The sequence below is a fragment of the Mycobacterium sp. SMC-4 genome (genome assembly GCF_050205565.1).
GTDB lineage: Bacteria > Actinomycetota > Actinomycetes > Mycobacteriales > Mycobacteriaceae > Mycobacterium.
In genome coordinates, this window is the sequence record NZ_JBNMQU010000003.1 from 224689 (window position 1) to 281106 (window position 56418).

Sequence of the window (56418 nt, forward strand, 5' to 3'; positions counted from 1 at the left end):
CACCTGCACCCCAGCGCCGCCGGAGAAGCCGACCACTTCGTCGGTGACGATGTGTCCGTCGCGGTCGGCGACGGCCTGTCCCAGCGCGTGGGTGAACCGGCCCGGGTCGACGAACCGCTGCCCGGACACGCTGACCACGGTCGAGACGTCCGACGACGCCAGCGGGACCTGCTCGTGCATGGCGGCGCCGGTGAGCATCTCGGCGTGCACCTCATGGTTGGCGGTGCCCATGTGGTTCAGCTCGGTCAGGAATGCCGACGCCTTCTGCGGGTTGCGGAACGCCACCGCGATGGAGGTGTCGGTGACCGGTGCGTCGACGCCGTTGGCCACGAGCACGTCGTAGGTCTCGATGGCCTCGTCGTTGAGGACGGCGTTGGCCGACACGGCCTCCTGCCACGTCGAGGTGCGGCAGTTCGCGGCGAACCGCGTCAGGAACCGGATCAGCGTCGCGTCGGGGCGCAGCGGAATGTGCAGGGCCGCGGCCGGGTCGGCCAGTGACCGCAGGCCTTCACGCAGGACGGCCGGGGAGTTCAGCGGTGCGGTCAGTGCCGGCGAGATCCAGCCGGCATTGCCCCACGAGGCGCCTGCGGCGATGCCTTCGCGGTCCACGACGGTCACTTCGACACCGCGTTCCTGCAGGAACCAGGCGGTGGACAGACCGACGATGCCGGCGCCTACGACGATGACCGACCGAGGGGCGTCGTTCATGCCTGATGTGGTCGGCATCGTTTCCCTCCCGTCGTTTGGCTACACCGATGAGTCCATCGTCCGTGCGCGTGATACGCGTGAGGTTGTTGTGATCCGACAAGCCGACGTGCAGATGATGTGGTGCAGCGACAAACGTCTAGTCGAGGACGGCGAGTGCGATCATCATCGCGAACCGCTTGTGCGAATCGTCGAGGTCGAGGTCGGCGATCTCGGCCATACGCCGCATCCGGTACCGGATGGTGTTCTCGTGCACGCCCAGTCGGGCGGCGGTCCGCCCCGGGTCGCCGTGTTCCTGCAGCCACGTGCGCAGCGTGCTGACGTAAGCGGTGCCGTGCGCGCGGTCGTGGTCGCGCAGTTCGGCGACCGCGCCGCGGAACTGGGTCCGCCCGGACTGCGCGGCCGTACGCAGCCGCTGCAGGAGCAGGTCGTCCCAGGACTCGTCGTAGGCGGGGAAGACGTCCGGGTCGGTGCTCTCCTGCAGGGCCAGGCATTCGTCGGCCTCGGTACGTGCGGCAGCCATCTCGGTGGCCGAGGCCGGGGCGCTGATCCCGGCCTGGACGACGAACTGCTCGGGCAGGGTGGCGATCAGCCGGCCGACCCAGTCCCGCGCGACGTCGGCTTCCGGTGCGGCCAGCAGCGTGTACACGGTGGTGCCGGCCAGCGCGCTGCGCGACGGACGCGACCAGCCGAACCCGGCCGTCGCGCGTTCGAAGACCTGCAGCAGCGCGGCGTGCCCCTGCCCGCCGTGCTGGGCGCGCAGCGCGATCACCCGCAGATCCCCGGGCGGCAACCCGAGCCGGCTGGCGACCGTCGCCGCGTCGGCCGGGCTCTCCAGCAGGCGGATCACCAGCTCGGATTCCACCTGGCGTTCCAGGTCGGCGCTGGCCCGCGACCGCAACAGATGCAGAGCGACGGTGTGGGCGCCCTCGGTCAGCGCGGTCTGCGCCGGTCCGGCCAGCGGAGCCGAACAGGCCACCCACACCGAACCGAGCAGCTCGCGACCGGCGCGCGCCGCGACCACCATGCGCCCGGTCAGCCCGACGGCCTCGGCGCCGGGGATGAACATCGGCTCGTCGGAGGTGGCCAGGTGGGTGAACGCTCCGTGCTCTTCGAACACCGTCCGCAGGTAGGCCGGGGCCTGCCGTTGCAGGATGGTCGCCACCCGCGCCGGGTCGGTGGATTCCTGGCCGCGTGAGTACGCCAGCACCTGCGAGAGCCGATCCTCGATCACGACGGGCCCGCCGACCGCGCCGGCGAGGCTGTCGGCCAGCGCGAACAGGTCGGTCGGGCCGCGTCCGGACTCCGTCTCGCGACCCTCCATCACCAACCCGTAGACGATCGCGGCGAAATCGCTCCAGGGCATCGCCGAATCGATCGCCACGACGGCGATCTCGGTGGGTTCGGGCGGCATCGCGGTGCCCGACTGGCGGACGATGACGACGGCCGCGCGCGCGGCGCGCGCCCAGTCCAGCGCCTCGTCGACCGATGTCGCGCCCACCGCCAGCAACACGTCGCCGGACACCGTGCGGCCGTCGACGACCTCGGGCAGCACGACGCTGCGCAGCTCGGTGGATCTGACGACCGATGTGACGCGCAGGCGGGCGCCGTATCCGCCGAGGACGTTGATCAGCCGATCCAGCGTGATCACGCTGCTAGAGGCTACCCGTCGCGGCGCAGTTCACCATCTACGCTGAAACCCGTGGCTGGGTCGGAGAAGGAGTTGCGCGCCCCGCGGGCCCGGATGACCGGCACCGAGCGGCGGCAGCAACTGGTCGAGATCGCCAAGTCGCTGTTCGCCGAGCGCGGCTTCGACGGCACCTCGATCGAGGAGATCGCGTTACGCGCCAACGTCAGCAAGCCGGTGGTCTACGAGCACTTCGGCGGCAAGGAAGGCCTGTACGCCGTGGTGGTCGACCGCGAGATGTCGGCGCTGCTGGAGGGCATCACGTCGTCGCTGACCAACAACCGGTCGCGGGTGCGGGTCGAGCGGGTGGCGCTGGCGCTGCTGACCTATGTCGAGGAGCGCACCGACGGGTTTCGCATCCTGATCCGCGATTCGCCGGCCAGCATCACCTCGGGCACGTATTCGACGCTGCTCAACGACGCGGTCAGCCAGGTGGCGTCGATCCTGGCCGGCGACTTCTCGCGACGCGGTCTGGACCCGGATCTGGCGCCGCTGTACGCGCAGGCGCTGGTCGGCTCGGTGTCGATGGCCGCGCAGTGGTGGCTGGACGTGCGGGAACCGAAGAAGGAAGTGGTGGCCGCGCATCTGGTCAACCTGTGTTGGAACGGCCTGACGCACCTGGAGTCCGACCCGGTGCTGCACGAGGAGTGAGTCAGTGCGCGGCCTGCTTGTCGGCCGCGGTCAGGTAGCAGCCGGTGGTGGCCCCGAAGCTGGCCGCCTTCTGGGAGCCGAACGTGACGTAGCCGCCCACCGCGTCGTGCACGTCGAGGTTGGAGACCTGTCCCGGGCCGGGCGCGGGGCTGCGCGTCACCTCACCGGTGTAGCCGTGGCGGCGGGCGATCTCGATGACCGCGTCGGAGGACGCGATCCACAGCTCCGGGGGCACCGGGGTCGGCGACGTGTAGAGCGGGCTGTAGTACTTCAGCCCGCGGGTGGAGGCGAACTCGGCGCACGCGACATCCGAGCGTGCGTTGGTCGGTTCCCATCGGGAGCCCGGGATGATGCGGGTCAACGCGGCCGCGATCTCGGCCAGCATGCGGTCCTGGTCGGCCAGCACGGTCTCGGCGTCGGGGCGCTGCAGCAGTTCGTCGAGTTCGGCGGACGTACCCGGTTCGCCCGATGCCGACGGTGCGGGCGAATCAGCCATGCCGCATCCGCCGAGGGTGAGCACCAGCGCCGCGCACAGCGCGGGTATCGGCCGCCACGTCATTTCTCCTCCCGGATCCAGTTGGCATCGGAGGCTACTCCGGCGACGACGACGGCCTGGTTGTAGAGGGCGGTCGTGTCGGCGTTGAAGTACTCGCTGTGCCCGCTCGCCGCTTTGGTGGGACCGAACGGCGTGTTCTCGGCGTTGGTCGACAGGTCGGTGAAGCCGGGCAGGTCCGACACGATGGTGGTGCCGAAGCGGCCCAGGTTGGCGACGGCGTCGTTGTCGGCGTGCTGGACGAACACGTGCCCCTCGGTGAGGTTGAGCTTCTCCGGTGTGGGGTCGGAGTACAGCTGAAGCGGGTTGGTCTCCAAACCTGGGGAGCCGGTGAAGATCACGTTGTCGGCGGCGGTGCCGCGCTGGAGGGCCTCGCTGGCGACGACCGATCCGTAGGAGTGGCCGATGACGGTGAGGTTCGGGTCTTTGTCGCGGGAGCTGTCCAGCCCGTTGACGAACGACGCCAGGTCGGGGGCCGCGGCGTCGGCGTAGCGGGCCAGCCCGGCTTCGGCGAAGTTGTCCGGCGGGTCGTAGCCCAGCCAGGCGATCGTGGCCGACGTCTCGCCGGGCTTGGCCCGCGACAGCACCTCGTCGGTACGGCGTTTGAGGTCGGCGGCCTGCTGCACGTAGGTGGGCAGGTCGTTGCCCGAGTTGACTTTGTCGTAGGGCACGCCTCCGGTGCCGGGCACGAAAACGCTGACGTTGTCGGCCTTCTCGACGTCGCCGATCGCGACGGCGACGCGCGGCGCGCCGTGGTCCAGGTCGACGACGAGGAGCTGCCGGTCGGTGCGGGGCGTGCCGTCGGGGTGGTTGACGGCCTGGTCGATGGCATCGAGGGTGGCGCGCTGGTCGGCGGTCAGGTTCGGGCGCGCCGCCAGGTCGTCGAGGCGGTTGCGGTTGGCGCGGTCGCGGTAGGAGGCGGGCACGCCGTCGAGGTTGCCGATCCATTCCGGACGCTCGGTGACCAGGCGCTCGCGCTGCTCGTCGGTCAGCCGGTCCCACCATTGGTTGACCTCGGTGTCGGTGGCGTCCTCGGGCGGCTTCAGCGTCTCGATGTTCGGTGGTGGGGCGGCCGGCGGCGGAGCGGCCGGGTCGCCGGCCTGGCGCAGCGTCTCGGCGGTCGCGGCGTCGATCCGGGCGAACTGGGTCAGCATCGCCTTGAGGGCCGTGGTGTAGGCGCCGGCCAGCGCGGGCGTCATCAACATGCTGCCGGCGGTGGGGGTCACCGTGCCGTCGTCGTCGACGACGGCACCGAGCATCGCGGCCTGATTCGCCATCGCGAGGATCTCGGTGCGCAGTGCCCCGAGGTTCGCGCCGGCCGACGCCAGCGCGGTCGCCATCGTGTTGAGCCGCGTGACGGTCAGCTGTTGGCGATCCAGGTCGGCTTCGGCTCGGGCGGTCGCGGCGTCCGCGGCCGCGCCCTGCCACGCGTCACGCATCGTCGCCAGCGCGTGCCGCTGCCGCGCGATCTCGTCGGTGAGGGCGGTGGCCTTGGCCCGCAGCTGTTCGGCGGAGGCGGTCAGCGCCGGCGGATCCGAGGCTTCGACGGTCGAGATCGTGACCAATGACACCCCCGCGGACCGATTCTGGCGTTCGTGACGCTAGCACCGACGGGCGACCTGATGCCGCGGCGGCACGGGGCGCGCCGGATGCCTACGATGGATGAATCATGACCGCATCGGGGACCCTCCATGTCCACACCCCGATCGCGGGCCTCGTCGAGCTGGCACTGCGCGACCCCTCCCTGCAGGAGGTCGCCCGTCGTGCCGCCGAACGGCCCGTAGATCTCAACCTCGTCGGCCCGGCCAGCGCGCGGGTCTTCGCCGCGTGCGCGCTGGTCTCGGCGATCGACACCGGCCCGCTGCTCGTCGTCACCGCGACGGGCCGCGAGGCCGACGACCTGACCGCCGAGCTGCGCGGCGTGTTCGGGGACACCGTCGCGATGTTCCCGTCCTGGGAGACGCTGCCGCACGAACGGCTCTCGCCGGGCGTGGACACTGTCGGCGCCCGCATGATGCTGCTGCGCCGCCTCACCCATCCCGACGACGAGCGGCTCGGGCCGCCGCTGCGCATCGTGGTCACCACGGCGCGCTCCCTGCTGCAGCCGATGGCCCCCGACATCGCCGACATCGAGCCGGTCACGTTGAGCGTCGGCGCCGAGCTGGACTTCGACTCGGTCATCGAACGCCTCGTGGAGTTGGCCTACACCCGTGTCGACATGGTGGGCAAGCGCGGCGAATTCGCGGTCCGCGGCGGCATTCTCGACGTTTTCCCGCCGACCGCGGAACACCCGGTGCGCGTGGAGTTCTGGGGCGACGAGATCTCCGAGATGCGGATGTTCTCGGTGGCCGACCAACGGTCGATCCCCGAGATCGACATCACCAGCGTGGTCGCGGTGCCGTGCCGGGAGGTGCTGCTGACCTCTGATGTGCGCGAGCGGGCCGCGGTGTTGGCGCTCGAGCACCCCGTGCGGGAGAACAGCGTGCCGGGCAGCGTGCCCGACATGCTGGCCAAGCTCGCCGAAGGCATCCCGGTCGACGGTATGGAGGCGCTGCTGCCGCTGCTGCGTCCGACCGATCTGGTCACCCTGCCGGGCCACCTGCCCGACGGTGCCCCGGTGCTGATCTGCGACCCGGAGAAGGTGCGGTCCCGCGCCGCGGATCTGATCAAGACGGGCCAGGAGTTCCTCGAGGCGTCCTGGTCGGTGGCGGCGGTCGGCGGTGACGCACCGATCGACCTGGAGGCCATGGGCGCGTCGGGCTTCGTCGGGTTCGGCGAGGCGCGCGACGCGGCCCGCGCGGGTGGGCATCCGTGGTGGACGTTGAGCCAGCTCGACACCGGGTCGGGCGAGTCGGTCAGCCTCGACGTGCGGCCGGCGCCGTCGGCGCGAGGCCAGCAGCACAACCTCGACGAGATCTTCGCGATGCTGCGCGCCCACGTGGCGACCGGCGGTTTCGGCGCGATCGTCACGCCGGGCACCGGAACCGCCAAGCGCGTCGTCGAGCAGCTCGGCGAATCCGACATCGCCGCAACGCTTCTGGAGCCCGGCGCGGCACCGTCGGAAGGTGTGGTCGGTGTCCTGCAAGGTCCGCTGCACGACGGCGTGGTGTTGCCCGGCGCGAACCTCGTGGTCATCACCGAGACCGATCTGACCGGCAACCGCGCCGCGGCCACCGAAGGCAAGAAGCTGGCGGCCAAGCGCCGCAATGTCGTCGACCCGTTGGCGTTGACGGCCGGCGATCTGGTGGTGCACGACCAGCACGGCATCGGCAAGTTCGTCGAGATGACCGAGCGGGTCGTCGGTGGTGCACGCCGCGAGTACCTGGTGCTCGAGTACGCCTCGGCGAAGCGGGGCGGCGGCACCGACAAGCTGTACGTGCCGATGGATTCGCTGGATCAGTTGTCCCGCTACGTCGGCGGGGAAGCGCCCACGCTGAGCCGGCTCGGCGGCAGCGACTGGGCCAACACCAAGACCAAGGCCCGCCGCGCGGTGCGCGAAATCGCCGCCGAACTGGTCGCGTTGTACGCCAAGCGGCAGGCGTCGGCGGGGCACGCGTTCGCGCCGGACAGTCCGTGGCAGCGCGAGATGGAGGACGCGTTCGGCTTTACCGAGACGATGGACCAGCTCACCGCCATCGAAGAGGTCAAGTCCGACATGGAGAAGCCGGTCCCGATGGACCGGGTCATCTGCGGCGACGTCGGCTACGGCAAGACCGAGATCGCGGTGCGCGCGGCGTTCAAAGCCGTGCAGGACGGCAAGCAGGTGGCGGTGCTGGTGCCCACGACGCTGCTGGCCGAACAGCATCTGCAGACCTTCACCACGCGGATGACCGGGTTCCCGGTCACGGTGAAAGGCTTGTCGCGCTTCACCGATCCGGCCGACTCGCGGGCCACGCTCGAAGGCATGCGCGACGGCAGCGTGGACATCGTGATCGGCACGCATCGGCTGCTGCAGACCGGGGTGACGTGGAAGGACCTCGGTCTGGTGATCGTCGACGAGGAGCAACGGTTCGGCGTCGAACACAAGGAGCACATCAAGTCGATGCGCACCCACGTCGACGTGCTGACCATGAGCGCGACCCCGATCCCGCGCACCCTGGAGATGAGCCTGGCCGGCATCCGCGAGATGTCGACGATCCTGACTCCGCCCGAGGAGCGCTATCCGGTGCTGACCTACGTCGGCCCGCACGACGACAAGCAGGTCGCCGCCGCGCTGCGCCGCGAGATGCTGCGCGACGGGCAGGCGTTCTACATTCACAACCGGGTGCGCACCATCGACTCGGCCGCCGCCAAGGTGCGCCAGCTGGTGCCCGAGGCGCGGGTGGTGGTCGCGCACGGGCAGATGCCCGAGGAGCAGCTCGAGAAGACCGTCGAGGGCTTCTGGAACCGCGAGTACGACATCCTGGTCTGCACCACGATCGTGGAGACCGGCCTGGACATCTCCAACGCCAACACGCTGATCGTGGAGCGGGCCGACACGTTCGGTCTGTCGCAGCTGCATCAGCTGCGTGGTCGCGTCGGGCGGTCGCGGGAGCGCGGCTACGCCTACTTCCTGTATCCACCCGAGGTGCCGCTGACCGAGACGGCCTATGACCGCTTGGCCACCATCGCGCAGAACAACGAGCTCGGCGCGGGCATGGCGGTGGCGATGAAGGACCTCGAGATCCGCGGTGCGGGAAACGTTTTGGGCGCCGAGCAGTCCGGCCACGTCGCCGGCGTCGGATTCGACCTGTACGTGCGGCTGGTGGGCGAGGCCGTCGAGGCGTATCGGGCCGCCGCGGACGGCAAAACCGTTGCCACCGCCGAGGAACCGAAGGACGTCCGCATCGACCTGCCGGTCGACGCGCATCTGCCGCCGGACTACATCGGCAGCGACCGGCTGCGGCTGGAGGCGTACCGCCGCCTGGCCGCCGCCCCCGACGACGACGCCGTCGACTCGGTGGTCGAGGAACTCGTCGACCGCTACGGCCCGCTGCCCGAACCGGCGCAGCGGTTGGTTGCCGTGGCTCGACTGCGGTTGCTGGCCCGCGCGCACGGCGTCACCGAGATCGGCGCCCCATCGGCGTCGACAGTGCGCATTTCGCCTCTGACGCTGCCTGATTCGGCGCAGCTGCGTCTGAAGCGGCTCTACGCGAGCAGCAACTACCGCGCCACCACCTCGACGGTGCAGGTGCCGATTCCGCGCGCGGGCAGCGGTGTCGGTGCGCCACGCATCCGTGACCTCGAGCTCGTCGCGTTCGTCGCCGGGCTGTTGCTCGCGATCGGCGGGACTGGCGACGGCGAAGTTGATATAACCAAGTTCGGAGGTGGCGCATGACGGTTGTCCTGGTGGACCCGCGTCGCCCGTCGCTGATTCCGATCGAGGCCATCGAGCTGCTCGCCGGCGACGTGCAGTACACCGAGGAGATGCCGATCAAGGTGCCGTGGTCGCTGCCGTCGGCGCGCCCCGTTCATGTCGGGGATGCCGCTGACGTGTTGCTGTCGGCGGACGCCGATCACCCCGCGGTCACCGCGCGCATCGCCGCGGGGGAGCGCGTCATCGCCGCCCCCGTCGCGCAGCCCGGCGAACGGCTGGTCGACGCGGTCGCGATGATGGACAAGCTGCGCACCGCGGGGCCGTGGGAGAGTCAGCAGACGCATGACTCGCTGCGGCGCTATCTGCTCGAGGAAACCTACGAGCTGTTCGACGCTGTCCACGGCGGCGACCTCGGCGAGCTGCGTGACGAACTCGGCGACGTTCTGCTGCAGGTGCTGTTCCATGCCCGCATCGCCCAGGAAGCACCCGAGAACGCATTCGACATCGACGACGTCGCCGACGCGTTGGTACGCAAGCTCGGCAACCGCGTGCCCGCGGTGCTGGCCGGCGAGACCGTGACGCTGGAAGATCAACTGGCGCAATGGGAACAGCGCAAGGCACTGGAGAAGAAGTCGCGCGCGTCCTGCATGGACGACATTCCCACCGGTCAACCCGCGCTGTCGCTGGCGCAGAAGGTGCTCTCCCGCGCCGAGACCGCCGGCGTGCCGGCAGATCTGATCCCGTCAGCGCTGACGACGGTGCCGGTGGCCGCCGACGTCGACGCCGAAACTCTGTTGCGCACAGCAATATTGGAGTTCATGGCCGACGTGCGTGCTGCCGAGGCCGCGGTTGCGGCGGCGCGCCGCGGCGACGAGGTTGCCGAAGAGCTCGAGAACGCCGCGGTGAGTGCCATCGGCGCCGACGAATGGCGTGCGCACTGGCCTGTCGAGTCTCGCGAGCCTGCCGAGTCTGCCGTGGCCCTCGAGTCTCCCGAGGAGCCCGCCGAGCCTGCCGCGTCTCCCGAGCCTGCCGAGCCTGCCGAGCCTGCCGCGTCTCCCGAGCGCACCGAGTCTCAGCCGTAACAGCTATCTGCGTTTTGCAGAGGCCTTCTCGCACTTTCCCTGTAAAACGTGGATAGGTGTGACGTATGAGGTCAGCTCTGAGGCCGAGGCGGTCGAGGACAGCCAGGCGAGTGCCGCGGCGAATGAGTCTCGGCGTCGAGTGCCGCACGAATGAGTCTCAGCTGTAAGAGTTATCTGCGTTTTGCAGAGGTCTTCTCGCACTTTCGCTGTAAAACGTGGATAGGTGTGACGTATGAGGTCAGCTCTGAGGTCGAGGCGGTCGAGGACAGCCAGGCGAGTGCCGCGGCGAATGAGTCTCGGCGAGTGCCGCACGAATGAGTCTCAGCGAGTGCTGCGGCGAATGAGTCTCAGCTGTAACAGGTATCTGCGTTTTGCAGAGGTCTTCTCGCACTTTCCCTGCAAAACGTGGATAGGTGTGACGCCTGAGGTCAGCACTGAGGTCGAGGCTCGCGAGGCCGACGCCCACGGCCAGCCCTGAGGCCAACCCCCAACGCTCGACGCCAACGCCCAACGCCAGAGGCGCCCACCACAGGTCACTCGACCAGCCGGTCACCCAGGAAGCGGTCCGGGCCGGGCACGCCGGGAAGCACGAAGAAGAAGCCACCGCCCACGGGCAGGATGTACTCCTCGAGCGGTTCGCCGGTGAGGCGGCGCTGTACGGTCAGGAAGCCCTTTTCGAGGCTGCGCTGGTAGGCGACGAACGCCAACCCCTGATCCAGCCGGCCGGCGCCGTCGAACCCGCGCGAGTAGTTGAATCCGCGCCGCAGGATCAGATTCTCCTCGGTCTCGGGGGTGCGCGGGTTGGCCAGCCGGATGTGCGCGTCGAGCGGAATGCGTTCTCCGTCGGGGTCCGACGCGTAGTCGGGATCGGTGAACTCACCGGACAATCCGAGCGGTGCCCCGCTGACCTTGGCCCGTCCGAACAACGCCTCCTGTTCGACCAGTTGGGTGCGGTCCCAGAATTCGACGAACATCCGGATGATCCGCACCGCTTGATAGGAGCCGCCGACCGCCCATTCGGGCTCACCGTCGTCCGGCCCGACCCAGACGTGGCGGTCCATGGTCGCGGAGTCCGCGACATCGAGGTTCGACGTTCCGTCCTTGAATCCCATCAGGTTTCGCGGCGTCCCGGCCTCCGAGGCCCGGCCTGCGCCGATGCCGCGCGCATAGCCGTCGATCATCCAGCGCAGCACCAGGTCTCGGCGGGTACGACGCATCAGCTGGCGCAACGCGAACTGCACGGTGTCGTTGTGGCCGGCCTCGAACAGGATCGCGATGTCGCCGTGCGACAGCTTGGGGTCCAAGCGGTCGTTGGCCAGAAACGGCATGGTGACCAGTTCCCGGGGTTTGCGATCGGCCAGCCCGAACCGGTCGTCGAACAGTGACGCACCGACACTGACGACGATGGACAGATTGTCCGCGGGCGGCTTCTCGCCCAGGATGCCGGAATCCACCGGCGGGTACGCGGGACCGCGAACCTCCGGCGGTCGCCCGGCCATCAGCCCGCGGATCTCGTCGGTGAGTTCACGCAGCGCCGTCGCCAGCCCGGCACGGTCTTTGGACAACACGTTGAACGTCGCGATGAGTCCCTGCTCGGGGATCGGCAGCGCGGTGATCCCGGTTTGGTGCGGGCCTTCGAACGGGATGAACCGCTCGGCGGGTTCCTCGGTAGCCGCCGGCTGGTCGCTCCTCGAGCATCCGATCAGCGCACCGGCGGCCGCCCCGGCACCGGCCACCGCGGTGACGAATCCCCGGCGGGACAGGCCCGGGCGCCGCGGCCCCTCGGTCACTGCAGGTTCAGCGCTCCCGCGACCTGCGACAGGTTCTCCGACACCGCCGCGAGCTCGGCTTTGAGTTTGTCGATGGTCGGCTGGTCGACGGTCACCTCGGGGCAGCGCGCCGACGGGTACGGGTCGTTCTCGGTGCAGAACAGCACCCAGCCGTCACCGCGGCGCAGCGGCTCCATGGTCGCGAACACCGCGTTGATGCCGCTGTCGATCTTGCCGAGCAGCGCCGGGTCGGCCTGAGCCAACGCCGGTTGCAGCGTGCCGACCGCGTCGCGCGCGCCTTGCATGTTGGCGTCGAAATCCCACAGGTCGGTCTTGGCGTAGCGGTCCTCTTCGCCGGTGATCTTGCCTTCGGAGACCTCTTCGATCAGCTCGGCGGCGCCGTTGGCCACGTCGATGGGCTTGACCTCGACGGCGGCGAACTGCGTCTTGAGCTCCGCGACGTCGGCGTCGAGCTGGTCGGCGAACGGCGCACCGCCGTCGGTGGTGTTCTGGTCGAACAGGAGGAATTCCAGGCGGTGCCAGCCGGTGAACTCCGGGTCGTCGACACCGGCGAAGTCGTCTACCCGGGCGTCGATCCTGCCGTCGATCTCCTCGACCAGGCCGGCGATGGGTTCGATGCGTTCCCACGGCATGCGCGAGGGGGCGTAAGCCTGCTGGGCGGCTTGCAGGTCACCGGCCCGAACGGCGTCGGTGAACACCTTGACCACGCCGACCAGTTCGTCGATCTGCGCGGTGGCGTAGGCCTTGTAGTCCACGGCCGCCTGTTCGACCAGCGGGTCGGGGGCCGCGGCAGCCGACGTGGTGGTCTCCGCCGCTGTGGTGGTGGTTCCGCCGGCCTGCTCGTCGCCGCCGCCGGAACATCCGGCCAACGCCAGGGCCAACGCTGCGACGGCTGCCGGCACGCTAAAACGCTGCTTCAACGGATCTCCTCGGAGTCGGTGCGGAACGCCTCGCGTTTCGCCTGGATGAGAGTAGGCATACCTAACCCGCAAGTGTGCGCTTTCCTCCGATTCTTCGACCACGTTGGGCCGCCGAGGCGTGTGTCGGGCCGACCACTGCCTGATGCGTGGGACCATGGGGTAGATCCGAGCGGGTTGAGGAGTCCGGTGACGCGGGTGCGTTGGCTGCAGGCATTAGCCGTGATCGGCGCGACGGCGCTGCTCATGGCGGCGAGTTGTTCCTGGCAGCTGGGTTCGCGCATCCCCGAGGGGGTGCCGCCGCCACCGGGGGACCCGGTGCCCCAGATCGACACGTACGCCGCGGGCCGCCCCGCTGACCAATTGCACGACTGGGCCGCGGCGCGGGCACCTGGCCTGGGCATTCCGGTCACGGCACTGGAAGCCTATGCCTATGCGGCCCGGGTCGCAGAGGTCGAGAACCCGGACTGCAATCTGAAGTGGACCACGCTGGCCGGTATCGGGCAGGTGGAAAGCCATCACGGCACTTACCGCGGCGCGGTCGTGGCTCGTAACGGCGATGTGGAGCCGCCCATCCGCGGGGTTCTGCTCGATGGCACCGCCGGCAACCTGGAGATCCTCGACCACGACGCCGTCAGCCACGACGGCGAGGAGCCGTTCGCGCGGGCCATGGGGCCCATGCAGTTCATCCCGGAGACCTGGCGGCTCTACGGCGTCGACGCCAACAACGACGGCGACATCAGCGCCGACAACATCGACGACGCCGCCCTGTCGGCGGCGGGATACCTGTGCTGGACCGGGAAGGACCTCGACACGCCACGCGGCTGGATGAACGCGGTGCTCGCGTACAACAACTCCGACCAGTACGTGCGCACGGTCAGGGACTGGGCGACGGCGTACGCCGACGGTCGGCGACTCTAGGCAGCGCCGGCCGTTCGGGCAGGCTCTAGGCTCTCTAGAACAATCTTCGAAGAATTCCCCTCACCGGATCGACATCAAGGAGACAACAGTGCCCATCATCGAGCAGGTCGCAGCCCGCGAGATCCTCGATTCCCGGGGCAACCCCACGGTCGAGGTCGAGATCGGCCTGATGGACGGGTCGGTCGCGCGCGCCGCGGTGCCGTCGGGTGCGTCCACCGGTGAGCACGAGGCGGTCGAGCTGCGCGACGGCGGCTCCCGCTATCTGGGCAAGGGCGTCGAGAAGGCCGTCGAGGCGGTCTTGGACGAGATCGCCCCGGCGGTCATCGGGATGGCTGCGGACGACCAGCGGCTGGTCGACCAGGCGCTGGTGGACCTGGACGGCACACCGGACAAGTCCCGGCTGGGCGCCAACGCCATCCTGGGCGTGTCGCTGGCGGTCGCCAAGGCCGCGGCGCAGGCGGCCGAGCTGCCGCTGTTCCGCTACGTCGGCGGGCCCAACGCGCACATCCTGCCGGTGCCGATGATGAACATCATCAACGGCGGCGCGCATGCCGACACCGAGGTCGACGTGCAGGAGTTCATGATCGCGCCGATCGGGGCACCGTCGTTCAAAGAGGCGCTGCGCTGGGGCGCCGAGGTGTACCACTCGCTGAAGTCCGTGTTGAAGAAGCAGGGCCTGGCCACCGGCCTGGGTGACGAGGGCGGCTTCGCCCCCGACCTGCCCGGAACCACTGCGGCGCTGGATCTGATCAGCTCGGCGATCGAGAGCGCCGGCCTGCGGGTGGGCAGCGAGGTCGCGCTGGCGCTCGACGTCGCGGCCACCGAGTTCTACAACCAGGGCAGCGGGTACGCGTTCGAGAAGCAGACCCGCACCGCCGAGCAGATGGCGCAGTTCTACGACCAGCTTCTCGGCGCCTACCCCCTGGTTTCGATCGAGGATCCGCTCTCCGAGGACGACTGGGAGGGCTGGGTGGCGCTGACCAACGCGATCGGCGACCGGATCCAGCTGGTCGGCGACGACCTGTTCGTCACCAACCCGGAGCGGCTCGAGGACGGCATCCAGCGCGGTGCGGCCAACGCGCTGCTGGTCAAGGTCAACCAGATCGGCACGCTGACCGAGACCCTCGATGCGGTGTCGCTGGCCCACAACGCCGGCTACAAGACGATGATGAGTCACCGCAGCGGCGAGACCGAGGACACCACGATCGCCGACCTCGCGGTGGCGGTGGGCAGCGGTCAGATCAAGACCGGTGCGCCGGCGCGCAGCGAGCGCGTCGCGAAGTACAACCAGCTGCTGCGCATCGAGGAGGAACTCGGCGACGCGGCCCGCTACGCCGGCGACCTGGCCTTCCCGCGATTCTCCTTGGAGACGAAATAGCCTGTGCCCGAAGCGAAACGACCCGACCCCCGTCGGCGGACTCCAGCGTCCCGGCCAGCCAGGCCGGGCAAGTCCGGCGATGCCGGGCGCGCGAAGCCGCGGGGGACGTCGTTGCGCCGGGAGACCAGGAGCGTCGAGCCGGGCAAGGAGCTGGCCACTCTCGACGGTGACACCGACGGCGGCAAGGCGGGGTCGATCCGCGAATCGATCCTGATCTCTGCCGAGGCGGCCGCCGAGCAGCGGTTCGGGTCGACCGCGCGCAAGGCGGCCATCCTCGCGGCGGTGGTCTGCGTGCTGACGCTGACCATCGCCGGTCCGGTACGCACCTACTTTTCGCAACGTACGGAGATGAAGCAACTGGAGGCCAGCGAGGCGCAGCTGCGCGCTCAGATCGCCGAACTCGAGGAGCAGAAGGCCAAGCTGGCCGACCCGGTGTTCATCGCTGCCCAGGCCCGTGAGCGGCTGGGGTTCGTGATGCCGGGGGAGATCCCCTACCAGGTGCAATTGCCGCCTAATGCAACGAGTTCCGCCGCGCCTGAGGGCGAGCTGACCGAGGTGCGGACCGGTGACCCGTGGTACACGGCGCTGTGGAATACGATTTCTGATGTGCCACGCCCGATTTCGCCTGCGACGCCGGTGCCCGGTCCTGCCGCGCCACCACCGCCGCCCGACGCGCCTGCGCCCGGTGGTTGACCCGGCCGACCTCGAGGCCGTCGCGGCGCAGCTGGGCCGGGAGCCGCGCGGTGTGCTCGAGATCGCCTACCGGTGTCCGAACGGGGAACCCGGTGTCGTCAAGACGGCCCCGAAATTGCCTGACGGAACACCGTTTCCGACGCTGTACTACCTGACCCATCCGGCGTTGACCGCGGCGGCCAGCCGGTTGGAGTCCTCCGGGATGATGCGCGACATGACCGAGCGGCTGACACAGGATCCGGAGTTGGCCGCGGCGTACCGGCGCGCGCACGAGTCGTATCTGGCCGAGCGGGACGCGATCGAACCGTTGGGTACGACGTTCTCCGGCGGCGGGATGCCCGACCGGGTCAAGTGTCTGCACGTGGTGATTGCGCACTCCCTGGCCAAGGGGCCTGGGGTCAATCCGTTCGGTGACGAGGCGCTGGCGGTGCTGGCAAGCGAACCGGCGATGGCCGGCATAGTGGATCGGGAAGTGTGGACATGACCAGAGTCGCTGCGGTGGACTGCGGCACGAACTCGATCCGGCTTCTGATCGCCGATGCTGCCGCCGACGGCCGGTTGACCGATGTGGTCCGCGAGATGCGGATCGTGCGGTTGGGTCAGGGTGTGGACGCGACGGGCGAGTTCGCGCCGGACGCGTTGGCGCGTACCGAGGCGGCGTTGGCCGGTTACGCCGAGACGATGCGGCAGCACGAGGTGGGCGCGGTCCGGATGGTGGCCACCTCGGCGGCGCGCGACGTCGCCAACCGGGACGAGTTCTTCGCGATGACGTCGCGGGTGCTGGGCGAAGTGGTACCGGGGGCGGTCGCGGAGGTGATCACCGGCGACGAGGAGGCCGCGCTGTCCTTCCACGGTGCCGTCGGTGAATTGGACTCGGAACAAGCACCTTTCGTCGTCGTCGACCTCGGTGGTGGGTCGACGGAGTTGGTGCTGGGTTCCGACACGGTGACCGCGGCGTACTCGACGAACATCGGCTGTGTGCGGCTGACGGAGCGGTGCCTGCGCGCCGATCCGCCCACCGGTCAGCAGATCGACGACGCCCGGTCGGTGGTGCGCGACGCGCTGGCCGAGGCGCTGCGGGTGGTGCCGGTCGAGCAGGCCCACACCTGGGTCGGGGTCGCGGGCACGATGACGACGCTGGCCGCGTTGGCGCACAAGATGACGACCTACGACTCGGATGCGATCCACCTGGCGCGGGTGCGGTTCGACGACCTGCTCGGCGTGTGCGACGAGCTGTTGGGGATGACGCGGGCGCAGCGCGCGGTGCTCGGCCCGATGCACGAGGGGCGCGTCGACGTGATCGGCGGGGGAGCGTTGATCGTGCAGGAGCTGGCCGCGGTGTTGGGGGAGCGGGCCGGTATCGCCGAGCTGGTGGTCAGCGAACATGACATCCTCGACGGTATCGCGCTGTCGATCATCTGAACGGTCTTGTCGCCGGCTTGCGGGCGGAGGACAATCGGCTCCGACGGCAGCGCCGTCGCGACGCTGCCTCGTCGGAAGGAGGCAGATTGTGTATGCACGAACCACGACCGTCTGGGGGCGGCCGGCGGCGGTGGACGCCGGCATAGCGCACATCCGAGATACGGTGATGCACGAGTTGCGGCGCATGCACGGCTTCGTCGGGTTGTCGTTGCTGGTGGACCGTCAGGCGGGACGGTGCATCGCCACCAGCGCCTGGCAGTCCGAGGAGGCCATGCGCGCCAGCGCACCGCTGGTCCGGGAGGTGCGCGACCGCGCGGCGCAGATCCTGGGCGGCACCATGGAGAGCACCGACTGGGAGATCGCGGTCATGCATCGCAGCCATGACAGTGGCGACGGCGCCTACGCGCGCGTCACCTGGTGCAAGGTCGATCGGAGCCGAATCGACTCCGGCATCGACCTCTTCCGCGACAGGGCGCTGCCCGCGCTGGAAGACCTCGACGGACATTGCGGGACAAGCTTGTTGGTCAACCGCGACACTTGCCGCGCGGTGGTGTCGTCGGCGTTCGACAGCGCCGAGGCACTGGCGCGGCACCGGTCCCAGATGGACCGGCTGCGCGACGCCACCGCCAGTGAGGCCGGCGCGGAGATCGTGGACGAGGGTGTGTTCGAGTTGGCCCTGGCCCACCTGAGAGTGCCGGAACTGGTCTGACTGCCGGTCGAGCCTAGGTGGCGGCGCGGCGCAACCCGACGCGGCGGCGCCGGGTCGGGTCGTGTTGTCCGGCCAGCGTGACGGCCAGTATCAGCATCACGGCGCCGATCGTGAAGTGCAGCCAGTTCGCCGCGGAGTTCAGCGGCAGCACATGGCTTCCGCGGTCGGCGAGCATGCCGTAGAGACCGAGGCCGACGTAGATCGCCCCGCCGCCGAGCAGGTACGCCCGAGCGGACGCGTATGTGCGCGCCAGGGCGAATCCGCACAGCCCGACGACGATGTGCACGACGTTGACGATCACCGACACCGAGAACGTGCCGAACAGCAAGGCGCCGGATGCCTTTCCGGCCCAGGCGATCTGATCGAGGTGGGCGGTGATGCCGGGCACGAAACCCAGAATCCCGATCACGGTCAGGGCAGCCGCGACGATGATCGCCGCGCCCTGTACCGCCATGTACTTCGGTGGCGCCGACATCTCCGCCCTCCCGTCACGGGCAAATTGACGTGTGTGCCGGCAGAGATACCCGGTCCGGGGCCGCCTCACACCCGGAGCAACCCGCTCAGTCGCGCAGGATCTTGCCCAGGTTGTCGAGCACCGACGGGTCTTCGATGGTCGACGGCACCGGCTCGTCGCGACCGGCGGCCAGTGCCCGCATGGTCTTGCGCAGGATCTTCCCGGACCGTGTCTTGGGCAGCGCAGGAACGACATCGACGAGTTTGAACGACGCGACCGCACCGATCTCGTCGCGCACCAGCTTCACCAGCTCGTCGACCAGGCCGTCCGTGGAGGCGCCCGCCTTGACGACCACGAGTCCGCGCGGCGCCTGGCCCTTGATGGCGTCAGGCACGCCGATCACCGCGCATTCGGCCACCGACGGGTGCATCGCGAGCACCTCCTCGATGGCGCCGGTCGACAGTCGGTGCCCGGCGACGTTGATGACGTCGTCGATGCGTCCCATGACGAACAGGTAGCCGTCCTCGTCGAAGCGGCCGCCGTCGCCGGTGAGGTAGTAGCCGGGGTATTCGGTCAGGTAGGACGCCTGGTAGCGGTCGTCGGCGTTCCACAGGGTCGGCAGGGTGCCGGGCGGCAACGGCAGCTTGATGCAGATCGCCCCGTCGGCCCCGGTTTCGCAGGGGCGCCCGTCTTCACGCAGGATGTGGATGTCGTAGCCGGGCATCGGCACCGTGGGGGAGCCGGGTTTGATTGGAAGCTGTTCGGTGCCTACGGGATTGGCGGCGATCGCCCAGCCGGTTTCGGTTTGCCACCAGTGGTCGATGATCGGGACGCCGAGTTTGTCGGCCACCCAGTGGTAGGTGTCGGGGTCGAGCCGCTCGCCGGCCAGGAACAGGTATTTCAGCGCCGACAGGTCGTAGCGTTGCAGGTGTTGCCCTTCGGGGTCTTCCTTGCGGATCGCGCGGATCGCCGTCGGGGCGGTGAACATCGCCTTGACGCCGTGTTCGGAGGCCACCCGCCAGAACGCGCCGGGGTCCGGGGTGGCGACGGGCTTGCCTTCGTAGAGCACTGTGGTGGCGCCCAGCAGCAGCGGGGCGTAGACGATGTAGGAGTGGCCGACCACCCACCCGACGTCGGAGGCCGTCCACCACACGTCACCGGGGGCGATGTCGTAGATGTGGCGCATGCTCCACAGCAGCGCGACCGCGTGGCCACCGTTGTCGCGCACGATGCCCTTGGGTTTGCCGGTGGTGCCCGAGGTGTAGAGGACATACAGCGGGTCGGTGGCTGCGACGGGCACGGCGTCGGCCGGAGCGGCTTCGGCGATCGCCGCGTCCCAGTCCAGGTCGCGGCCCTCGGTCAGGTCGCAGCGTAGCCGCTCGCGTTGCACGATCACGCAGTGCTGCGGCGAGTGGGAGACCGCGGCGATCGCGGCGTCGAGCATCGGCTTGTACTCGATGACGCGGTTGGGTTCGATGCCGCAGGACGCGGACACGACGACTTTCGGCTGTACGTCGTCGATGCGCACGGCGAGTTCGTGCGGCGCGAATCCGCCGAAGACCACGGAGTGCACGGCGCCCAACCGTGCGCAGGCCAGCATCGCGATGGCGGCTTCGGGGATCATCGGCATGTAGATGACGACGCGGTCGCCCTTGCCGACGCCCAGGTCGCGCAGCACCCCGGCGAAACGGGCCGTGTGGTCGAGCAGTTCGCGGTAGGTGTAGGTGCGTTTGGTGTCGGTGACCGCGGACTCGTAGATCAGGGCCGCCTGGTCACCGCGGCCGGACTCGACGTGGCGGTCCAGGGCGTTGGCGCAGGTGTTCAGTTCGGCATCGGGGAACCAGCGGTAGAACGGCGGGTTGCTGTCGTCGAGGATGCGCTGCGGCGGTTTGGTCCAGGTGACCGCGGTGGCCGCCTCGCCCCAGAACCCTTCGGGGTCGTTGATGCTGGCGTCGAAGAGTTCGCGATACCCAGGCATGAGTGCACCGTAGACCTTCCGGATTACTCTCAGGGGCATGACGAGCCAACCCCCAGAGATTCCTGGCGTTCGTCGACGGTTTGTGTCGGCGCGCGGGGTGAACTTCCACGTCACCGAGTCCGGTCCCGAGGACGGCAGGCCGGTGCTGGCGTTGCACGGCTGGCCGCAACATCACTACGTGTACCGGGATCTGCTGGCCGATCCACCTGCTGGGTTGCGCATCATCGCTCCCGACCTGCCCGGCTACGGCTGGTCGGGCGCGCCGCCGCACCAGTGGGCCAAGGCGGACGTGGCCGCCGACGTGGTGGCCCTCATGGAGGCCCTCGGTCTGGAGCACACGCTGCTGGTCGGCCACGACTGGGGCGGGTACATCGGCTTCCTGGTGGCGCTGCAGGCACCCGAGCGGATCGACGCCTACCTGCCGCTGAACATCGCGCACCTCTGGGTGCCGACCAAGGTGATGGCGCCGCACCTGTGGCGGTTCCTGATGTATCAGCCGTTGATCGCGTTCGCCGGCGTGCCGGTGCAGACACGCACCCGGTTCCTCGATCTGGTGTACAGCCGGGTGTCGGAGGTCGACCCGCAGACCGCGCGGATCTACAGCGACCGGTTCCGCGATCCGCTGGTGGCGCGGACCGGGCGCGACACCTACCGCACGTTCCTGCTGCGTGAGGTGCCGGCCGTGGCACGGCAAGGTGAGTCGCGGCGGGCCACCGTGCCGATCCGGGCATTGTTCGGGACGGGTGATCAGGCGATTCATCCGGACCTCGCGGCCGCCGAGACGGCTCGGGCCGACGACTACACCGTCGACTACGTCGACTGCGGCCACTTCATCCTCGACGAACGTCCAGAGCTGGTGCGCGCCAAGTTGATTGCCGTCGCCGAGGAGTTCCCCGCGGCTGGGTGACTCACTGCGCGAAGCGGTAACCCATCCCGGCTTCGGTGAGCAGATGCACCGGATGTGCCGGGTCGTCTTCGAGCTTGCGCCGCAGCTGCGCCAGATACACGCGCAGGTAATGGGTTTCCTTGGCATACGCGGGACCCCACACCTCGCGCAGGAGTTCTTCTCTGCCGACCAGCTTGCCGCGGTTGCGCACCAGCATCTCGAGCATGCCCCACTCGGTGGGGGTCAGGTGGACCTCGGCGCCGCGCTTGGTCACCTTCTTGGCGGCGAGATCCACCGTGAACGACGACGCCTCGATCACCGGTTCGTCGGTATCCGCGGCGCTGGCGGCCCGACGGACCGCGGCGCGCAGACGGGCCAGGAACTCGTCCATCCCAAAGGGTTTGGTGACGTAGTCGTCGGCGCCGGCGTCGAGCGCCTCGACCTTGTCGGAGGAGTCGCTGCGCGCCGAGAGCACGATCACCGGCGCGGACAGCCAGCCGCGCAGACCGGCGAGCACGTCGATGCCCGACATGTCGGGCAGGCCCAGGTCGAGGACGATCACGTCGGGTTTGTGCTCGGCTGCGGTCTGGAGGGCTTCGGCTCCGGTCGCGGCGGTGCGGACCTCGTAGCCGCGCACCGACAGATTGATGCGCAACGCGCGCAGGATCTGCGGTTCGTCGTCGATGACCAGCACGCGGGTCTTGGCGGCGTTCATCGCGGTGCGGCCAGGTCGATCTCGATGGTCAGACCGCCGCCGGGGGTGTCGGTGGCGCCGATGGTGCCGCCCATTGCCTCGACGAAGCCGCGGGCCACCGAAAGGCCCAGGCCGACACCGCTGCTGGTGTCGTGATCGCCGAGCCGCTGAAACGGCGCGAACAGTTCACCAGCCGCGTCCCGGGCCACTCCCGGTCCCTCGTCGGCCACCGAGATCAGCACGCGATCGCCGACCCGTCCCGCCGTCACCCGCACCGGACCATCCTCGGCGTACCGCAGCGCGTTGTCGACGACGTTGGCCAACACCCGTTCGAGCAGTCCGCTGTCGGCCAGCACCACGGTGGCGCCGACCTCGACCTTCACCCGGTCCAGGCCGGCCGGTGAACCGGTGAGACCGCGACTGATCCCCAGCAACGCCCGCGACACCGCCTCTTCGAGGTAGACCTCGCGCAGCTCGGGACGCACCACCCCGGCGGCCAGCCGAGACGAGTCCAGCAGGTTGCCGACCAGTGCGGCGAGCGCGTCGATCGACTCCTCCACCGTGGCGAGCAGTTCGGCGGTGTCCTCGGGCGAGAAGCCGACGTCGTCGCTGCGCAGGCTAGACACCGCTGCCTTGGCGGCGGCCAGCGGTGTGCGCAGGTCGTGGCTGACCGCCGAGAGCAGTGAGCGCCGCAGTTCGTCGGCGCGTGAGATCGCTTCGGCCCTACCGGCTTCTTCGGTGAGCTGCGCCTGGCGCACCAGCCCGGCGGCCTGGCCGGCGACTGCGGTGAGTACGCGGCGGTCGCGGGCGGCGAGTTTCGGGCCGGCCATCAGCATCCAGAATTCCTCGGGATGATTGTCGGGGCCCACCTCGATCGCGGTGTCGGCGTCCTCGACGGTGACGCACGGCTGCTCACCCGCGCACCCGACCACCGCGCCGGCCCCGCGGATCAACGTCACCGAGCGCTGCGAGTACGCCTCGCGGACGCGCTCGAGCAGCGTGTCGACGTCGGCGCCGCGCAGCACCGACCCGGCGAACAACGCGAGTAGCTCGGCCTCCTGCGCGGCGCGGCGCGCTTCCCGGGAGCGGTTGGCGGCCGCGTCGACGAGCGCGGCGACCGCGACTGCCACCGCGAGCAGCACCACGATCGTGATGGCGCCGTCGGGTTCGGAGATGGTGAAGGAGCGGCGCGGGGAGACGAGGAAGTAGTTGAGCAGGACACCGGAGAGCACCGCCGAAAGTGCCGCGGGCGCAATGCCTCCCAGCAGGGCGACGATCAGGACGCCGGTGAAGAAGATCGCGCTCTCACCGCCGATGCCCAGGAACCGGTCCAGTCCGAGCACGGTGACCGCGCAGAGCGCCGACGGAACGAGGAGCGCCGCGAGCCACGACGCGGCGTGGCGTTGCCGCGGCCAGATCCTTGCCCACGGCGAACCGGCATGTGCCTCCTCGTGGGTGACCATGTGCACGTCGATGGTGCCGGACTGCTGGACGACCGTGGCGCCGATGCCTTCGTCGAAGATCCGCGCCCAGCGGGATCGCCGGGAGGTGCCGACCACCAGCTGGGTGGCGTTCATCTCGCGCGCGAAGTCCAGTAGTGCTGCGGGGACGTCGTCGCCGACGACGGTGTGCAGCGTCGCACCGAGGTTGGTGGCCAGCTCACGCACCGTTCCCATGCGCGGTGCCGAGACCCCGGCCAGGCCGTCGCCGCGCACCACGTGGACCACCAGCAGTTCGGCGCTGGACTTCGACGCGATCCGGGATGCCCGGCGCACCAACGTTTCTGATTCCGGACCCCCTGTGACGGCGACGACGACGCGTTCGCGGGCCTCCCACGTCGCGGTGATCTTGTTGTCGGCCCGGTACTTCTCCAGCGCGGCGTCGACCTGATCGGCCAGCCACAGCAGCGCCAGTTCGCGCAGCGCGGTGAGGTTCCCTCTGCGGAAGTAGTTCGACAGTGCGGCGTCGATGCGTTCCGGGCCGTACACATTGCCGTGGGCGAGCCTGCGGCGCAGCGCTTCTGGTGTGATGTCGACGAGCTCCACCTGATCGGCGGCGCGGACCACCTCGTCGGGCACCTTCTCCTGCTGTTCGATCCCGGTGATGCGGGTGACGACGTCGTTGAGGCTCTCCAGATGTTGGACGTTGACCGTGCTCACCACGGTGATCCCGGCTTCGAGGAGTTCTTCGACGTCCTGCCAGCGCTTGGGGTTTCTGCTGCCCGGGGTGTTGGTGTGGGCGAGTTCGTCGACCAGCACCACCTGCGGCCTGCGCCGCAGGACCGCGTCGACGTCGAGTTCGGCGAAGTGGCGGCCGCGGTAGGCGACCAGCTTGGGTGGCACCGTCTCGATTCCGTCGAGCAGTTCGGCGGTCTTGGTGCGGCCGTGTGTTTCGACCACGGCGGCGACGACGTCGGTGCCGCGTTCCCGGCGCCGGTGCGCCTCGCCCAGCATCGCGTAGGTCTTGCCGACACCGGGTGCGGCGCCGAGGTAGATGCGCAGTTCGCCGCGTTTCGGTCGGTCGGTCACCTGCCCATCTTCCACCTAGTCGGGCTGGTCGAGCGCGAGGTTGAGTTCGAGCACGTTGACGCGCGGCTCGCCCAGGAATCCCGAGGTGCGGCCTTCGGTGTGGGCGGCGACGACCGCGCGCACCTGCTCGGCAGCCAGACCCCGCGCGGCGGCCACCCGGTCGACCTGCAGCGCGGCGTAGACCACCGAGATGTGCGGGTCCAGGCCGCTGCCGCTGGCGGTGACGGCGTCGGCCGGCACTGCGGGGTCGGCCGGCGCGGTGCCGCGGATCGGGACGAGTTGGCCGAGGCGGTGGTCCTGACCGGGGGCGGCGCATTCGACGCGCACTCCGCGGAAGGTGCCGAGAAACGGCGTGGCCGGGCAGGGTTCGTTGACGCTGATGACGCGGGCCGGGTGCGCGACGGTGCCGTCGGTGTCGCGCGGCCCGATCACCGACAGCACCGCACCTACACCGTCACCGGTGCAGAAGGGGCGGGCGCCGCTGACGCCTTCGAATTCCCCGACCGCGGCGCTGCGCGAACACACCAGCGTCAGCAGGCTCGGTCGGTTCGGCAGGTCGACGATGTCCTCGGGTCCCAGGTTGCTCGCGCTGGTGGCCATCGGGTCGTAGCCGTCTCCGGCCGCCGACGGACGTCCCTGGAAGTACTGCGGCAGCGGGATGCCGTCGGCGTCGGTGTAGAGCTGTCCGATCAGGCTGCTGCCCACCGGCCTCCCGTCGACGGAGACGACGGAGCCGTTGGCCTTGCCGGACAACATCGGAACCTGCGCGATCAGCCACACGGTCGCCGGGTAGGCCAGACCCAGCACGGCGGTGAACACCAGCAGCGCGCGCAGCGCGGCCCAGTGCTGTCGGACGATGGTGGAGAGCTTCATGGTCACATTCCCGGAAAGAGTTGGACGAGCAGGTCGATGAGTTTGATGCCGACGAACGGCGCGATGATGCCGCCGAGGCCGAAGATGGCGAGGTTGCGGCTCAACAATTTCGACGCGCTGCTGGGTGTGTAACGAACACCCCTGAGCGCCAGCGGGATCAACGCCACGATGATGATCGCGTTGAAGATGACCGCGGACAGGATCGCCGACTGCGGGCTGTGCAGCCGCATCACGTTGAGCAGCTCCAGTCCGGGGAAGAGGCCGACGAACAACGCCGGGATGATCGCGAAGTATTTGGCGATGTCGTTGGCGATGGAGAACGTCGTGAGCGCGCCGCGGGTGATCAGCAGCTGCTTGCCGATCTCCACGATCTCGATCAACTTGGTGGGGTCGGAGTCGAGATCGACCATGTTGCCGGCTTCTTTGGCCGCCGAGGTGCCGGTGTTCATCGCCACCCCGACGTCGGCCTGGGCCAGTGCGGGTGCGTCGTTGGTGCCGTCACCGGTCATCGCGACCAGCCGCCCGCCGGCCTGTTCCTTCTTGATCAGCGCCATCTTGTCCTCGGGCGTCGCCTCGGCGAGGAAGTCGTCCACACCGGCTTCGTCGGCGATGGCCTTGGCGGTCAGCGGATTGTCGCCGGTGATCATCACGGTGCGGATGCCCATGCGGCGCATTTCGTCGAAGCGTTCTCGCATGCCCTGTTTGACAACGTCTTTGAGGTGGATGACGCCGAGGACGGCGGCCTTGCCGTCCCTGACCTCGCCGACGGCCAGCGGTGTGCCGCCGGAAGCGGACACGGCGTCGACGATGTCGGCGAGCTCGGTGGATACGGTGCCGCCGTGGGCGCGTACCCACTCTGCCACCGCGCTCGTGGCACCTTTGCGGAGCTGGTGGTCACCGATGTCGACTCCGGACATCCTTGTGTTGGCGGAGAATTCGATCCAGGTGGCGTCGACGAGTTCACCGGGGGTGCGCGCGCGCAGCCCGTATTGCTGTTTGGCGAACACGACGATCGAGCGGCCCTCGGGCGTCTCGTCGGCCAGGCTGGACAGCTGCGCGGCGTCGGCGAGCGCCTCCGGTGTGACCCTGGGCAGCGGAAGGGACTCTGCCGCTTGCCGGTTGCCGAGCGTGATGGTGCCGGTCTTGTCCAGCAGCAGGGTGTTGACGTCACCGGCCGCCTCGACCGCGCGGCCGGACATGGCCAGCACGTTGCGCTGCACCAGGCGGTCCATGCCGGCGATGCCGATCGCGCTCAGGAGTGCCCCGATGGTGGTTGGGATCAGGCAGACCAGCAGCGACACCAGCACGATGCCGGTGATGCCGTCCCCGGTGAGGGCCAGAGTGTCTGCGACGCCGGGGTTGTCGGCCTTGGCGTAGATCGCCAGGGGCTGCAGTGTGGCGACGGCGAACACGAAGATGATGGTCAGCGAGGACAGCAGGATGTTGAGCGCGATCTCGTTGGGGGTCTTCTGCCGGTCGGCGCCTTCGACCAGCGCGATCATCCGGTCGATGAAGCTCTCGCCGGGCTTCTGGGTGATGCGCACCACGATGCGGTCGGACAGCACGGTCGTGCCTCCGGTGACGGCGCTGCGGTCGCCGCCGGACTCCCGGATCACCGGCGCGGATTCACCGGTGATGGCCGACTCGTCCACCGACGCGATGCCTTCGACGACGTCGCCGTCGCCGGGGATCACCTGACCGGCTTCGACGACGACAATGTCGCCCTGCTGCAGAAGCGGTGCGGCGACCAGTTCTTCGCTGCCGGAGTCGCTGAGCCGTCGGGCCATCGTGTCGGTCTTGGCCTTGCGCAGGCTCTGCGCCTGGGCTTTGCCGCGTCCTTCGGCGACGGCTTCGGCGAGGTTGGCGAAGATGACGGTCAACCAGAGCCACAGCACGATCAGCCACGCGAACCAGGACGGATTCGGGATCGTCCACACGGTTGTCCACACGGCGCCGATCTCGACGATGAACATCACCGGGTTGCGCCACAGCGTGCGGGGGTCGAGCTTGCGCAGCGCGTCGGGCAGCGACGTCCACAGCAGCTTCGGGTCGAGCAGTCCGCCGACGAGCCTGGTGGACTGCTTTGCAGCGGTGGCTGTTTCGGGGAGGGTCGAGACGTTGGTGACGGTCATCAATGGAGTCCTTCAGCGAGGGGGCCGAGCGCGAGCATCGGCAGGAAGGTCAGCGCGACCAGGATCAGGGTGACGCCGCAGACCATGGCCACGAACTGCGGCCGGTGCGTGGGCAGCGTGCCCACCGATTCCGGTGTTCTGCCCTGTCGGGCGAGCGCCCCGGCCAGTGCCAGCGCGAAGATGATGGGCAGGAACCGCCCGAACAGCATCGCCAGCCCGAGCGCGGTGTTGTACCACGTGGTGTTGACGCTGATGCCGGCAAAGGCAGAGCCGTTGTTGTTGGCCGCCGAGGTGAAGGCGTAGAGCACCTCCGACAGGCCGTGCGGGCCGGTGTTGAGCATGCTGGCCCGTTGTTCGGGCAGTGCCATCGCCGCAGCGGTCCCGGTCAGCACGATCAGCGGTGTGATGAGGAAATAGGTTGCGGCCAGCTTGATTTCGCGGGGAGTGATCTTCTTGCCCAGGTATTCCGGGGTCCGGCCCACCATGAGTCCGGCGACGAAGACGGTGATGATCGCTAGGATCAGCATGCCGTAGAGGCCCGATCCGACTCCGCCGGGTGCGACTTCGCCGAGCATCATGTTGAACATCGGCATCATTCCGCCGAGGCTGGTGTAGGAGTCGTGGAACGAGTTGACCGCCCCTGTCGAAGTGAGCGTGGTGGCGGCCGCGAACACCGCTGAATTGGCCACGCCGAAGCGCTGTTCCACGCCTTCGGTCGACGCGCCGACGGCGGTCGGGACGGTGCCGTGGTGCTGGAGCTGGAAGAACATGGTCAGGCCGACGCTGAGCACGGCGATGCTCGCCATCACCGCGACGATCGCGAGGCCCTGCTTGCGGCCGGTGGGCCCGCCGACCATGCGCCCGAACATCCTCGGCATCGAGAACGCGATGACGCTGAGCAGGAAGATCTCCACCCAGTTCGTCCATGTGGTCGGGTTTTCGAACGGGTGCGCCGAGTTGGCGTTGAAGAATCCGCCGCCGTTGGTGCCTAGTTCCTTGATGACCTCCTGGCTCGCGACCGGCCCGCCGGGGATGGTCTGCTGCGCGCCGGCCAGCGTGGTGACCACCTGGTCGTGGAGTCCGAAGTTCTGGACGACGCCGCCGCTGATCAGGATGATCGCGCCGATCACGGACAGCGGCAACAGGATTCGGAAGCTGCCGCGCACCAGGTCGACCCAGAAGTTGCCGAGGTCGCTGCTGCTGCGTCGGGCCAGGCCCCGCACGAACGCGACAGCGACGGCCATGCCGACCGCGGCGGAGACGAAGTTCTGCACCGTCAGGCCTGCCATCTGCACGAGGTGGCCCTGGGTGGATTCGCCTGAATACGATTGCCAGTTCGTGTTCGTCACGAAGCTGACAGCCGTGTTCCACGCCAGCGCAGGGGTCATCTCGGTGCCCGGGTCGGTCAGGGCCAGAGGCAGCCGGCCCTGCACCAGTTGCAGCACGAACAGGAACACCAGGCTCACGGCGGAGAAGGCCAGCACACTGCGGGCGTAGGCGCCCCAGGTCTGTTCGGCTTTCGGGTCGGCGCCGATCAGGCGGTACACCAGGTTCTCGGCGCGCGAGTCCCTGGTCGTCGAGTACACGCGGTACATGTAGTCGCCGAGCGGCACGTGGACGGCTGCCAGCGCGACCACCAGCGATACCAGGAACAGGATCCCGGCGAGCCCGGTGCTCATCAGAACTTCTCCGGGAACAGCAGGGCCGCGAAGAGGAACACCGCGATCAGTGCCACCAGCACGAGGCCGATGAGGTTCTGGGTCACAGGCTGTCGACCCATTTCTGGAGCGCGCCGAACAGGGCGAACACCGCCACTGTCAGCGCGAGGTAGACGACGACGGACATCACGGCGATCAGCACTCCTGCACTCGGTGATGCACCCGTCGTGAGTGGCGGATGCGCACGCCAACGTATGGCGGCGATCGGCAGGTGAGCTGTGCGTTTACGGTTTCTTGACGGCGGCGCCGGGCCTCTTTACGGAGTTCATGCGGCCTCGCCGCCGGCTGAGCGGACGGCGCTACTCAACCAGGCCGGCCGCACGGGCGTCGTCGACGGTGCGCTCCCACGGCAACGCGCCGACGGCGAGCACGATCAACGCGCCGACCATCGCGAGTCCCGGAGCAATGGCGAGCATGAGCACCGTGCTCGCCAGCAATGCCAGAAGCACCGTCCAGCGACTGCGCCGGTGCGGGCGCAACGCCTTGGTGGAGCGGGGAGCAACCGTTGCGGTCATGCCTTCACAGTGAGCGCGCTGGCTAAGAGTTGTCCCACCGCTATCTGTGGGTTTGCTTTGAGATCTACGACGGCGGCAGCTCGTGGGTCAGCGCCTGGTAGCCCTGAGCTCCGGCACGCTGCAGCATGGCACGGACGATGCCGACGATCAGGCCCTGGATCGCGGCGGCGATCATCACCGTCTTGGTGGACTGCGCAAGATCTTTGGGATCCGGCGGTTCGGGATCGTTGGCGCCGATGCGCTTCCAGATCTGGCCGAAGATCGCGCCGGCCAGCAGGCCGCCACCGACCCCGGTGGCCACCGACAGCGGCTGGTACAACGACCTGGAGATTTTGCCCATGATCACTCCGATCTGTCTGCGGCGAAAGCGGTTGCTGAACCTCTACCCGAGAGCGCCCCGGCCTAACCGCGTCGGCGTTTCGACATCAGCCGGTGGGGTACGCCGCGGCCGAACCCCACGAACTGTTTGGAGGCGCAAATGGCTGAAAAAGATGTGACGCCTGACGCGGTGATTCCGTACCCGGGCGAGACCGGCGACATGGCCGACAAGCCGCGAGATGAGATGCGGGACTACGTCGGCACCGGGCTGCTGGAGGGCAAGCGGGCCTTGATCACCGGCGGGGACTCGGGCATCGGCAGGGCGGTGGCCGTCGCGTTCGCCAAGGAGGGCGCCGACGTCGCGATCGCCTACCTGGAGGAGGAAGACGACGCCGCGCACACCGTGTCGCTGGTGGAGGCGGCCGGCCGGCGCGCAGTGCGATTCCCCGGCGATCTCGCCGACCCGGCGCACTGCCGGTCCGTCGTCGAGGACACGGTCAAGGAACTCGGCGGGCTGGACATCGTCGTCAACAACGTCGCGTTCCAGTCACCGATCACCGATTTCACCGAGATCAGCGACGAGCAGTGGCGCCGCACGTTCGCGGTGAACATCGACAGCTTCTTCCACGTCACCAAAGCGGCACTGAAGCACCTGCCGGACGGATCGGCGATCATCAACACCGGCTCGATCAACGGTCTGCGCGGCAACAAGACCCTGATGGACTACTCGGCCACCAAGGGCGCGGTGACCGCGTTGACGTACTCGCTGGCGCAGTCGTTGGCGGAGCGCAAGATCCGGGTCAACTGTGTGGCGCCGGGACCGGTGTGGACGCCGCTGATCCCGGCGACCATGGACGAGGAGAAGACCGAGGGCTTCGGTGAGCAGACGCCGATGGGCCGCGCCGCCCAGCCCGACGAGATCGCGCCGTCGTATGTCTTCTTCGCCGCGAACCGGCTGTCGTCGTACTACAGCGGCGAGGTGCTCGCGCCCATCGGCGGCGAGACGCTGCCGGGCTGAACCTGCTGCCACGAGAACGGGCCGGTGGAGATTTCCACCGGCCCGTTTCGTCTTCGGTCGTTACTTGCGTCCGAACACGCCGCTCAGCGCGTCACGCGCACGGTCGAGAACCGAAGCGAACGGTCCCGCAACGAAGTTCGCCGCAGCCGACTCCACACCGGGATGCGGGTGCGTCGGCGCGATCTTCTCGGCGAGTGCCACCGCGTCGGCGAGTTTGGCGAGCTCCTCTTTGCTCAACTCGGCTTCCAGCGCGGTGAACTCGTGCTCCTCCTCGTTCTTGGCGTGCTCGAGGACGTCGCCCTGCAGGTGGATCAGGGCCTTGCTGAACTCGGCGCTGTCGATCGGCAGCTTCTCGATCTCGCTGAGCTGAACCTTGGAGTCGTGTTCCTCGGCCAGGCGGTCGTCGACGATGGCGTCGCCGTTTTCGATCTTGCGGCGCACCCGCGGGTGAACGACCATCTCCTCGGCCGTCTCATGGACCGCCAGCATGGTCCGCAAACGGGTGAACGCTTCCTGACGGGTCTCGGCGTCGGCAGCGTCGAGGGTCTCGATGAACAGGTTGCGGATGGTTTCGTGCTGGGTCTTGAGGTAGTCGACGACGTCGCGTGCCGACGTGATGGTCGGTGCAGTCACGTGAATCTCCTTGCTGATAACTCTTTTTGGGCTGTACGCGGGATAGCTCTCGGCAAAACCGCGCTGCAGGTTCGATACCCTTGGCCCGGAACCCGAAAACGTGGTGTGCCGTCGTCGACATCCCGTTTGAATTCCGCCTCGCCGGGTAGGGACTGCAGCATGAAAGCTGTAACGTGGCACGGCCGTCGCGACGTGCGGGTCGACACCGTCGACGACCCGAAGATCCAAGAGCCCACCGACGCGATCATCGAGGTCACGTCGACCAACCTGTGCGGCTCCGACCTGCATCTCTACGAGGTGCTCGGAGCATTCATGCACGTCGGCGACATTCTCGGCCACGAGCCCATGGGCATCGTCCGTGAGGTCGGCTCGCAGGTCACCAACCTCAAGCCGGGCGACCGCGTGGTCATCCCGTTCCAGATCTCGTGTGGTCACTGCTTCATGTGTGACCACCAGCTGTACACCCAGTGCGAGACCACCCAGGTTCGGGATCAGGGGATGGGCGCGGCGCTGTTCGGCTATTCGGAGCTTTACGGCCAGGTGCCCGGCGGCCAGGCTGAGTACCTTCGGGTGCCGCAGGCGCAGTTCACCCACATCAAAGTTCCTGAGGGACCGCCGGATTCGCGTTTCGTGTACCTGTCGGACGTGCTGCCCACCGCATGGCAGTCGGTGGCTTATGCCGGCATTCCCGACGGCGGGTCGGTCACGGTGCTGGGGCTCGGCCCCATCGGCGACATGGCGGCCCGCATCGCCCAGCACCTGGGCTACCGGGTGTTCGCCGTGGACCGCGTCCCCGAGCGGCTGGAGCGGGCCCGGACCCGCGGCATCGAGACCATCGACCTGCGTGCTGTCGACGGCAAGGTCGGCGACGCGGTGCGGGAGCTGACTGACGGTCGGGGCAGCGACTCGGTGATCGACGCGGTCGGCATGGAGGCCCACGGGTCTCCGATCGCGCACGCCGCGCAGACCGCGACGGCGTTCCTGCCGGACGCGATCGCCAAGCCGTTCATGCAGAAGGCCGGCGTGGACCGGCTGGACGCGCTGTACACGGCCATCGACTGTGTCCGGCGTGGTGGCACGCTGTCGCTGATCGGTGTGTACGGCGGCATGGCCGACCCGATCCCGATGCTGACGTTGTTCGACAAGCAGATCCAGGTGCGGATGGGGCAGGCCAACGTCAAGAAGTGGGTCGACGACATCATGCCGCTGCTCACCGATTCCGACCCGCTCGGTGTGGACACCTTCGCCACGCACGTGCTGCCCCTGGACCAGGCGCCGCACGCCTACGAGATCTTCCAGAAGAAGCAGGACGGCGCGGTCAAGGTCATCTTCGAGCCCTGAGAGGTCCCTGGTGAGGCTGACGCGCAGCAAGCTGAGCACGCCCGGGATCACCCGCAAAAGGCGTGGGAAGGGCTTCGCGTACTACGGCCCCGACGGCGAACTGCTCGCCGATCCGGACACCGCGCAACGCATCAAAGAGCTCGTCATCCCGCCGGCCTGGAAGAACGTGTGGATCAGCCCGAAACCCAACGGGCACATCCAGGCCGTCGGCACTGATGCCGCCGGGCGGCGGCAGTACCTGTACCACGCGCGATGGCAGGAGGAGCGAGCCGAGGAGAAGTTCGACCGGGTGCTGTCGATGTCGGTGCTGTTGCCCCAATGGCGCGCCGAGATCGCGAAGGACCTGGCAGGGCGTGGGCTGACCCGGGACCGGGTGCTGGCGCTGGCGTTGCAGCTACTCGACCGCGGCTACTTCCGGGCAGGTGGGGAGCAGTACGCCGAAGAGCACGAGCACTATGGGCTGGCGACGCTGTTGTGCGAGCACGTCACGCTGAAGAAGAATGCCGTCCAGTTCGACTATCCCGCCAAGAGTGGCGTGCAGCGCACAGTCGAAGTGGACGACCCCGAGGTCGTGCGCGCCATCCGGTCGCTGATGCGCCGGGGGACCGACCGCTCGGGACGACTGTTGGTGTGCCGCAGTGGAAACAGCGACTGGGTCGACGTGCGCGCCGACGACCTCAACGCCCGTTTCAAGGAACTGGTGGGCCAGGAGTACAGCGTGAAGGACCTGCGGACCTGGCACGGCACCGTGCTGGCGGCCGCAGCGTTCGCCGATGCCAAGCCGCCGACCTCGAAGACCGCGATCAAGCGCGCGACGGCGGGAGTGATGAAAGAGGTCTCCGAAGAACTCGGCAACACCCCGGCGGTGGCGCGGTCGTCCTACGTCGACCCGCGCGTGGTCACCGGGTACGAGCAGGGGGTGACCATCGCGTCCGCGACCAGACGCGCGGCGAAGATGCGGAAGCCGGACGAGGCGCAGGCTGTGCTGGAAAAAGCCACCCGCCTGCTGATCCGGCGTGTGGCACGTAGCTGACGCGGGTTTGGTAGGTGCGGGGGCTGGCAATCCGAAGGCAAGCCATTCCACAGCGGGGAGGACAAATGCCGAACACGTCGGTCAAAAACGAAAAGATGTACGAGGAGCTGCGCGATCAGGGCAACTCCAAGGAGAAGGCGGCGCGCATCTCCAACGCTGCGGCGTCGCGCGGCAAGTCCGCCGTGGGCCGTAAGGGCGGCAACTCAGGGTCCTACTACGACTGGAGTGTCGCCGACCTCAAGAAGCGCGCCAAGGAACTCGGCTTGTCGAACTATTCACACTTGACCAAGGAAAAGCTGATCTCGAAACTGCGCAATCACTGAGGTCACTCGGTCTTGGCGCGCGCTTCGGCGCCCGACTCCTCGGTGTCGATGTCGTCATCGGAGCTGGCACGGCCTACGTACGGACCTGAGTCCTGGTCGGTGTCGTCTTCGTCGGCGCGTGACCCGGCGACCTTGGAATCCGCCTCGACGTCGGATTCGGCTTTCTCGGAATGCGGTTCACTCATGACGGACCTCCTACGTTGCGTCGGAGCTGTGATGCCCGGGTGATCGAGTTCCGAAACCCCGTGGCCCGTTTTATCTCAACGGACCTGTGGCCTTTATTACCGACTGTTTGGTCATGATCGGGTCGGGTATCTGACCGGCATGGCTGACGTTGCTGAACCCGTGCGCGCGATCGCGCTGATCTGTAGCTTGAAGCCGAGCCCGGCCGAGTCCAGCAGTGCCCTCATCGCCGAAGACGTGTTCAAGACCATGAGGGCCCAGGGCGCTGAGTGCGAGGCCGTGCGCTGCGTCGACTACAACATCGCCCCCGGCGTGGAGGCCGACATGGGTGAGGGCGACGACTGGCCGAAGATCCGGGAGAAGGTGCTCGCCGCAGACATCCTGCTGCTGAGCACGCCGGTGTGGCTCGGTCATCCGTCGTCGGTCACCCAGCGGGTGCTGGAGCGCCTGGACGCCGAGCTGTCGAACAAGGACGAGCAAGGACGGCCCACCATGTCCAGCAAGGTGGCGATCGTCAGCGTCGTCGGTAACGAGGACGGCGCGCACAAGGTCGTCGCCGACGTCTTCCAGGGCCTCAACGACGTCGGTTTCAACATCCCCGCGCAAGGGTGCACCTACTGGAACGGTCCAGCGATGGGCTCCACCGACTACAAGGAAATCGACGAGGTGCCGGAACCGGTGGCCTCTGCGACCGCGGCAGCCGCCCGCAACGCGGTCCACCTGGCGCGGGTGATGCGACAGTCGCATTACCCGCCCTACGAATGACAGACGCCGTCACGTCACGGCGGAAGGAGAGTGAAAATGCCTGACACATCACGAGATCCGGTCGACCACGCCCGTACGACCCGTCAGCACGCCGGTGAGACCATGAAGGCCGGCCATAATGCGCCCGGCCTGATCGGCGTCGGACTCGGTGTGGTGTCTCTGGTGATCGGTCTGTATCTGTTCGCCAATGCCATGACCACCGGCGGTATCGTCGCGGTGGTCATCGCAGCGGTGTTGATCGGTGGCGGCCTGTTCTGGCTGAACCGGATGCACCATAAAGTTCAACTGGAACAGCGCGATTGGCACGCCAAGAACCCTGACGCCCATTACGAACCGCCGACCAGTTGAGCACCGACGGCCCGGCGGCGGTGCGGGAGAACGAACTTCCCGCGCCGCCACCGACCACCCCGGCCCGCACCGTCGCCCGCCTGATTCTGGCGGGCGCGATGGTGTTTGCCGGTCTGAGCCACTTGTTCTGGGCGCGTCACGAATTCCGCGCCCAGGTGCCCAAGTCCATCCCGATGGACGAGGACGGCGTCGTCATGGCGTCCGGCGGCGTGGAGATCATGCTCGGTGCCGGTCTGGCGCTGCTGCGGCGCGACCGGGTGCTGGTCGGCCGGCTGCTCGCGGCGTTCTTCGTCGCCGTTTTCCCCGGGAACATCGCGCAGTTCGTCAACAAGCGCGACGGTTTCGGGTTGGACAGCGACGCGAAGCGTTTCGTGCGGCTGCTGTTTCAGCCGGTGCTGATCGCCTGGGCGCTGTGGTCGACCGGGGTGCCGAAGCGCTGAAGTTACTTGGCCAGCCAGGCCATCGCCGCGACGATCAGTGCCTGCGTGGCCACGTCGAGTGTGGGTTGCATCGTCGGAGCGAAGTGCGGTGAGTGGTTGACCGCGATGTCTTGGTCCACCGTCCCGGCTTCGGCCGCCTTCCGGTAGGTGTCCGCGTCGATACCGCCGACACCCCAGTAGGTGTAGGGCACTTTCAGCGCCGAGGGGATGTCGCTGAAGTCCTCGCTGGCGGTGCCTTGCGGTAGTTCCACGCACTGGTCGCCGAATGCCTTGGTGAAGGCGTCATGTACTCGGTTCGTCGTGTCGATGTCGTTGTCGGTCAACGGGAATCGGTCGAACAACTCGAACTCGGGGTCCCGCGGCGAGCCTGATGCGAGACACTCGGCCTTGACGATGCGGTGGACCGCGTCGATGACGGCGGTGCGCGTGCGCTCGTTGTAGGTCCGGATGTTCAGCTGCAGCACGGCGCGGTCGGGGATCACGTTGCTCTTGGCACCGGCGCTGACGCTGCCGACGGTCAGCACCGCCGGCTCGGTGGGGCTGACTTCGCGCGCGACGATGGTCTGCAGGCGCACGATGATCATCGCGGCGAGCACGACGGGGTCGACGGCCGACTGGGGCATGGAACCGTGGCTGCCGCGTCCGAACACGGTGATGCGCATGCTGTCGGCGGCGGACAGGAACGGACCCGCGTGGGTGCCGACGGTGCCGGCCGGGAAGGGCAGCACATGCTGGCCCAGGCAGACGTCGACGCGGGGGAGCAGCTCGGCCAGCCCGTCGGCGGCCATGGTTCGGGCGCCGTCGCCGGTTTCCTCGGCCGGCTGGAACAGGGTGACTGCGGTGCCCTGCCAGTCGTTTTGGCTGCCGGCGAGCAGACGTGCGGCGCCCAGCAGCGCGGTGACGTGGGCGTCGTGCCCGCAGGCGTGCATGACCGGGACCTCGTGGCCGTCCCGATCGGTGCTCTGCACCGTCGAGGCGTACGGCAGCCCGGTTTCCTCACGGACCGGCAGCGCGTCCATGTCGGCGCGCAGCAGCACCGTCGGGCCGGCGCCGTTCTCGAGGATCCCGACCACGCCGGTGCCCCCGACACCCTCGTGGACCCGGTAGCCGGCCTCGGTGAGCGTGTCGGCGACGATTCGCGCCGTGCGGTGCTCCTGGTGGGACAACTCCGGATGCCGGTGCAGGTCCTGGTAGAGCTCCTCCTGCCAAGAGCGGATGCCGTCCAGGCCGTCGAGGACGGCGGTCTGCTGCCTATCGGTCATGCCGACGGATACCTCGGGGGCGGATGCGCAAACGCGTGGACTCGGGGTGGGTGATTCGTCGGAGCCGGACGGGCCGGCCGATAGGAGCAGAACGGATTCTTCCCACAGTCTCGCGAGCTGGGGCGCCCTCCGATACGACTCGTGGACAACAATGCGATTAACGGAGCGGAGGCCGGAGCATGTCCGAGTACGCAGCACTCGCGAAGAGATGGGTCGAGGTGACCAAGCGGGTCGCCGCCGGCGCGTGGGATGGCATCTTGTGTCCCAGAAACGCTGACGCCGATGTATTGATCGAGGTCCGTGAACATGCCGCGGGCACCGACGAGGCAAGGTTTGAGTACTGGATACATTGCCCGCGATGCGGTGCTGAAATCTACTTCCGCAGCAAGGATCAGTACAGTCCATTGCCGCAGTAGGACGGCTGCTTTCGTAGGTTGTGGTGGTTGTCCGATGGCAGAGGCCGAACAAGCGCGGGTATCGACGACCGCTGGCGCAGGCGTAAGAAACCGGCGGAGTGATTGGCACCAAACGAACAAGGTTGTACGGCATGGCTTCCCGCTGGCCGTCAGACAAGTCGACGCACAGGAGCGAGCACGTTGGAGGATCGCGGCGAGCATGCCGAACTATTGGTGCTGGCCAACGCAGTAGGGTTCGGAATGTTGCGGTATCCAGCGCATCGGAAGAAGCCGAACCGTCCCAAGTCTGCCGCTCGCTGCATCGCCCCCACAGCCCCGTTTGGCGCACTCATTTGCCCAGCAAACTCTCGTGCAAAGTGAGCTCGCGTGCCACCTCCGGTACCGGTCGGCCCCATCAATCACCAGACGAGCAGCCTCCATCTTGAACCGCGGTGCGAACTACCGACGCGTCCGCGACATGTCGATATCCTTCCAGTAGGACACCGCCCCGCTATCTCAGGCGTCCACTGAAACTGGGGAACCTCCGTGCACTGTCACCATGGTTCTCAAAGCGAATGGATCGGGCGGATGGTACGTGCTGACTGGGATGATGGATTCGTGACTGGGCCCTCCGTTTCGCGTCCCTTATCGCACTTCTTCCGGGCGTACTTTCACGAAGATTGGGATCTGGAAGCCGACAGCTGGCAAGGGTTGGTCGACGGTTACGTTCGTGACGAGGAACCCCACTCACAGCTACTTCGAACGCTAGCTGAAGAGATCGATGACCTAAACACTCCTCACGCCGAAGCCGATATGAGGGCGTTTGTAACTCATCGCTTGGGTGCTAAATACTGCCCGCTCCCTGAAATGTCCTATGAAGAATGGCTCACGCAAGTCGCTGAGCGGTTGCGCCTGCACGCCGAAGCGATTGACGGGGGTGCTATTACCTCCACAGGTTGAGAACGGCTCGGGTGGCCTTGGGCGGGGCTGGGATTGTGATGTTGCGGCTCAAGGCGGGTCTCGGTGATTTCGGCTGGAGGTCCGGCTATGCAGCTTCAGGAAGGCGGGGCTGACAGCGTGTCCGAGGAGCGGCCGTTTTGCGAGCCGATGCGCATGGTCACTGAGCACGTGTACTGCGCTTCGAGTCCTCGGCTATGACTGAAACGACCTGAAGTACGCTCTGTGCTGCATCGCCCCCATAGCCCAATTGGCAGAGGCAGCGGACTTAAAATCCGTCAAGTGTCGGTTCGAGTCCGACTGGGGGCACTGGTCAGAACTCATTCCAATCCGTATCGATGGCTGGGTGTATGCACGATGTAAACTTACCCCCGTGACGACGCCGAGGGAGCCTGAGAGAACGGATGTTGTCGCTCTGCAAGGAACGCCCTCAAAGGCGATTACAGCGAACACCCGGCACGGGCGGCGTAACCGACCTCTGGAAGGGCAAGGATGGCAAGCCCACAAAAAGAGCCACCGTCTCAAAAGTGAATTAGAAACACCTCTTTGAGTCTGGCCTTTTGAGGCTGGTTCTGCGACACCTTCACCTCAGGGTTTCACTACCACGCTCCTGCTCGGATTGAGTGTCCGAAACTAAAGATTTGAGACGTGAGCTTGCGCGCTCCGACTACTAGGGCGGCGCTGGATGACTGCCGTCGCCACCCTGCATGCAGCCTCGGTCCGGCCTGCTGCCGCGAGGCCTGAGATCGATGTGGCCTCGGAGCAATTACACCCGAGCTCACTCAGGATCACCGGTGCGCCGACTTCTCGTCGCAGTCAGAGTTCCGCATACTGCACTCTGGCCATCGGAAGGAGAAAGCCTTGAGTAGAGCTCCGTTCGGCTGTACGTGCACTGCAGGGCCAGAAGACCATCCCAATCTTGCTGAACTACTGGTTTACGCGGATGGAAAGGGCACTCGAACCGCGCGGTGGCGAACTGCGCGGCTCGCACACGGAGACGTCGCTGCCCTCGACTTGGCCGCATGCGTTGTAGCGAACGCAGCGGTTTCATGGCGAACGGTCGGCACACCATCGGTGTATGAAGACTGGACGCTCGCGGTTAATGGGGGGCAGAAATTGCTTTCGGCTGATGCCGAGGTTTTCAGAGTTTACATTGACCACGGGTTCGGACTGCCGGATGCACCTCGCGAGGGCAAGCATCGACGCGGATGGCTGGCTGAGTTCATCTTCTATCTGATTGCGGAGGAAGTTGGTTCAAGCTACGGGCGGACATTGGTTCATGCGGAGGGACCTGACTGGCACGCGACAAAGCCGGGTCGCGACAGCCTAATTTTCTGGAGGAACAATCAGGAGCTTGAATTCCGACTCTGGGAGGTGAAACACAATGTCGGGAGTGCGCCTATATCGAGCTCGGTCGGCGAAGCGGCCTCCCAACTCCGCGACAGTGCTCTCAGCTATTTGGCGCAGGCTACGAGCATTGCGGCAGCGCCGGGCGCGGTCGGCGGGGACGAAGAGCTCAGAAGGCTGTACGGCGAGCTGCCTCGTTTATGGGCCACTGGTAGCCCGAAATCCGGGATCGGCATAACGGTGGCGACGCTCGACTCGAAAGTACCGACCAAGTGCTTCAGCCGTGTGGCGCAGTTGTTCCCGAGGCTGCAGTCCCCCGCACAAATTGAGGGCCTAGTGTCAGGGATTGGGAACTTTTCGGATTTTGCTGACGACGTGAGGGATCGTGTGTGGACTCCTCTCTGAGCATCGACCTGATATCTGAAGCGGTCGGCTTCGGTGACCCACAACTATCGGACGCTTTTGAATCTGGAGTATTGCCTACGCCTGAGACGCTGCAGCAGTTGCTCGCCCAAGCGGAGATAGAGCTCTTTATTGGTCGGGCAGCGGTAGGTCAAGACCTCATCCGGACCGGCTGGTACCTACACGGAGTAGCGAGCGCTGATGCGAGTATTGGACTCTATCCAGTAAGTCAGCAAAGGCAAGCCTTCGCCGTAAGTGCGCACATATTCGACCTCGCCTGTGCGCAATCAGATGCAGACGACATCACGAGACTGTCCAGGGCTTTTGCAGCCCAGGTAGGTTTTCATCGCAGCGGTGGAGAGCCGAATGCCGGCGCGATTGGTAGACGCATGGCACCGTTTCTCCTTGACCCCGCCTCGGGAACATTCGCCAATCGCCTCCCGACACTTGCTATCAGCGCCGGAATCTCCCTCCTGAGTCTGGATGCTGGTACAGCAGCGGCGCGGTTGCGCAATTGGCGACGAGACCTGTTCCAGGTGACGGATCGACTGGGCACGACGGACCCGGGAGCGACCATCTTTGGTCCGACGATCCTCGTCGTAAACGCTTGCTACGACCTCCTGCGGTACCTGCGCCAGGGGACCGTCACATACTTAGAACGGGCTCGCCAGGCTTTGGATCGTGCCGTTTCGGCGGAACATTCAGGGCATGACCACCTAGCACGTTGGGTAGCCTCGCACATTCGAGTCATAGGCGATGCGGTTGCTAGCGGGAGTGTTTGGTCGCTTCTGCCTGACGGCACTCCGGATGCAGCCAAGCAGGCTTTCACAATGACAGCGCCGCAGATACTGACGTTGTGGCCGCCTCAGCGAGAACTGCTCGCAGGCGAAGAAGGGGCGCGTGATTTTGGTTCGTCGAAGCGACTCGTAGTTGGCGTACCGACTAGCGCAGGAAAGACGTTAATCGCGCAGCTACTAATGGTCCAGCATCTCGGAAGCGGCGGTACTGGCGTCTGTTACGTGGCGCCTCAGCGAAGTCTCGGACGAGAGGTTCGACGGGCAATGGTCCGACGCCTGAGGCTGCTTGCGCGAGAGGCGGCTCGACTGGGGCCGGATCACGGACTGCCCACGACAGGAGTACTCGCCGAGCTACTGCAGAAGCTCGGCGAGTGGTTCACGGGCCGTGCCGGGGATGAACTTGACCAACCTGCTGTGGCCATCATGACGCCTGAGCGCCTTGCTCATTCGCTGCGGGAAGATGCCGACGACGTACTTGCCCGATACGGCATGTTTGTTTTCGACGAGGCTCATCAAATCCGCGAGAAGGGTCGTGGCTTTCTGCTTGAGAGCATCATCTCGTACCTTCATTGGCGCACAATGGATTCCGCTCATCAGATTGTGCTCCTTAGTGCTGCCCTCGGTAACGCTGCGCAGATTCGATCGTGGATCGACCCCAACGACGAGGGGCGACTGTTCGAATCTGAATGGCGGGGCCCTCGTCGCCTGACCGCGTTGTTCGGCGTACGGAGAGATCCCGAGGCCACTCCTCGAATCCAAAGCGTCAAAGCCAGTGGGCAAATGAAAAGCTATGTCCAGAGGCAAATCTTCCCCGCGCAGGGAGTTTTTAGCCTCAAGCCGACTGAGCAAAATCCAGTCCGACTCACGACTAGAGCCCCTCTGGGCGAACTCGCCTATCGCGCTACTGCAGAAGGAGTACGCAACCCTCAATCTGAATCAAGCCACAGCACGCCAAAGTATCGAATGCTTGCGCAGATGGTCAGCTTTCTAGGCCATGCCGGTTCTGTGTTGGTGGTGTGCGACGAACGTAAAGCGGCACGGAATATGGCTGCAGCAATTGCTGAGGTATTACCTCGCGATTCCCGAACGGCACGTCTCGTGCTCGCAACACGACAAAAGCTCGGAAGCGACCATCCGCTCGTCAGAGCCTTGGAGCATGGCGTCGGATACCACCATGCTGGTCTGCCGACGGATCTCCTTGAAACCATTGAAGACGCTGTTCGCGAGGGCGAACTGAATTACCTAGTTTCCACAAGCACTCTGACGGACGGAGTGAACCTGCCTGTGCGAACAGTAGTTCTGAACCCTAGCCATTACCCAGGCCAACCGGAAGATCAACGGATGACCGGGCCGAGACTGCTCAACGCGATCGGGCGTGCCGGGCGTGCAGTACTCGAAACAGAGGGATGGGTTGTGATGGCTGATTATCGAGGCATGAGCACGACGGGGTTCGATGATCTTGAGCCGAAGGCGGAAGAGCTCACTGCTAGATCCGTCCTGACTCGTGAAGAGGTCCTCGAAGAGTTGGAACTTTTCGAGCAGGAGTTCGCGAGTACGTGGGACGCTGCGCTGTCGGCGCGAGGTAGCGTCGCAGATTTCCAAGCTTTTGTGTGGTTCGCGCTAGCCGCCGGAAATATCGAACTGACCGACGCGACAGAAGACGGGTTGATGCCGCTGCTTAACTCAACGCTTGCTTTTACTCAGTTACCAGAAGCCACCCGTGATGGCTTGCTGCGGGTCGCCAGGCTGACAGCTCAGCAATTTGTCAGTACTGACGACAATCTGCGACGAGCTTGGGCACGCACGGGTACGTCTGTAAGCAGCGCGCGGCAGCTTGAACTTATCGCGGCGTCTTTGACTAGTAGCGCAATTGACCGAGATGGGAACTGGGATCCCGGTGACCCGCTTGCTGTTCTAGAGTTATTTCACGATTTGGATATATGGGAGCAAATAACGGAACTACCCGAGAGCCCAAAGAAGTGGGAATTCCGCGAGCGAGATTATTGGAATGCTCCCGTCGTCCAAGTCGATGTAAAGGATTTCCTTTCGCTTTGGCTGGCTGGTTTACCAATTCCGGATCTCGCCGATCAAGCAATTTCTGGCGTGCCTGACCGTGGCTGGCGACTCGAGCTTGCGGTCGATGCGGTGTCCGACTTTTGCGAGCATTACTTCGCGTGGCTAGCTTCGGTTTTGGTCAACCGCGCGAATCAAATGTTGCAGGAGTTGGGTCGACCCATCGCGATTAGCGAGGAGTTTGGCACATACATTCGGTACGGCGTCTTGAGCGACTTGGCAGTCGAACTAATTACTGCCGGCGTTCGATCGAGAGAACTGGCCAATATCATCGCCGAAACCGCTCAGAATGAGCAGATCCCTTCGACCGATGTGCGTGAATGGCTCGGTGCTCTGAGCTTTGATGCGTGGCGCGATCGTTTCGGAGCCACCCAATTAGACCTCGTTGACTTGGTGGAGTACGCGCGTCCGCGAGCTAGCAGTCTGTTGCGTGATCTACTCATTAACGGAAGCGCCAGTATTGATATGCCGCGCGAAGCACGGTTTGCTGCCGATCATCCCGCTCTGACTCTGGAGAGGGACACGTCGACGCCGTCGCCGCATCCACTCGCGCTGTACGTTGACAACTTTGAGGGCGAGGGACCGTCAGCGTCGTCGACCGGCGATCTTGTCGGGTACTTACCGCCGAAGTTTTACGCCGAGGCGGAACTTGTGATCGAGTCGGGCACTGAGGTGACGCTTGCTCTCCGCGACTATACGTTGACCTTCGAAGTGGTCGCCGATGCAGATTAATTGTTGGGACGCCACCGGCGTCATCCACGTCCTTCGTGCCACCTTGAGTGCGATGCAGGCTGTAAACAATATGTATGCACACGTCACCCAAAATCAACTAGTCATACCAACGCTGAAATCATGAAAACTCCACATAAGAAGGCAGATTGGGCGGCTAGGTGTTGTGTACCCATGCTGACAAACGCTGAAAGCGCGGACTTAAAATCCGCCAAGTGTCGGTTCGAGTCCGACTGGGGGCACCGTATAACTGCTGGTAGAAGCGTTGCGCGAGCCCTTAAGCTGTTTAACATGCGAGTTCCGTTGTGCACACATTGTGCACACATGGCGCGGTCGGCTTCGCACGTACGGCGGTGCAGCAAATATGTGGTTCACGGGAGGGGTCGGGGGAGATAATCGAGCTGTTCCTAAGCCGTTTGGCGACTACAAGGAGTTCAGACGGTGGTCGGGCCACCCCCAAACCTGGGGGCTAAGCGGTAGCGGCTGGCGTGCGTGGTTCGGTGGCCAGGTGGTCGACGGGCTCTGTGAGGTGCTCGATGAACACCTCGCCGCACCACGCATCGGGCGCGAGATGGACCATGCTGCGATCGGTTGTGTGCCCTGGTTGACGAGCGCGGCTGTGGCGCAACGCCTACTGAAACTCACCAACTTCTGCGTCGTGGTCGACAAATCTCCCATTAACGAAGGTGCGTTCTCTCGTGCTGAGCGCATCAAGCGTGGGACGGGGATACCGAACAGTGCATTCACCGGCTTGGAAGACATGGTGCCGGTGGACGACACTTCGGCGCCGTCCATGATCGGCCCATACACAGATCGAGACGAACTGCCCCGCATGCTTGATCCGGTACGGGTTGTGGGATGGAATAAGCCGGGGCAAAAACCGCTCTTGCACGCGAAACTACTGGTTCTTGGCCAGTTAGGTTGGCGGCAGTACGACACGCCGTATGGCGAGCGGGAGGAATTCAAGTTCGTCCCGCAGACAGTGTGGTTTGGCTCTGCAAATTCGACCGAGGCCGCGCGTAACCATCTTGAGACTGGATTTGTGTCCGACGATCCGAGCCTCGTCCAGTCGGCTTCGTGGTTTGTCCAAACGGTTATCGGATTCTCGGAGTCGGCTGTCACTGCCGGTGTCGTGCCGCGACCCGACATGAGAGACCTTCCGTGGGACGATGAGGCGTTTGCACAAGCCTCAGCTGAACTTCGGGACGCGTATGAGGGGTGGGACGCGGACAAGAACGACGAGTGGGACGCGGACGAGGACGAGTCCTGACCGCCCTGCCCACTGTGCTGGGCGCTAGCGCTATCGCCGGGCGTGCCGAACACGTCGCCTAGGCTGCGCTGCGCCGCTTGGGCCTCGGCCAGCGCAGCGGCCTCGACGGTGCTCGGGTCGGTCTCCGGTCGGCGGGTCTGCACCATCGCCGCCGCGAGCCGCCGCGTGCGGAACTGCTGGACGCTTTGCGTCGCCGCGTTGCGCCGGGCTGCCAGCGCTTGCCGTAGCCGCTTCTGCGTAACCGGATCGGCGCTGCGTCACCCGGCCACCGGGTGCCGACGAGCGGGACGGCGCTTCACTAGTCCGCGCCTTCCTGGTCGGCGCGGATCGCGCGCCACTTTGCGACCTGTTCGGCGGCTGCACTTTCGGCAGCGGGCACACCGGTCCGCCCCGCCACGAAAGGTGTCCGCGTGCACGACCTACGGCACACGGCGGCGGTGCTGTGGCTTACCGGCGCGGGTGGCTTGGTGCAGTCGATGCACTACATGCGCGTAGCTGATCTGCTTGGGCATGCAACGCACACAATCACACTCGACACGTACGGCAACTGGATCGAAGACGACAAGACAGCACCCGCACCGTTGCCCGCCCTGCCGACGACGGGCACGGTTATTCCGCTGCGGCAGCAGGCCAACTAGAGGTATCGCGAAATCAATTCCGCGACAGTCTGATTAGTCCAGTTGTCGTCGTCGGGCATTATCTCGCGCTTAGTCACATACTTCGTACTGACAATTTCCACTGAGTTCGTAGCCTCGTCCAGATACTTCGTCCACTCGCTGTCGGACGACAATACGTAGACCGCTCCTGTTTGAGCGCGACCGAAGGTGAGTTGTTCTCGCGGGAGCCACATACCAGACGTAAGGACGAAGACGACACCAGCGGCCATCACCGCGAACAGGTAGACGGGCACGATTGCCTGAAAGAGCGTGGTAAATCGGTGCTTGCTATCGCCGCCCATATAGAGACCTAGCCACGTAGTGCAGATGGCAAGGGTGGTTACGAACAGGATTGTGGGCATCGTTGCGACGCTGAGGGCGGTGCCGAGCAACCCCAACGCAAATGCGCCGCCCAGACGGGTAAGCGCACTTGCGAGCGCAGGGTTCATCGGATCGCTCGCTCTCATTCTGCGGCAGCTCGATAATTCAGTCAGCGCGACTGATAGGCATAGGAACGCCAACACGACCAGCGCGAATGGCAGAACCGTGGCGAGGAATATTGCCGTGATGTTCAAGTTCTGCACGAGCGAGCGCAGCGTGTTCGGGTCGCCCTTGGCAGCTATGAGGATCTGCAAGGCGACGAGCGTTACCGGGACCAGACCGAGCAACCAATACGTTCGCTCGGGCGTCCATTTCTTGGCCTTCGCCAGCTCGTGCTGTGCTAACTTGCGCTTGCGCTTTTCGGCCTCAACCTGCATGTACGCGCGGCCTGGATACTCGGCATACTCGGCGTTCTTCGCGGCGATTTCAGGGCTAGCGGCGACGGTCTTACGTCCCCACATTGTCGTCCTGCTGCGCTTCGACCTTCTCGTACAGAGGATCAATATTCTTGTTGAAATGTACTTTGATCTCGTCCACGAGCAGACTCCACTGCTGATCTGAAACGTTAAGTAGCAGATCGCAAACAGAAATCAACTGTTCCGCCTCCTGCTGCGTAGCGCCAACCATGTGCAAGATCGGTGCCGCGACACCAACCATCTCGCGCGGCAGCGGCGGGGGAGCAAGTAATCCTTGGACCAACACTTGCTCTAGATCGCTAACGCGGTGCGCTACATGCTTATTGGCGGTGTCGAGAACGCTCTCGTGTGCTGCGAGTTGGTGGGGCGTCAGGTTGTCAGTCCACGTCGGCTTCAGTTTGAGTCTTGGCTTGCCCGGTTCCAGGTGCCCTTTGCCTGTCGTGAAGACGCGCCGATAGGAGATGCAGCACGCAGTCCATAAGGCCCGCGCGAGCAACTCGTTCTCCTCCCCGGCTTTTCCGAGACGCTGCAGATATCCCGCCGCGCAGTTTCTGGCGAATTCGAGGTCGCCCATGATCGATACCAGGTCTGCGATATCGCTAGCAGTGCCGCCGCTGAGTGACACTGGGATGTAGTTGATAGCTGATTCGGCGCCTTGTGGTTCGTTGCCTGTCATCGCTCCCCCGGATCGGTATTTTCCGGACGCACCTCCCGTACGCCTTCCGCTCCACGATAGGGCCGCCGGCCGACAAGTCTGAACCGCGTGTCGCAGAATGCAGCAAACATCCGTCGCGGGTAGTTCCGTTGTGCATTCGTTGTGCAACCCTGAAAGGGTGTCGCCTGGTCCGGTAGCTGAGTGCGGCCAGATATGCTCTCTAGCTGGGGATTTGACTAGTCGCAGGGTTGCTTAGCCGCAGGTCGAAATAGCCCCGTGCGGGTACTTAAAATCCGCCAAGTGTCGTTTCGAGTCCGACTGGGGCACAAGGAAAGCCCAGTTCAGTTGTTCAATGCGACCGGCTGACCATCGGCCGGCTAGTCAGCCCGAAACCGCCCCGCAGCGGTGAACGGAGGTATGGCCGCCGGGCGCAACGCATGCGGAGGAGTAGCGGTCCGCGGGCGCCGGCTATCTCGTAACCGTGAGGCGCTCGCATATCCCGCCGACTCCAGTTCTGGTGACCCGAGGTGGTGCGTTGACCCTAGGCGCGGCCAGGTGGACACGCTTGTGTGTACGGATCGGCGCGGACGGTAGCAGGCACGTTGAGTCGGAGATGGTGTGGAGCCGTCCAAGAGCAGAATCGCCACCTCGAGCAGTCCACGTAGGCTGGCAACGGTTTTCGGCTCAGGTTCGCAGCCTTGGCGGCAATCCCGGTCTCTGCCACGGTGCCGAACGTGACCGCCGGCCGTCGCGGGCCGGCGTACCCGCCGCTCTCCAGATCGGCCACCACATCGCGCAAAGTGACTTTCAGCGTCGGCCGTCCTGGCGAAGCCAAGCGGCGAGACCTGGCAGTTACGCTCCTGGGGTGGACCGGCTGGCCACCATCTCACCGCTTATCGGAGGCTTGGGTAGCGGAACGGCGGTGAATTTGAATTTGTGGGAGTTCCCGCGCTCAAATGGCCTCACCGGTCAGCCGTACGCCACCGGCTACAACATCGCCGCCGTCATCGCAGGCACTACACCCATCCCGCAGAAGTGAGACTCATATGACACCAGCGATGACCCGCCGCCAAGGCGGTATCGCCTGCGCAGTCCTCGTTTTCGCCCTAATTGCTACAGGATGCCGGATTACCGACCCCTACCAGCCCACCGCACCGGATGACGCCGCCAAGGCCGCCGATACCCTGACCACCCTGCCCTCTCTCGAAGACACTCGCACTCAGGTCGAGGCAGCGATCGTCACGCTCGGTCAGCAGATCACCGCGATCGCGCCCACCGCGAATTGGGAATGGCAACGCGAATACAGCCGCGCCGGATGCCTGCCGCCGTTCGAGCAATCAGACGGAGAGGTCATCCTCATGCCCAAGTATGTCTCCAGCACGCCGATCCGCGAACAACACTGGCAACAGGCCTACGACCTCGCAGTAGAAGCAGCCCATTCAATCGGCGCAGACAACCTCACCGTCTTCAAAGACAACCCGAACGATCACGACGTGCAATTCACCAGCGACACCGGCACCACCCTGCGCTTCGGATCGCAAGCCGCCGCTCTCATCACCGGCAGCACCGGATGCCGGTTACCCGCGAAGTAGCGGACCGCGAGCGCCTCGGGGTTCCGGCGTGACTCCGCGCATTGCGCTCACCGTCCGACGACTCAGCGATCCACCATGCGATGACTTCATGCCCGACACTGCTGATTCCCTTTTCAGAGTCCATTTCTGCTCGCTGGTCGACGCGAGTCAACGCACCTCAACGCCTTAGAGGGCGGTATCAAAGCCGCCACGTGTCACGCCGAACACGCAGTCGGTTGTTTGGACTTGAAACGTTCAGCAAGGCGTCAGCGAGAAACCTCGACGAATACCTACACTCCGAGAATGCGCGTGCCTCGCCGAATCGCAGAGTTCAACAAGCGAGTCACGAATCCGGCGGCTCGCACGATCACACCGTGGCTTCCGAGCCTCGGGACGCTCGAGCACGTCGGGCGGAAGTCGGGTAAGCGATATCGGACGCCGCTGTTGGTGTTCAAGACCCATGATGGCTACGCCATCCTCATCGGCTACGGCCCGCAGACCGACTGGCTGAAGAACGTGCTGGCCGGCGGACCGACGGTGCTGCACAAGCGGGGACGGGCTGTCGCGCTCGTCGACCCACGGGTGGTGAGCAAGGCCGAGGCCGGAGCCGTCGTCATACCGCGTTCCCGGCTGCTATTCCGAGCGTTTCCCTACAACGAGGCGGCCGTGCTGCTGACCGACGCAAACGCTGCACGCTGACCTCTGCGCCGCGAACGCTTCCAGCCACAAGGCCCAAACCGAAATTTGATCTTGAAGTGGCTGTCGCAGAACCTGATTCGCGCGCATCGTGATCGCACACCGGCCGGCCAATCGCCGATCTTCGCCATCGGCAACCTATAGGCTGCGACCAGAGCGGACCGTCGCTCAGCGCAGTCGGCGCTCTGTCGCGACCTCGGGGTCCGTGGAGGAGAGCCCATGCTCGCGAACGACGCCATGTCAGAGACGGACAGCGCATGGATGGTGGACACCCTCCTCACGCTGTTGCAGACACCGAGCCCGACAGGGCGCACCGACGCGGTGATGCGGATGATCGGCGAGATCATCGGGAGTTTCGGGCTGTCGTTCTCGCTGACCCGCCGCGGCGCGCTGATCGTCGAATTACCCGGAGAGTCGGAGACGGCCGACCGCGCGCTGGTGGTGCACGCCGACACCACCGGGTGCATGGTGCGCTCGCTCAAAGACAACGGCCGTCTCGAGGTGATTCCCGTGGGCACCTTCTCGGCGCGGTTCGCCGCCGGTGCGCGCGTGCGGATCCTCACCGACAACTCCGACGAATTCCTCACCGGCACAATCCTTCCCCTCAAGGCCAGCGGCCATGCGTTCGGCGACGAGGTGGACAACCAGCCCACCGACTGGGATCACGTGGAGGTTCGGGTGGACCGACGGGCCTCCGCCCAGGAGGACCTGGTCAAGCTGGGTATCCGGGTCGGTGACTACGCGGCACTGATGGCCAATCCCGTCCTGACCGAAGACGGCTTCGTTGTGTCCCGTCACCTCGACGACAAGGCCGGCGTCGCGGCCGTGCTGACGCTGATCAAAACCCTGACGGAGACTTCGGCGATGCTGCCGCACCGGACCGCGGTCATGGTCACCATCTCCGAAGAAGTCGGCTACGGCGCAAGCACGGGGCTGCCCGACGACATCGCCGAGATGATCACCGTGGACAACGCGGTGTGCGCACCCGGACAGCACTCCCGCGAGGACGCCGTCACGGTTCCGATGTCCGATCTGCACGGCCCCTACGACTATCACCTGACCCGAAAACTGTGTCGGCTGGCAGAGGAGCGAAGCATCCCGTTCGCCCGCGACGTGTTCCGGTACTACCGATCCGACGCGGCCGCCGCCATCGAAGCCGGCGCGAACACCCGGGCAGCGCTGGTGGGATTCGGCGTCGACGGCAGCCACGGATGGGAGAGAACCCACCTCGACTCGATGAAAGCGACCTACCTCCTGCTGGACGCGTGGATCCGGTCACCGCTGACCTTCGCACGTTGGGACGCGGCGCCGTCCGGCTCGGGCGATCTGCACGAGTTCCCCTCCGCGCGGCAGCCCGCACCGCAGGAGAAATGGGTGCCGCTGTCGCGCGGGTGAACATTCTGGTGTCATCAGCACGACCCGCCGGTGTGAAAGAGCACTGCCACCGCTGAGCGCGGATTGGCGGCCCACGCCACGCATCCACGAAAATCCCGCGCCGCAACTTGCTACGTTTCTTCCCAGGAACTCGGCGAGGAGGCCTACCGATGAATGACGTGCTGCACGGCGTTCGCCAGAAACTGCAACTGGTGTCCGAGTCGGGTCGAGCGGTGAAGCGGCTGATCGACAGCGGCATCATCGACCTCACCGACCTCAAGTCCTCGGCCCGCGCGGCCAAGCTCTCCCGCACCTACGGCCCGCAGGCCACCATGGCGATCCTGGGCGCCCACAAGTACGGTTCGCTGCCCGCGATCACCGACGAGCGTGGCACGTTGACCTACAAGCAGGTCGACGACCAGTCCTGGGCGTTGGCCCACGGGCTGCGCGACCGGGGCGTTGCGGCGGGATCGGTCGTCGGCGTGCTGTGCCGGGACCACCGCGGCCTGGTCATCACGATGGCCGCGTGCGGCAAGGTCGGCGCGCGGATGGTGCTGATGAACACCGGCTTCGCCAAGCCGCAGTTCGCCGAGGTGTGCCAGCGCGAGCACGTCGCCGTCGTCCTGCACGACAGCGAGTTCCTCGGTCTCCTCGACGCGCTGCCCGCCGACATGCCCCGCGTACTGACCTGGGTGGACGACGTTACGGATGTGCCCGCCGGGGTGCCCACGCTCGACGACATCGTCGCCACCAGTCCGTCGCAGCCGCTGCCGCCGCCGGACAAGGCGGGCGGGTCGGTCATCCTGACCAGCGGCACGACCGGTCTGCCCAAAGGCGCGCCCCGCGACAGCGTGTCACCGCTGGCGACATCCCAGTTCGTCGACCGAGTCCCGTTCCCGCGCAAGGGAACCATGGTGATCGTCTCACCGATCTTCCACAGCACGGGGTGGGCGACCTACACCGTCGGCGCCGCGCTCGGCAACAACATCGTGACCGCCCGCCGGTTCAACGCCGAGGCGACGCTGGGGCTCATCGCCACCCACAAAGCCGACATGCTGGTGGCCGTCCCGACCATGTTGCACAGGATGGTCGAACTGGACCCGGCAATCATCGCCAAGTACGACACGTCGTCGTTGAAGGTGATCCTGATCGCCGGATCGGCGCTGAGCCCGGAGCTGTCCAACCGGGTGCAGGACACCTTCGGCGACGTCCTCTACAACATGTACGGGTCCACCGAGTGCGCCGTCGCCAGCGTCGCGACCCCCGCCGAACTGCGCGCCGCACCCGGAACCGCGGGCCGGTCTCCGGTCACCTGCGAGGTCGTCCTGTTCGACGAGAACGACCAACGCATCGAGGGCTACAACCGGCGCGGCCGGATCTTCGTCCGCAACGGCGCCCCGTTCTCCGGCTACACCGACGGCCGCAGCAAGCAGATCATCGACGGCTACATGTCCAGCGGCGACATGGGGCACTTCAACGAGGACGGCCTGCTGTTCGTCGACGGCCGCGACGACGACATGATCGTCTCCGGCGGCGAGAACGTCTTCCCCCAGGAGGTCGAGAACCTTTTGGAGGCCCGCAGCGACGTCGCCGAGGTCGCGGTCGTCGGTGTCGACGACGTCGAGTTCGGAAAACGATTGCGCGCCTTCGTCGTTCCTGAAGCCGGTGCGACGAAGGACGCCGCGGAGATCAAGCTCTACGTCAAGGAGAACCTGGCCCGGCACAAGGTTCCGCGCGACGTGGTGTTCGTCGACGAGTTGCCGCGCAATGCAACCGGGAAGCTGCTGCGGCGGGTCCTCGCCGAGATGGACGTCGACGCGGATTGACGGTTGGGACGCGGCGTCACCGGGCGTAAAGTTGCGGACGGGCTTCGCGCTGGAAGCCTTCGACGCCTGTAAGAAATCCGTCACAGGCCGAACGGGTGGATTCCGGCGTAATGGGCCATTCCGTTCAGGCGCGTGCCAGGTGGGCGGGCGCAGAGGAGTCATCATGTCCGGTCACATTTCCCGTCTCTGCAGATCCCTGGTGGCCGCCCTCGGTGCGGCGATCCTGATGCTGGCGCTGACCGGCCCGCCGGCGGCGCTGGCCGACGACCGCCTCGACTTCACCGGGACGACGCTCAGCGGTGCACCGTTTGACGGAGCGTCGCTGCAAGGACAGCCCGCCGTGCTGTGGTTCTGGACGCCGTGGTGCCCGATCTGCAACGCCGAGGCCGGTTCGGTGAGCAAGGTTGCCGCCGAGAATCCGTCGGTGACGTTCGTCGGCGTCGCCGCACGCTCCGACGCCGCAGCCATGCAGAACTTCGTGTCCAAATACGACCTGAACTTCACCACGCTCAACGACGCCGACGGCGCCATCTGGGCGCGCTACAACGTGCCCTGGCAACCCGCCTACGTGTTCTACCGCGCCGATGGCACATCGACATTCGTGAACAACCCCACCACGGCCATGTCGGAACAGGAACTGCAGCAGCGGGTGGCCTCGCTCGCCGGCTGATCAGCGGGCAGTGTGCAGCAGAATCTGGTCGGCCTGGCGTTCGCCGCCGGACTGGTGGCCGCGCTGAACCCGTGCGGCTTCGTGATGTTGCCGGCGTACCTCGCGCTGGTGGTGCGCGGCAGTGGCGGCGGCCCCATGCCCGTCGCCGTCGGACGTGCTCTGACCGCAACCGCGGCCATGACCGCCGGATTCCTGGCGGTGTTCGGAACGTTCGGGGTGCTCACCGTCTCGGTGGCGTCCACCGTGAGCCGGTACCTACCCTACGTCACCATCGTCATCGGGATAATCCTTGTGCTCCTGGGCATCTGGTTGATCCTGGGCCGAGAGCTGACGGTGCTGATCCCGGACCGACTGTCCCGCGCCGCGCCGGCGCCGACCACGCGGCTGTCGTCGATGTTCGGTTACGGCGTGGCCTACGCCCTGGCCTCGCTGTCGTGCACCGTGGGCCCGTTCCTCGCGGTCACCGGCGCCGCTGTCGGGAGCAGCTCGGGGCGCCCGTGGATCTTTCTGGCCTACGCGGGCGGCTTTGCCCTGGTCGTCGGGGCGCTTGCCGTCGCGGTCGCCCTCACCGGCTCATCGATGGCCGGCCGCATCAAAGCAGCCCTGCACTACATCAATCGCCTCGGGGGTGTGGTGCTGGTCGGGGTCGGTCTCTACGTCGCCTATTACGGCTACTACGAGGTCCAGTTGTTCCACGCCGCAGGCGATCCTGAAGATCCGGTGATCGCCTTCGCCGTCCGGTTGCAGGGTGCCGCTGCTGGCTGGGTGCACCGCAACGGTGCGTGGCCGTGGCTGATCCTGCTCGCGATGTCGACGGTCGTGGCGTTGGTGTGGGCGGTGCGGCGCGGCCGGCACCGGGCCCGCAGTCGATCCGTCACCACCGACCCGTATCCGTGAGACGCGCTGCGCTACAACCCGTTGACCCGCAACGCCGCCAGCGCCCGATCGGAGCCCCGCGGCCCGACCGTGCAGATGCCGATCGGCGGGCCGGCGACCGGCAGGGGGGTGCTGACCGCTGGACGGCCGGTGATCCCGGCCAGGCAGGTGAGCTGGAACGTGCGTGCCCGGATGTCTTCGATGACGTCGCCGCCCAGCGCGGCACTGTCCCGAGGCGGTGCCACCGAGGACGACGAAGGCAGCACCAGCACCGCATCCCCGAGCGCGCCGTCGATCGTGGCCCGCGCGGTGGCCAGGACGGCGTCGGCCCCGGCGAGTTCGTCGGGCGTGCGCTTGGATGCCGTTTCGAATCGTGATCGCACATCGGGATTCAATGTGTCCCAGTGCTGTTCGATCCAGGCGCCGTGCGCCTGCCACGCTTCCCAACCCTGCCGAGTCTGGAAGGCCTTCACCCACAGCGGCAGCGGGTCGGCGTCGAAATCGATGGGGCTGATCGGCAGGTCACCGGACCAGCCGGTGATGGCCCGGCGCATCGCCGCGGCCACGTCCGGATCCGCCAGCGAGATCAGCGACTCGGCATAGACCGCACGCGGGAAGGTCACTGACGCAGGCAGGTTCGGTTCCAGGACGGCCGCCACCTCCACCAGGTCCGGCCGCGTCCGCGTCATCCATCCGACGGTGTCGAACGACGGCGCCAGCGGGATCAGGCCGTCGCGCGAGACCGCACCATGCGTGGTGCGGATGCCGTACAGCCCTTGATAGGACGACGGGATCCTGATCGAGCCGCCGGTGTCGGTACCCAGCCCGATCGTCGCTTGCCCCAACGCCACCGCACTCGCCGAACCCGAGGAGGAGCCGCCCGGAATACGGTCCGGTGCAGCAGGATTCGGGGGAGTGCCGTAGTGTCCGTTGGTGCCGGCCAAACTGTAGGCGAATTCGTCGGTGCGGCTGATACCGGCGATCGCCGCGCCGGCCGCCAGCAGCGCCGCCACTGCGGGCGCCGTCGAGGTCGCCACCGGGGATTCGGCGAGCCATGCATCGTTACCGGCACCGACCACATGGCCTGCCACATCGTAGAGATCTTTGACGGCAACGGTGCGGCCGTTCAACAGGCCGGAGCCGGTGGGGCCGACCAGCGGGTCGCCGTACTCACGCCATACCGTGGGGTCGAAATTCGTTCCCGGCACGGCGAATGATGCTGCCGCACCGCCGAGGGCGAGGGCGCCCGCGCCGGTAGCACCTGTGATCGCCAAGAATTGCCGTCGCGAAACTGCGTCCATGGAATGCCTTTCGGGGTGGCCGGCTCGAAGTCCGACTGTAGGGACGCAGTATTACCGCGGCGTAAAGAGCCGGCCGAGCATCAGTCCATCACGGTGAGCGGCAGGCTGACGAACCCCCCGCGCCCCGACACCGACAGAAGGTAACGCCCCTTGACGGGGACCGGCAGCCGCAGCGGGTAGAACACAAACCCGATCTCACCGCCCAGGCTGGACTCCGGTACATCGAACTGAACGTCGATTGCCTCGCCGGTCGGGTTGGTGAATCGGACGTCGATCGTCGCCGTCCGATCGAACGGTTCAGGCTGGATCAGCACCACCAGCGTCGGCTCGACCATCCGGCGCGGCCCGGCCCAACAGGCGGTGATCACGCCACCGACGACGTTGAGCTTGTTGTCGACGACTGAGGCGGACTCGGCGAGCAGCGCGCCAGTGACGATCATGGTGTCCAAGCTAGCTGGCTGGTATCCGGTAAGCCGAAGCCGGCTAGCAGGTCGCCGCATTCGCGCCTGGGCGAAGCGAGCATTCCGGCCCGTCGCAGCGGCATACTGTGGCTATGGCTTCGGCTCCACCGGCCCGCTACCTGATGCGTGCCAAGGACCTCGTGGATGCGCGCTACGCCGAGCCGCTGACCGTCGATGAGCTGGCTGCGGCGGCCGGCCTGTCGCGCGCACACTTCAGCCGCATGTTCACCAGGACTTTCGGGGAGTCCCCGCGGGCCTACCTCCAGACGCGGCGGCTGGAACGAGCGGCCGCACTGCTGCGTCACACCAACCGGCCGGT

General features: G+C 66.5%; 55 protein-coding genes and 2 tRNA genes (2 of these 57 cut by a window edge). 33 read left to right on the forward strand and 24 right to left on the reverse strand.

Features of this window, described 5'->3' with window-relative positions; genetic code table 11:
• Nucleotides 1-726 carry the 5' portion of an NAD(P)/FAD-dependent oxidoreductase gene (locus ACQI46_RS07865; protein WP_427093411.1) on the reverse strand. Its footprint begins 561 nt before the window's first position, so only the first 726 of its 1287 coding nucleotides appear in the window; it begins with the start codon at nucleotides 724-726; its stop codon lies beyond the left edge, outside the window.
• Between the two features lie 118 nt (nucleotides 727-844).
• On the reverse strand, nucleotides 845-2356 hold the full coding sequence (locus ACQI46_RS07870; RefSeq protein WP_427093412.1) for a PucR family transcriptional regulator: 1512 nt from the start codon (nucleotides 2354-2356) through the stop codon (nucleotides 845-847).
• A gap of 93 nt (nucleotides 2357-2449) precedes the next feature.
• Here ACQI46_RS07870 and ACQI46_RS07875 point away from each other — a divergent pair, with 93 nt between their 5' ends.
• On the forward strand, nucleotides 2450-3043 hold the full coding sequence (locus ACQI46_RS07875; RefSeq protein ID WP_427093588.1) for a TetR/AcrR family transcriptional regulator: 594 nt from the start codon (nucleotides 2450-2452) through the stop codon (nucleotides 3041-3043).
• A 1-nt stretch (nucleotide 3044) separates the two neighbouring features.
• Here ACQI46_RS07875 and ACQI46_RS07880 read toward each other — a convergent pair whose 3' ends face one another.
• Both ACQI46_RS07880 and ACQI46_RS07885 read right to left on the reverse strand, forming a co-directional pair.
• On the reverse strand, nucleotides 3045-3602 hold the full coding sequence (locus ACQI46_RS07880) for an LppA family lipoprotein (RefSeq protein ID WP_427093413.1): 558 nt from the start codon (nucleotides 3600-3602) through the stop codon (nucleotides 3045-3047).
• On the reverse strand, nucleotides 3599-5167 hold the full coding sequence (locus ACQI46_RS07885; RefSeq protein ID WP_427093414.1) for an alpha/beta hydrolase: 1569 nt from the start codon (nucleotides 5165-5167) through the stop codon (nucleotides 3599-3601). The genes ACQI46_RS07880 and ACQI46_RS07885 overlap by 4 nt, the downstream gene beginning before the upstream one ends.
• Nucleotides 5168-5265: 98 nt before the next feature.
• On the opposite strand from ACQI46_RS07885, the gene mfd reads away from it, so the two are divergent.
• Together mfd and ACQI46_RS07895 are read left to right on the forward strand one after the other, a co-directional pair.
• Nucleotides 5266-8913, forward strand: a complete 3648-nt coding sequence (mfd, locus tag ACQI46_RS07890; protein ID WP_427093415.1) for a transcription-repair coupling factor — start codon at nucleotides 5266-5268, stop codon at nucleotides 8911-8913.
• Complete coding sequence (locus tag ACQI46_RS07895) at nucleotides 8910-9974, forward strand: nucleoside triphosphate pyrophosphohydrolase (RefSeq protein ID WP_427093416.1); 1065 nt, start codon at nucleotides 8910-8912, stop codon at nucleotides 9972-9974. Before mfd ends, ACQI46_RS07895 begins: the two co-directional genes overlap by 4 nt.
• Nucleotides 9975-10507: 533 nt before the next feature.
• On the opposite strand, the gene ACQI46_RS07900 is transcribed toward ACQI46_RS07895, so the two are convergent.
• Nucleotides 10508-11764, reverse strand: a complete 1257-nt coding sequence (locus ACQI46_RS07900; RefSeq protein WP_427093417.1) for a Dyp-type peroxidase — start codon at nucleotides 11762-11764, stop codon at nucleotides 10508-10510.
• Complete coding sequence (locus ACQI46_RS07905; RefSeq protein ID WP_427093418.1) at nucleotides 11761-12666, reverse strand: EfeM/EfeO family lipoprotein; 906 nt, start codon at nucleotides 12664-12666, stop codon at nucleotides 11761-11763. Before ACQI46_RS07905 ends, ACQI46_RS07900 begins: the two co-directional genes overlap by 4 nt.
• Before the next feature lie 204 nt (nucleotides 12667-12870).
• Here ACQI46_RS07905 and ACQI46_RS07910 point away from each other — a divergent pair, with 204 nt between their 5' ends.
• The 6 genes from ACQI46_RS07910 (at nucleotide 12871) to ACQI46_RS07935 (ending at nucleotide 17804) form a co-directional block, all read left to right on the forward strand.
• Nucleotides 12871-13602 (forward strand): lytic transglycosylase domain-containing protein, encoded by a 732-nt coding sequence (locus ACQI46_RS07910; RefSeq protein ID WP_427093419.1) that lies wholly within the window; start codon nucleotides 12871-12873, stop codon nucleotides 13600-13602.
• Between the two features lie 88 nt (nucleotides 13603-13690).
• Nucleotides 13691-14980 (forward strand): phosphopyruvate hydratase, encoded by a 1290-nt coding sequence (gene eno, locus ACQI46_RS07915; RefSeq protein ID WP_427093420.1) that lies wholly within the window; start codon nucleotides 13691-13693, stop codon nucleotides 14978-14980.
• A 3-nt stretch (nucleotides 14981-14983) separates the two neighbouring features.
• Entirely contained in the window at nucleotides 14984-15673 is a 690-nt protein-coding gene (locus ACQI46_RS07920; RefSeq protein ID WP_427093421.1) for an FtsB family cell division protein, read from the forward strand.
• Nucleotides 15666-16157, forward strand: a complete 492-nt coding sequence (locus tag ACQI46_RS07925; protein WP_427093422.1) for a DUF501 domain-containing protein — start codon at nucleotides 15666-15668, stop codon at nucleotides 16155-16157. Before ACQI46_RS07920 ends, ACQI46_RS07925 begins: the two co-directional genes overlap by 8 nt.
• On the forward strand, nucleotides 16154-17095 hold the full coding sequence (locus tag ACQI46_RS07930; RefSeq protein WP_427093423.1) for an exopolyphosphatase: 942 nt from the start codon (nucleotides 16154-16156) through the stop codon (nucleotides 17093-17095). Before ACQI46_RS07925 ends, ACQI46_RS07930 begins: the two co-directional genes overlap by 4 nt.
• Before the next feature lie 88 nt (nucleotides 17096-17183).
• Nucleotides 17184-17804, forward strand: coding sequence for a hypothetical protein (locus ACQI46_RS07935; RefSeq protein ID WP_427093424.1), 621 nt, complete (start codon nucleotides 17184-17186; stop codon nucleotides 17802-17804).
• 13 nt (nucleotides 17805-17817) lie between these two features.
• Here ACQI46_RS07935 and ACQI46_RS07940 read toward each other — a convergent pair whose 3' ends face one another.
• Both ACQI46_RS07940 and ACQI46_RS07945 read right to left on the reverse strand, forming a co-directional pair.
• Nucleotides 17818-18279, reverse strand: a complete 462-nt coding sequence (locus ACQI46_RS07940) for a DUF4383 domain-containing protein (RefSeq protein WP_427093425.1) — start codon at nucleotides 18277-18279, stop codon at nucleotides 17818-17820.
• 85 nt (nucleotides 18280-18364) lie between these two features.
• Entirely contained in the window at nucleotides 18365-20236 is a 1872-nt protein-coding gene (locus ACQI46_RS07945) for a propionyl-CoA synthetase (RefSeq protein ID WP_427093426.1), read from the reverse strand.
• 37 nt (nucleotides 20237-20273) lie between these two features.
• On the opposite strand from ACQI46_RS07945, the gene ACQI46_RS07950 reads away from it, so the two are divergent.
• A complete protein-coding gene (locus tag ACQI46_RS07950; protein WP_427093427.1) occupies nucleotides 20274-21143 on the forward strand; it encodes an alpha/beta fold hydrolase in 870 nt (289 codons plus the stop codon).
• 1 nt (nucleotide 21144) lies between these two features.
• Here the strand turns inward: ACQI46_RS07950 and ACQI46_RS07955 are convergent, their stop codons facing one another.
• The 9 genes from ACQI46_RS07955 to ACQI46_RS07995 all read right to left on the reverse strand — a co-directional run bounded on the left by ACQI46_RS07955 (nucleotide 21145) and on the right by ACQI46_RS07995 (nucleotide 29922).
• Complete coding sequence (locus ACQI46_RS07955; protein ID WP_427093428.1) at nucleotides 21145-21837, reverse strand: response regulator; 693 nt, start codon at nucleotides 21835-21837, stop codon at nucleotides 21145-21147.
• Nucleotides 21834-24359, reverse strand: a complete 2526-nt coding sequence (locus ACQI46_RS07960; RefSeq protein WP_427093429.1) for an ATP-binding protein — start codon at nucleotides 24357-24359, stop codon at nucleotides 21834-21836. The genes ACQI46_RS07955 and ACQI46_RS07960 overlap by 4 nt, the downstream gene beginning before the upstream one ends.
• Nucleotides 24360-25217: a potassium-transporting ATPase subunit C gene (locus tag ACQI46_RS07965; RefSeq protein WP_427093430.1), complete on the reverse strand. Its 858-nt coding sequence runs from the start codon at nucleotides 25215-25217 to the stop codon at nucleotides 24360-24362.
• A 2-nt stretch (nucleotides 25218-25219) separates the two neighbouring features.
• Nucleotides 25220-27349 carry a potassium-transporting ATPase subunit KdpB gene (gene kdpB / locus ACQI46_RS07970; RefSeq protein WP_427093431.1) on the reverse strand — a complete coding sequence of 710 codons (2130 nt, stop codon included), beginning with the start codon at nucleotides 27347-27349 and terminating at the stop codon, nucleotides 25220-25222.
• The gene (gene kdpA, locus ACQI46_RS07975; RefSeq protein ID WP_427093432.1) at nucleotides 27349-29028 is read right to left on the reverse strand and encodes a potassium-transporting ATPase subunit KdpA; all 1680 of its coding nucleotides are present in this window, start codon (nucleotides 29026-29028) and stop codon (nucleotides 27349-27351) included. Before kdpA ends, kdpB begins: the two co-directional genes overlap by 1 nt.
• Nucleotides 29028-29129: a potassium-transporting ATPase subunit F gene (locus tag ACQI46_RS07980; protein WP_427093433.1), complete on the reverse strand. Its 102-nt coding sequence runs from the start codon at nucleotides 29127-29129 to the stop codon at nucleotides 29028-29030. The genes kdpA and ACQI46_RS07980 overlap by 1 nt, the downstream gene beginning before the upstream one ends.
• Nucleotides 29111-29209 carry a potassium-transporting ATPase gene (locus ACQI46_RS07985; RefSeq protein WP_427093434.1) on the reverse strand — a complete coding sequence of 33 codons (99 nt, stop codon included), beginning with the start codon at nucleotides 29207-29209 and terminating at the stop codon, nucleotides 29111-29113. The genes ACQI46_RS07980 and ACQI46_RS07985 overlap by 19 nt, the downstream gene beginning before the upstream one ends.
• 157 nt (nucleotides 29210-29366) lie before the next feature.
• Nucleotides 29367-29582, reverse strand: coding sequence for a hypothetical protein (locus ACQI46_RS07990; protein ID WP_427093435.1), 216 nt, complete (start codon nucleotides 29580-29582; stop codon nucleotides 29367-29369).
• Between the two features lie 64 nt (nucleotides 29583-29646).
• Nucleotides 29647-29922, reverse strand: a complete 276-nt coding sequence (locus ACQI46_RS07995) for a DUF4235 domain-containing protein (protein WP_427093436.1) — start codon at nucleotides 29920-29922, stop codon at nucleotides 29647-29649.
• A 138-nt stretch (nucleotides 29923-30060) separates the two neighbouring features.
• Between ACQI46_RS07995 and ACQI46_RS08000 the strand changes: the two genes are divergently transcribed.
• Complete coding sequence (locus ACQI46_RS08000) at nucleotides 30061-30918, forward strand: SDR family oxidoreductase (RefSeq protein ID WP_427093437.1); 858 nt, start codon at nucleotides 30061-30063, stop codon at nucleotides 30916-30918.
• A 60-nt stretch (nucleotides 30919-30978) separates the two neighbouring features.
• Here ACQI46_RS08000 and ACQI46_RS08005 read toward each other — a convergent pair whose 3' ends face one another.
• Nucleotides 30979-31551, reverse strand: coding sequence for a hemerythrin domain-containing protein (locus ACQI46_RS08005; protein WP_427093438.1), 573 nt, complete (start codon nucleotides 31549-31551; stop codon nucleotides 30979-30981).
• A 159-nt stretch (nucleotides 31552-31710) separates the two neighbouring features.
• Here ACQI46_RS08005 and ACQI46_RS08010 point away from each other — a divergent pair, with 159 nt between their 5' ends.
• The 3 genes from ACQI46_RS08010 (at nucleotide 31711) to ACQI46_RS08020 (ending at nucleotide 34248) form a co-directional block, all read left to right on the forward strand.
• Nucleotides 31711-32892, forward strand: a complete 1182-nt coding sequence (locus ACQI46_RS08010) for a zinc-dependent alcohol dehydrogenase (protein ID WP_427093439.1) — start codon at nucleotides 31711-31713, stop codon at nucleotides 32890-32892.
• Nucleotides 32893-32902: 10 nt separating this feature from the next.
• Nucleotides 32903-33925 carry a DNA topoisomerase IB gene (locus ACQI46_RS08015; protein WP_427093440.1) on the forward strand — a complete coding sequence of 341 codons (1023 nt, stop codon included), beginning with the start codon at nucleotides 32903-32905 and terminating at the stop codon, nucleotides 33923-33925.
• A gap of 65 nt (nucleotides 33926-33990) precedes the next feature.
• Entirely contained in the window at nucleotides 33991-34248 is a 258-nt protein-coding gene (locus ACQI46_RS08020; RefSeq protein WP_427093441.1) for a DUF7218 family protein, read from the forward strand.
• Nucleotides 34249-34250: 2 nt separating this feature from the next.
• On the opposite strand, the gene ACQI46_RS08025 is transcribed toward ACQI46_RS08020, so the two are convergent.
• The gene (locus ACQI46_RS08025; RefSeq protein WP_427093442.1) at nucleotides 34251-34433 is read right to left on the reverse strand and encodes a hypothetical protein; all 183 of its coding nucleotides are present in this window, start codon (nucleotides 34431-34433) and stop codon (nucleotides 34251-34253) included.
• 139 nt (nucleotides 34434-34572) lie between these two features.
• Between ACQI46_RS08025 and ACQI46_RS08030 the strand changes: the two genes are divergently transcribed.
• The 3 genes from ACQI46_RS08030 (at nucleotide 34573) to ACQI46_RS08040 (ending at nucleotide 35984) form a co-directional block, all read left to right on the forward strand.
• On the forward strand, nucleotides 34573-35196 hold the full coding sequence (locus tag ACQI46_RS08030; protein ID WP_427093443.1) for a flavodoxin family protein: 624 nt from the start codon (nucleotides 34573-34575) through the stop codon (nucleotides 35194-35196).
• A 102-nt stretch (nucleotides 35197-35298) separates the two neighbouring features.
• Nucleotides 35299-35544: a DUF308 domain-containing protein gene (locus ACQI46_RS08035; protein ID WP_427093444.1), complete on the forward strand. Its 246-nt coding sequence runs from the start codon at nucleotides 35299-35301 to the stop codon at nucleotides 35542-35544.
• Nucleotides 35545-35642: 98 nt separating this feature from the next.
• Nucleotides 35643-35984 carry a DoxX family protein gene (locus tag ACQI46_RS08040; RefSeq protein ID WP_427093589.1) on the forward strand — a complete coding sequence of 114 codons (342 nt, stop codon included), beginning with the start codon at nucleotides 35643-35645 and terminating at the stop codon, nucleotides 35982-35984.
• A gap of 2 nt (nucleotides 35985-35986) precedes the next feature.
• Here the strand turns inward: ACQI46_RS08040 and ACQI46_RS08045 are convergent, their stop codons facing one another.
• Nucleotides 35987-37246 carry an amidohydrolase gene (locus ACQI46_RS08045; RefSeq protein WP_427093445.1) on the reverse strand — a complete coding sequence of 420 codons (1260 nt, stop codon included), beginning with the start codon at nucleotides 37244-37246 and terminating at the stop codon, nucleotides 35987-35989.
• Nucleotides 37247-37425: 179 nt separating this feature from the next.
• Between ACQI46_RS08045 and ACQI46_RS08050 the strand changes: the two genes are divergently transcribed.
• The 8 genes from ACQI46_RS08050 to ACQI46_RS08085 all read left to right on the forward strand — a co-directional run bounded on the left by ACQI46_RS08050 (nucleotide 37426) and on the right by ACQI46_RS08085 (nucleotide 45854).
• Nucleotides 37426-37662, forward strand: coding sequence for a hypothetical protein (locus tag ACQI46_RS08050; protein ID WP_427093446.1), 237 nt, complete (start codon nucleotides 37426-37428; stop codon nucleotides 37660-37662).
• Nucleotides 37663-38229: 567 nt separating this feature from the next.
• Nucleotides 38230-38601: a contact-dependent growth inhibition system immunity protein gene (locus tag ACQI46_RS08055; RefSeq protein WP_427093447.1), complete on the forward strand. Its 372-nt coding sequence runs from the start codon at nucleotides 38230-38232 to the stop codon at nucleotides 38599-38601.
• A 232-nt stretch (nucleotides 38602-38833) separates the two neighbouring features.
• Nucleotides 38834-38907, forward strand: a tRNA-Leu gene (locus tag ACQI46_RS08060).
• Between the two features lie 765 nt (nucleotides 38908-39672).
• Complete coding sequence (locus ACQI46_RS08065) at nucleotides 39673-40350, forward strand: hypothetical protein (protein WP_427093448.1); 678 nt, start codon at nucleotides 39673-39675, stop codon at nucleotides 40348-40350.
• Entirely contained in the window at nucleotides 40335-43949 is a 3615-nt protein-coding gene (locus tag ACQI46_RS08070) for a DEAD/DEAH box helicase (RefSeq protein WP_427093449.1), read from the forward strand. The genes ACQI46_RS08065 and ACQI46_RS08070 overlap by 16 nt, the downstream gene beginning before the upstream one ends.
• A gap of 165 nt (nucleotides 43950-44114) precedes the next feature.
• Nucleotides 44115-44188 (forward strand) — tRNA-Leu (locus ACQI46_RS08075).
• Nucleotides 44189-44454: 266 nt separating this feature from the next.
• The gene (locus ACQI46_RS08080) at nucleotides 44455-45216 is read left to right on the forward strand and encodes a hypothetical protein (protein ID WP_427093450.1); all 762 of its coding nucleotides are present in this window, start codon (nucleotides 44455-44457) and stop codon (nucleotides 45214-45216) included.
• A 410-nt stretch (nucleotides 45217-45626) separates the two neighbouring features.
• The gene (locus ACQI46_RS08085) at nucleotides 45627-45854 is read left to right on the forward strand and encodes a hypothetical protein (RefSeq protein WP_427093451.1); all 228 of its coding nucleotides are present in this window, start codon (nucleotides 45627-45629) and stop codon (nucleotides 45852-45854) included.
• Here ACQI46_RS08085 and ACQI46_RS08090 read toward each other — a convergent pair.
• Entirely contained in the window at nucleotides 45851-46714 is an 864-nt protein-coding gene (locus tag ACQI46_RS08090) for a hypothetical protein (RefSeq protein WP_427093452.1), read from the reverse strand. The two genes, ACQI46_RS08085 and ACQI46_RS08090, sit on opposite strands and share 4 nt — an antisense overlap.
• Nucleotides 46701-47345, reverse strand: a complete 645-nt coding sequence (locus ACQI46_RS08095; RefSeq protein ID WP_427093453.1) for a hypothetical protein — start codon at nucleotides 47343-47345, stop codon at nucleotides 46701-46703. The genes ACQI46_RS08090 and ACQI46_RS08095 overlap by 14 nt, the downstream gene beginning before the upstream one ends.
• An 844-nt stretch (nucleotides 47346-48189) precedes the next feature.
• On the opposite strand from ACQI46_RS08095, the gene ACQI46_RS08100 reads away from it, so the two are divergent.
• From ACQI46_RS08100 to ACQI46_RS08130, 7 genes are all read left to right on the forward strand, one after another.
• On the forward strand, nucleotides 48190-48363 hold the full coding sequence (locus ACQI46_RS08100; RefSeq protein WP_427093454.1) for a hypothetical protein: 174 nt from the start codon (nucleotides 48190-48192) through the stop codon (nucleotides 48361-48363).
• A 7-nt stretch (nucleotides 48364-48370) separates the two neighbouring features.
• Nucleotides 48371-48916 (forward strand): LppA family lipoprotein, encoded by a 546-nt coding sequence (locus ACQI46_RS08105; protein WP_427093455.1) that lies wholly within the window; start codon nucleotides 48371-48373, stop codon nucleotides 48914-48916.
• A gap of 282 nt (nucleotides 48917-49198) precedes the next feature.
• A complete protein-coding gene (locus ACQI46_RS08110; RefSeq protein ID WP_427093456.1) occupies nucleotides 49199-49594 on the forward strand; it encodes a nitroreductase family deazaflavin-dependent oxidoreductase in 396 nt (131 codons plus the stop codon).
• 216 nt (nucleotides 49595-49810) lie between these two features.
• A complete protein-coding gene (locus tag ACQI46_RS08115) occupies nucleotides 49811-50986 on the forward strand; it encodes an osmoprotectant NAGGN system M42 family peptidase (RefSeq protein WP_427093457.1) in 1176 nt (391 codons plus the stop codon).
• Between the two features lie 149 nt (nucleotides 50987-51135).
• Nucleotides 51136-52791 carry an acyl-CoA synthetase gene (locus tag ACQI46_RS08120; protein ID WP_427093458.1) on the forward strand — a complete coding sequence of 552 codons (1656 nt, stop codon included), beginning with the start codon at nucleotides 51136-51138 and terminating at the stop codon, nucleotides 52789-52791.
• 163 nt (nucleotides 52792-52954) lie between these two features.
• Complete coding sequence (locus ACQI46_RS08125) at nucleotides 52955-53461, forward strand: protein disulfide oxidoreductase (RefSeq protein ID WP_427093459.1); 507 nt, start codon at nucleotides 52955-52957, stop codon at nucleotides 53459-53461.
• A 12-nt stretch (nucleotides 53462-53473) separates the two neighbouring features.
• Nucleotides 53474-54358 (forward strand): cytochrome c biogenesis CcdA family protein, encoded by an 885-nt coding sequence (locus ACQI46_RS08130; RefSeq protein ID WP_427093460.1) that lies wholly within the window; start codon nucleotides 53474-53476, stop codon nucleotides 54356-54358.
• Between the two features lie 11 nt (nucleotides 54359-54369).
• Here the strand turns inward: ACQI46_RS08130 and ACQI46_RS08135 are convergent, their stop codons facing one another.
• Both ACQI46_RS08135 and ACQI46_RS08140 read right to left on the reverse strand, forming a co-directional pair.
• Nucleotides 54370-55545 (reverse strand): amidase family protein, encoded by a 1176-nt coding sequence (locus ACQI46_RS08135; RefSeq protein ID WP_427093461.1) that lies wholly within the window; start codon nucleotides 55543-55545, stop codon nucleotides 54370-54372.
• A 173-nt stretch (nucleotides 55546-55718) separates the two neighbouring features.
• Complete coding sequence (locus ACQI46_RS08140; protein WP_427093462.1) at nucleotides 55719-56078, reverse strand: hypothetical protein; 360 nt, start codon at nucleotides 56076-56078, stop codon at nucleotides 55719-55721.
• 113 nt (nucleotides 56079-56191) lie between these two features.
• On the opposite strand from ACQI46_RS08140, the gene ACQI46_RS08145 reads away from it, so the two are divergent.
• Nucleotides 56192-56418 carry the 5' portion of a helix-turn-helix transcriptional regulator gene (locus ACQI46_RS08145; RefSeq protein WP_427093463.1) on the forward strand. Its footprint extends 214 nt past the window's final position, so the window shows 227 of its 441 coding nt (coding positions 1-227); its start codon is at nucleotides 56192-56194; its stop codon lies beyond the right edge, outside the window.

Coding starts and splice junctions, on each gene's coding strand:
- ACQI46_RS07875 (WP_427093588.1), top strand. CDS start 2,450: ATGACCGGCACCGAGCGGCGGCAGCAACTGGTCGAGATCGCCAAGTCG.
- ACQI46_RS07880 (WP_427093413.1), bottom strand. CDS start 3,602: ATGACGTGGCGGCCGATACCCGCGCTGTGCGCGGCGCTGGTGCTCACC.
- mfd (WP_427093415.1), top strand. CDS start 5,266: ATGACCGCATCGGGGACCCTCCATGTCCACACCCCGATCGCGGGCCTC.
- ACQI46_RS07895 (WP_427093416.1), top strand. CDS start 8,910: ATGACGGTTGTCCTGGTGGACCCGCGTCGCCCGTCGCTGATTCCGATC.
- ACQI46_RS07930 (WP_427093423.1), top strand. CDS start 16,154: ATGACCAGAGTCGCTGCGGTGGACTGCGGCACGAACTCGATCCGGCTT.
- ACQI46_RS07940 (WP_427093425.1), bottom strand. CDS start 18,279: ATGTCGGCGCCACCGAAGTACATGGCGGTACAGGGCGCGGCGATCATC.
- ACQI46_RS07945 (WP_427093426.1), bottom strand. CDS start 20,236: ATGCCTGGGTATCGCGAACTCTTCGACGCCAGCATCAACGACCCCGAA.
- ACQI46_RS07950 (WP_427093427.1), top strand. CDS start 20,274: ATGACGAGCCAACCCCCAGAGATTCCTGGCGTTCGTCGACGGTTTGTG.
- ACQI46_RS07955 (WP_427093428.1), bottom strand. CDS start 21,837: ATGAACGCCGCCAAGACCCGCGTGCTGGTCATCGACGACGAACCGCAG.
- ACQI46_RS07965 (WP_427093430.1), bottom strand. CDS start 25,217: ATGAAGCTCTCCACCATCGTCCGACAGCACTGGGCCGCGCTGCGCGCG.
- kdpB (WP_427093431.1), bottom strand. CDS start 27,349: ATGACCGTCACCAACGTCTCGACCCTCCCCGAAACAGCCACCGCTGCA.
- kdpA (WP_427093432.1), bottom strand. CDS start 29,028: ATGAGCACCGGGCTCGCCGGGATCCTGTTCCTGGTATCGCTGGTGGTC.
- ACQI46_RS07980 (WP_427093433.1), bottom strand. CDS start 29,129: ATGGGTCGACAGCCTGTGACCCAGAACCTCATCGGCCTCGTGCTGGTG.
- ACQI46_RS07990 (WP_427093435.1), bottom strand. CDS start 29,582: ATGACCGCAACGGTTGCTCCCCGCTCCACCAAGGCGTTGCGCCCGCAC.
- ACQI46_RS07995 (WP_427093436.1), bottom strand. CDS start 29,922: ATGGGCAAAATCTCCAGGTCGTTGTACCAGCCGCTGTCGGTGGCCACC.
- ACQI46_RS08000 (WP_427093437.1), top strand. CDS start 30,061: ATGGCTGAAAAAGATGTGACGCCTGACGCGGTGATTCCGTACCCGGGC.
- ACQI46_RS08010 (WP_427093439.1), top strand. CDS start 31,711: ATGAAAGCTGTAACGTGGCACGGCCGTCGCGACGTGCGGGTCGACACC.
- ACQI46_RS08020 (WP_427093441.1), top strand. CDS start 33,991: ATGCCGAACACGTCGGTCAAAAACGAAAAGATGTACGAGGAGCTGCGC.
- ACQI46_RS08025 (WP_427093442.1), bottom strand. CDS start 34,433: ATGAGTGAACCGCATTCCGAGAAAGCCGAATCCGACGTCGAGGCGGAT.
- ACQI46_RS08030 (WP_427093443.1), top strand. CDS start 34,573: ATGGCTGACGTTGCTGAACCCGTGCGCGCGATCGCGCTGATCTGTAGC.
- ACQI46_RS08035 (WP_427093444.1), top strand. CDS start 35,299: ATGAAGGCCGGCCATAATGCGCCCGGCCTGATCGGCGTCGGACTCGGT.
- ACQI46_RS08040 (WP_427093589.1), top strand. CDS start 35,643: ATGGTGTTTGCCGGTCTGAGCCACTTGTTCTGGGCGCGTCACGAATTC.
- ACQI46_RS08045 (WP_427093445.1), bottom strand. CDS start 37,246: ATGACCGATAGGCAGCAGACCGCCGTCCTCGACGGCCTGGACGGCATC.
- ACQI46_RS08050 (WP_427093446.1), top strand. CDS start 37,426: ATGTCCGAGTACGCAGCACTCGCGAAGAGATGGGTCGAGGTGACCAAG.
- ACQI46_RS08055 (WP_427093447.1), top strand. CDS start 38,230: ATGGTACGTGCTGACTGGGATGATGGATTCGTGACTGGGCCCTCCGTT.
- ACQI46_RS08090 (WP_427093452.1), bottom strand. CDS start 46,714: ATGTGGGGACGTAAGACCGTCGCCGCTAGCCCTGAAATCGCCGCGAAG.
- ACQI46_RS08095 (WP_427093453.1), bottom strand. CDS start 47,345: ATGACAGGCAACGAACCACAAGGCGCCGAATCAGCTATCAACTACATC.
- ACQI46_RS08105 (WP_427093455.1), top strand. CDS start 48,371: ATGACACCAGCGATGACCCGCCGCCAAGGCGGTATCGCCTGCGCAGTC.
- ACQI46_RS08110 (WP_427093456.1), top strand. CDS start 49,199: ATGCGCGTGCCTCGCCGAATCGCAGAGTTCAACAAGCGAGTCACGAAT.
- ACQI46_RS08115 (WP_427093457.1), top strand. CDS start 49,811: ATGCTCGCGAACGACGCCATGTCAGAGACGGACAGCGCATGGATGGTG.
- ACQI46_RS08120 (WP_427093458.1), top strand. CDS start 51,136: ATGAATGACGTGCTGCACGGCGTTCGCCAGAAACTGCAACTGGTGTCC.
- ACQI46_RS08125 (WP_427093459.1), top strand. CDS start 52,955: ATGTCCGGTCACATTTCCCGTCTCTGCAGATCCCTGGTGGCCGCCCTC.
- ACQI46_RS08140 (WP_427093462.1), bottom strand. CDS start 56,078: ATGATCGTCACTGGCGCGCTGCTCGCCGAGTCCGCCTCAGTCGTCGAC.